This is a genomic window from Alphaproteobacteria bacterium (assembly GCA_019746225.1).
Classification (GTDB): Bacteria; Pseudomonadota; Alphaproteobacteria; order Paracaedibacterales; family VGCI01; genus VGCI01.
On record JAIESE010000013.1, the window covers coordinates 1 to 57671 of the forward strand.

The 57671-nt window shown below is 38.9% G+C and carries 42 protein-coding genes (1 of these 42 running past the window's edge); 22 read left to right on the top strand and 20 right to left on the bottom strand.

What is annotated here, in order from left to right; translation table 11 throughout:
* Window positions 1–672: efflux RND transporter periplasmic adaptor subunit (locus K2Y18_02000; protein MBX9804508.1), on the bottom strand; the 672-nt coding region annotated here is incomplete at its 3' end.
* Window positions 673–1308: 636 nt separating this feature from the next.
* Here K2Y18_02000 and modA point away from each other — a divergent pair.
* From modA to K2Y18_02015, 3 genes are read left to right on the top strand one after another with little or no spacing between them, the layout of a single operon-like run.
* The gene (modA, locus tag K2Y18_02005; GenBank protein ID MBX9804509.1) at window positions 1309–2115 is read left to right on the top strand and encodes a molybdate ABC transporter substrate-binding protein; all 807 of its coding nucleotides are present in this window, start codon (window positions 1309–1311) and stop codon (window positions 2113–2115) included.
* Between the two features lie 11 nt (window positions 2116–2126).
* A complete protein-coding gene (gene modB, locus K2Y18_02010) occupies window positions 2127–2807 on the top strand; it encodes a molybdate ABC transporter permease subunit (protein ID MBX9804510.1) in 681 nt (226 codons plus the stop codon).
* Window positions 2800–3882 (top strand): ABC transporter ATP-binding protein, encoded by a 1083-nt coding sequence (locus K2Y18_02015; GenBank protein MBX9804511.1) that lies wholly within the window; start codon window positions 2800–2802, stop codon window positions 3880–3882. The genes modB and K2Y18_02015 overlap by 8 nt, the downstream gene beginning before the upstream one ends.
* Before the next feature lie 39 nt (window positions 3883–3921).
* Here the strand turns inward: K2Y18_02015 and moaCB are convergent, their stop codons facing one another.
* From moaCB to moaA, 6 genes are all read right to left on the bottom strand, one after another.
* Complete coding sequence (gene moaCB / locus K2Y18_02020; GenBank protein ID MBX9804512.1) at window positions 3922–4818, bottom strand: bifunctional molybdenum cofactor biosynthesis protein MoaC/MoaB; 897 nt, start codon at window positions 4816–4818, stop codon at window positions 3922–3924.
* Window positions 4815–5240 (bottom strand): molybdenum cofactor biosynthesis protein MoaE, encoded by a 426-nt coding sequence (locus tag K2Y18_02025; protein ID MBX9804513.1) that lies wholly within the window; start codon window positions 5238–5240, stop codon window positions 4815–4817. Before K2Y18_02025 ends, moaCB begins: the two co-directional genes overlap by 4 nt.
* Window positions 5224–6243 carry a ThiF family adenylyltransferase gene (locus K2Y18_02030; protein MBX9804514.1) on the bottom strand — a complete coding sequence of 340 codons (1020 nt, stop codon included), beginning with the start codon at window positions 6241–6243 and terminating at the stop codon, window positions 5224–5226. The genes K2Y18_02025 and K2Y18_02030 overlap by 17 nt, the downstream gene beginning before the upstream one ends.
* Before the next feature lies 1 nt (window position 6244).
* A complete protein-coding gene (locus K2Y18_02035; protein MBX9804515.1) occupies window positions 6245–6490 on the bottom strand; it encodes a MoaD/ThiS family protein in 246 nt (81 codons plus the stop codon).
* Between the two features lie 74 nt (window positions 6491–6564).
* Window positions 6565–7725: a molybdopterin molybdotransferase MoeA gene (locus K2Y18_02040; protein ID MBX9804516.1), complete on the bottom strand. Its 1161-nt coding sequence runs from the start codon at window positions 7723–7725 to the stop codon at window positions 6565–6567.
* Window positions 7726–8697, bottom strand: a complete 972-nt coding sequence (moaA, locus tag K2Y18_02045) for a GTP 3',8-cyclase MoaA (GenBank protein ID MBX9804517.1) — start codon at window positions 8695–8697, stop codon at window positions 7726–7728.
* 492 nt (window positions 8698–9189) lie between these two features.
* On the opposite strand from moaA, the gene K2Y18_02050 reads away from it, so the two are divergent.
* On the top strand, window positions 9190–10863 hold the full coding sequence (locus K2Y18_02050) for an ABC transporter ATP-binding protein/permease (GenBank protein MBX9804518.1): 1674 nt from the start codon (window positions 9190–9192) through the stop codon (window positions 10861–10863).
* Window positions 10864–11156: 293 nt separating this feature from the next.
* Here the strand turns inward: K2Y18_02050 and K2Y18_02055 are convergent, their stop codons facing one another.
* Entirely contained in the window at window positions 11157–11870 is a 714-nt protein-coding gene (locus tag K2Y18_02055; protein MBX9804519.1) for a sel1 repeat family protein, read from the bottom strand.
* Between the two features lie 1016 nt (window positions 11871–12886).
* Between K2Y18_02055 and K2Y18_02060 the strand changes: the two genes are divergently transcribed.
* The 3 genes from K2Y18_02060 to K2Y18_02070 all read left to right on the top strand — a co-directional run bounded on the left by K2Y18_02060 (window position 12887) and on the right by K2Y18_02070 (window position 17552).
* Entirely contained in the window at window positions 12887–13705 is an 819-nt protein-coding gene (locus K2Y18_02060) for a methyltransferase domain-containing protein (GenBank protein MBX9804520.1), read from the top strand.
* Between the two features lie 416 nt (window positions 13706–14121).
* Complete coding sequence (locus K2Y18_02065; protein MBX9804521.1) at window positions 14122–15708, top strand: hypothetical protein; 1587 nt, start codon at window positions 14122–14124, stop codon at window positions 15706–15708.
* Between the two features lie 158 nt (window positions 15709–15866).
* Window positions 15867–17552 (top strand): hypothetical protein, encoded by a 1686-nt coding sequence (locus K2Y18_02070; protein MBX9804522.1) that lies wholly within the window; start codon window positions 15867–15869, stop codon window positions 17550–17552.
* A 52-nt stretch (window positions 17553–17604) separates the two neighbouring features.
* On the opposite strand, the gene K2Y18_02075 is transcribed toward K2Y18_02070, so the two are convergent.
* The gene (locus tag K2Y18_02075; GenBank protein ID MBX9804523.1) at window positions 17605–18462 is read right to left on the bottom strand and encodes a hypothetical protein; all 858 of its coding nucleotides are present in this window, start codon (window positions 18460–18462) and stop codon (window positions 17605–17607) included.
* Window positions 18463–18600: 138 nt separating this feature from the next.
* Between K2Y18_02075 and K2Y18_02080 the strand changes: the two genes are divergently transcribed.
* Genes K2Y18_02080 through K2Y18_02090 form a run of 3 tightly spaced genes read left to right on the top strand, consistent with a single transcriptional unit; the run spans window position 18601 to window position 23299 of the window.
* Complete coding sequence (locus K2Y18_02080; protein ID MBX9804524.1) at window positions 18601–19038, top strand: hypothetical protein; 438 nt, start codon at window positions 18601–18603, stop codon at window positions 19036–19038.
* A 9-nt stretch (window positions 19039–19047) separates the two neighbouring features.
* Window positions 19048–20214, top strand: a complete 1167-nt coding sequence (locus K2Y18_02085; protein MBX9804525.1) for an HlyD family efflux transporter periplasmic adaptor subunit — start codon at window positions 19048–19050, stop codon at window positions 20212–20214.
* Window positions 20204–23299, top strand: a complete 3096-nt coding sequence (locus K2Y18_02090) for a CusA/CzcA family heavy metal efflux RND transporter (protein MBX9804526.1) — start codon at window positions 20204–20206, stop codon at window positions 23297–23299. The genes K2Y18_02085 and K2Y18_02090 overlap by 11 nt, the downstream gene beginning before the upstream one ends.
* Before the next feature lie 16 nt (window positions 23300–23315).
* Here the strand turns inward: K2Y18_02090 and K2Y18_02095 are convergent, their stop codons facing one another.
* On the bottom strand, window positions 23316–26555 hold the full coding sequence (locus K2Y18_02095; GenBank protein MBX9804527.1) for an AAA family ATPase: 3240 nt from the start codon (window positions 26553–26555) through the stop codon (window positions 23316–23318).
* Window positions 26556–26785: 230 nt separating this feature from the next.
* Between K2Y18_02095 and K2Y18_02100 the strand changes: the two genes are divergently transcribed.
* The gene (locus K2Y18_02100) at window positions 26786–27088 is read left to right on the top strand and encodes a hypothetical protein (GenBank protein ID MBX9804528.1); all 303 of its coding nucleotides are present in this window, start codon (window positions 26786–26788) and stop codon (window positions 27086–27088) included.
* Window positions 27089–27125: 37 nt separating this feature from the next.
* Complete coding sequence (locus tag K2Y18_02105; protein ID MBX9804529.1) at window positions 27126–27371, top strand: conjugal transfer protein TraD; 246 nt, start codon at window positions 27126–27128, stop codon at window positions 27369–27371.
* Between the two features lie 300 nt (window positions 27372–27671).
* Here the strand turns inward: K2Y18_02105 and K2Y18_02110 are convergent, their stop codons facing one another.
* The gene (locus K2Y18_02110) at window positions 27672–28235 is read right to left on the bottom strand and encodes a hypothetical protein (protein ID MBX9804530.1); all 564 of its coding nucleotides are present in this window, start codon (window positions 28233–28235) and stop codon (window positions 27672–27674) included.
* A complete protein-coding gene (locus K2Y18_02115) occupies window positions 28225–28668 on the bottom strand; it encodes a hypothetical protein (protein ID MBX9804531.1) in 444 nt (147 codons plus the stop codon). Before K2Y18_02115 ends, K2Y18_02110 begins: the two co-directional genes overlap by 11 nt.
* A 133-nt stretch (window positions 28669–28801) precedes the next feature.
* Between K2Y18_02115 and K2Y18_02120 the strand changes: the two genes are divergently transcribed.
* The 4 genes from K2Y18_02120 to K2Y18_02135 all read left to right on the top strand — a co-directional run bounded on the left by K2Y18_02120 (window position 28802) and on the right by K2Y18_02135 (window position 31986).
* Window positions 28802–29365, top strand: coding sequence for a hypothetical protein (locus K2Y18_02120; GenBank protein MBX9804532.1), 564 nt, complete (start codon window positions 28802–28804; stop codon window positions 29363–29365).
* A 194-nt stretch (window positions 29366–29559) separates the two neighbouring features.
* The gene (locus K2Y18_02125; protein ID MBX9804533.1) at window positions 29560–29898 is read left to right on the top strand and encodes a helix-turn-helix domain-containing protein; all 339 of its coding nucleotides are present in this window, start codon (window positions 29560–29562) and stop codon (window positions 29896–29898) included.
* Complete coding sequence (locus K2Y18_02130; GenBank protein MBX9804534.1) at window positions 29888–31201, top strand: HipA domain-containing protein; 1314 nt, start codon at window positions 29888–29890, stop codon at window positions 31199–31201. Before K2Y18_02125 ends, K2Y18_02130 begins: the two co-directional genes overlap by 11 nt.
* A gap of 416 nt (window positions 31202–31617) precedes the next feature.
* A complete protein-coding gene (locus K2Y18_02135; GenBank protein MBX9804535.1) occupies window positions 31618–31986 on the top strand; it encodes a DUF3987 domain-containing protein in 369 nt (122 codons plus the stop codon).
* 52 nt (window positions 31987–32038) lie between these two features.
* On the opposite strand, the gene K2Y18_02140 is transcribed toward K2Y18_02135, so the two are convergent.
* The 5 genes from K2Y18_02140 to K2Y18_02160 all read right to left on the bottom strand — a co-directional run bounded on the left by K2Y18_02140 (window position 32039) and on the right by K2Y18_02160 (window position 39161).
* Window positions 32039–34651 carry an AAA family ATPase gene (locus K2Y18_02140; protein MBX9804536.1) on the bottom strand — a complete coding sequence of 871 codons (2613 nt, stop codon included), beginning with the start codon at window positions 34649–34651 and terminating at the stop codon, window positions 32039–32041.
* The gene (locus K2Y18_02145; protein MBX9804537.1) at window positions 34635–36413 is read right to left on the bottom strand and encodes an ABC transporter ATP-binding protein/permease; all 1779 of its coding nucleotides are present in this window, start codon (window positions 36411–36413) and stop codon (window positions 34635–34637) included. The genes K2Y18_02140 and K2Y18_02145 overlap by 17 nt, the downstream gene beginning before the upstream one ends.
* A complete protein-coding gene (locus tag K2Y18_02150) occupies window positions 36410–38200 on the bottom strand; it encodes a hypothetical protein (GenBank protein MBX9804538.1) in 1791 nt (596 codons plus the stop codon). The genes K2Y18_02145 and K2Y18_02150 overlap by 4 nt, the downstream gene beginning before the upstream one ends.
* On the bottom strand, window positions 38197–38943 hold the full coding sequence (locus K2Y18_02155; protein ID MBX9804539.1) for a lasso peptide biosynthesis B2 protein: 747 nt from the start codon (window positions 38941–38943) through the stop codon (window positions 38197–38199). Before K2Y18_02155 ends, K2Y18_02150 begins: the two co-directional genes overlap by 4 nt.
* A gap of 74 nt (window positions 38944–39017) precedes the next feature.
* Window positions 39018–39161 carry a hypothetical protein gene (locus K2Y18_02160; GenBank protein ID MBX9804540.1) on the bottom strand — a complete coding sequence of 48 codons (144 nt, stop codon included), beginning with the start codon at window positions 39159–39161 and terminating at the stop codon, window positions 39018–39020.
* Window positions 39162–39726: 565 nt separating this feature from the next.
* Here K2Y18_02160 and K2Y18_02165 point away from each other — a divergent pair.
* On the top strand, window positions 39727–43299 hold the full coding sequence (locus K2Y18_02165; protein MBX9804541.1) for a tetratricopeptide repeat protein: 3573 nt from the start codon (window positions 39727–39729) through the stop codon (window positions 43297–43299).
* A gap of 362 nt (window positions 43300–43661) precedes the next feature.
* On the opposite strand, the gene K2Y18_02170 is transcribed toward K2Y18_02165, so the two are convergent.
* Window positions 43662–43916, bottom strand: a complete 255-nt coding sequence (locus K2Y18_02170) for a hypothetical protein (protein ID MBX9804542.1) — start codon at window positions 43914–43916, stop codon at window positions 43662–43664.
* 247 nt (window positions 43917–44163) lie between these two features.
* Here K2Y18_02170 and K2Y18_02175 point away from each other — a divergent pair, with 247 nt between their 5' ends.
* Window positions 44164–44535, top strand: coding sequence for a hypothetical protein (locus K2Y18_02175; protein ID MBX9804543.1), 372 nt, complete (start codon window positions 44164–44166; stop codon window positions 44533–44535).
* A 109-nt stretch (window positions 44536–44644) separates the two neighbouring features.
* Window positions 44645–45574: a hypothetical protein gene (locus K2Y18_02180; protein MBX9804544.1), complete on the top strand. Its 930-nt coding sequence runs from the start codon at window positions 44645–44647 to the stop codon at window positions 45572–45574.
* Between the two features lie 701 nt (window positions 45575–46275).
* Here the strand turns inward: K2Y18_02180 and K2Y18_02185 are convergent.
* On the bottom strand, window positions 46276–46602 hold the full coding sequence (locus K2Y18_02185) for a tyrosine-type recombinase/integrase (GenBank protein MBX9804545.1): 327 nt from the start codon (window positions 46600–46602) through the stop codon (window positions 46276–46278).
* A gap of 279 nt (window positions 46603–46881) precedes the next feature.
* The gene (locus K2Y18_02190) at window positions 46882–50439 is read right to left on the bottom strand and encodes a tetratricopeptide repeat protein (GenBank protein MBX9804546.1); all 3558 of its coding nucleotides are present in this window, start codon (window positions 50437–50439) and stop codon (window positions 46882–46884) included.
* Between the two features lie 212 nt (window positions 50440–50651).
* Between K2Y18_02190 and K2Y18_02195 the strand changes: the two genes are divergently transcribed.
* The 3 genes in view from K2Y18_02195 to K2Y18_02205 are tightly spaced (at most 57 nt apart) and all read left to right on the top strand, a layout consistent with a single transcriptional unit that may run on beyond the window.
* The gene (locus K2Y18_02195; protein ID MBX9804547.1) at window positions 50652–53255 is read left to right on the top strand and encodes a hypothetical protein; all 2604 of its coding nucleotides are present in this window, start codon (window positions 50652–50654) and stop codon (window positions 53253–53255) included.
* Entirely contained in the window at window positions 53189–53944 is a 756-nt protein-coding gene (locus tag K2Y18_02200; GenBank protein MBX9804548.1) for a hypothetical protein, read from the top strand. The genes K2Y18_02195 and K2Y18_02200 overlap by 67 nt, the downstream gene beginning before the upstream one ends.
* Before the next feature lie 57 nt (window positions 53945–54001).
* A protein-coding gene (locus K2Y18_02205; protein ID MBX9804549.1) for a DUF637 domain-containing protein crosses the window boundary here: on the top strand, window positions 54002–57671 show its 5' portion. 2309 nt of this gene lie beyond the right edge of the window; only the first 3670 of its 5979 coding nucleotides appear in the window; it begins with the start codon at window positions 54002–54004; its stop codon lies beyond the right edge, outside the window.

Sequence of the window (57671 nt, forward strand, 5' to 3'; positions counted from 1 at the left end):
TCTTTTGGGCGCATAAACGGTTACTAATGGGTTGTCTTGTTTTGTTTTTTCAAGTTCCGCAATTTGTTTTTCAGAAACGCCTAAAGACCTTAATTTACTCAGAGTGTGTTTTTCATCTGCTTCGTTGTTTCCCTTTGATTGAAGTAAATACTCTTTCTGAGCCAACCTCAGATCACGAGAATATATTGCAAATAGGGGTTCGTCTTTTTCGACCAGTTTCTGAGACTCTTTGGCATAGAGTTTTTGCACCCACCCCTCTACATAAGAATGAATATGGACGACGTTATCTTCATCTGATTTAATCGTCCCAAATGCCCGAATTGTAGGAATTAACGGTCCTTCTTCCACCATAGCCGTTCTGACGCCCAAGCTGTTAATAACCGCGGGGGAGATGGTGATTGTTGATTGGTCTACCTTCTGAGTGCCTTGTTTCGCTTCTTCATAAACGGGTACAAGCTCCATGTTCATGCGGGATTTTCCGGGATGATCATAATGAATTTGAGGCTCCATGGCATCAATCCAATATTGAATTTTCTTGGAAGAGGAGGGAGAAAAAGAAATGAAGCTGTGGAAGACAAAGTAGCCCATCACAAATGCGAGCAGACAAATTCCCATTATTGATAGAGGTTTTGGTCCAAGCTTAGATTCGTATTTATTTCCAAGTAGTTTCATAAAGTAGCCTGCCGTTAGATCCTTAAGCTACTTAAAGTATCGGAAACTTACTCTTAAAAAAGGGTTAAGGAATACTCTTCCATAAACTCCTCCCTCACATTTGTTAACACATAAACTTTGAAACTCACCTTCGCAATCGGATAATCCACTGGCACTTTGAGATGCACCTCTAAATCTGTCAATTTTCCAAAGCAATACTGGTAGATTGTGAACTTTTCTTTGCATTAGTCATTGAGAGAGACGTCGTCGAGCATCTTGTTGTGTAAAATGATGGAGATATGAGGGCAATCCTACTAAATTGTAACTTTCATGGTACCTTCTAAAAAACAACGATAAAAAATACTTGTCTTGAAGCACTAGACATTGCTTGCTTTAATGTCAAGAACAACAGCCAAACAGTTATTAAGTGACAATATATCACAATTTCTAAACTTTTTTTGTGGTACCTTAAAGATTGAAGAGCTATCTGGGCTTAAAAAAATGAGGGATTTCACCATATTTATACGCTGCACAACATGAAGAAATGAGTCTTGCAAATGAGCATAAATATTTGTAGTTTTGTGACAGCAATAAGAAAAATATATTTAGTCTTGATAAACCAACATCACAATTCTTAATAAAAACAGGAGACTGAAATTGAAATCACTTTATTATACCGGCCAAATTTTATTGGCGATTATTCTGAGTTTTAACTCATGGACAATATCGGCTAAAACTACTGAAGACCCAGCCGTTTCAACGGTATCAGTAGCGGCTGCCTCGGATTTGAAATTTGCTTTAGACGAACTGATTATAGCTTTTCAGAAGCAAAATCCAAAAATTGTAATTAAAGTTTCCTATGCTTCATCGGGTACTCTTTTTGCTCAGCTAACACACAAAGCGCCCTTTGATATTTTTCTCTCGGCCGACAAGTCGTATCCAGAAAAATTACTTGAACAGGGTTTGGCAGTAAAAGGATCAGAATTTATCTATGCTATTGGACGCATCGTCATATGGGTTAAGCAAGGCTCGGGCCTTGATGTGCAAAAGCAACAGATCAATATCTTTAAAGATCCTAAGATTCAAAAAATAGCAATCGCAAACCCAAAACATGCCCCCTATGGCCGAGTAGCTAAACAGGCTTTAGAGCACTACAAAATTTATGACCAACTTTCTTCAAAGCTCGTATTTGGGGAGAATATTGCTCAAACAGCACAATTTGTAGAGTCTGGTTCAGCTGACATCGGAATCATATCGTTTTCATTAGCTGGAGCCTCTCCTATGAAAGAACAAGGCGTCTATTGGGAGATACCTCAAGGTGCCTATACACCATTAGAACAACAAGGTGTTGTTTTAGAATGGGCAAAAGAGAAGAAGGCCGTATTCATTTGGAAAAGTTTTTTGCTCTCTGATGCTGCACGAGATATCTTTACACGCCATCACTTCAATTTGCCGAAGAAATAAGTAAATAAGTTATGGAGTGGGAAACTCTCAAATTAACAGCTAAATTAGCCTTTTTTACGACGATTATTCTGATCATTATAGGCTTTCCCCTAGCTTATTGGTTAGCAACATGCCGCAAGCGTTGGAAGATCATTGTTGAAGCAATGGTTGCGTTACCTCTCATTCTACCTCCTACTGTTTTGGGGTATTATCTATTAGTATGTATGAGTCCTAACAGTTGGATAGGAAGGGGTCTTATTTCAATTACAGGACAAAAAGTAGCCTTTTCCTTCACTGGAATATTAATCGCTTCTGTTCTGTACAACCTTCCCTTCATGATGCAACCTTTGATGTCAGTTTTGTCTCGGCTTGATAAACGTTTATTAGAAGCCTCTTGGTGCCTTGGTCAATCTAAACTCAAGACGATGTTTCGCATTGTCATTCCTTTGTGTGGTGCTGGAATTATTAATGCAATGGTTCTTACCTTCTCACATACGGTCGGCGAATTTGGAGTGGTGCTAATGATTGGAGGGAATATTCCTGAAATTACAAGAACCTTGTCCATTTCAGTTTATGATAATGTCCAATCGATGGATTACGCAGCAGCCAATCAAATTTCTCTATTCCTCATTACATTTGCCTTTATCACCCTGCTGATCACGTATACCTTACAGCGTCGTTTGCTCTCTCAAGGATCAACGCTTCATGCTTAATCTTAATGTGAACATTGAAAAGAATTATTCAAAGACATCACAAATTACAGCTAACATTAACTATTCTAACCCCGAGTCGTCAGTCCTCGTCCTCTTCGGACCCTCAGGTAGTGGAAAATCGACCATCTTACGATGCATTGCAGGACTAGAAAGACCATCTAAGGGAGAAATTTGTTTTAATGGTCAGACATGGGTGGATACGGAAAAGAAGAGATATCTTACACCACAAAATCGACATATAGGGTATTTATTCCAGGATTATGCTCTTTTTCCCCATTTAACGATTCTAAATAATATTATTTATGGGCTTGGGAGTGTGCCAAGAAAACAGCAATATGAACGCGCAAAATCTATTATGAGCTCTATGCAGCTCGAGGGATTAGAAAAACGCTTTCCAAAGGAGTTGTCAGGAGGCCAGCAACAGCGGGTAGCGTTAGCCCGGGCTTTAGTTTGTCGCCCAAATCTTTTGTTGTTGGACGAACCTTTATCAGCAATTGACGAGCCCACACGAGATACTTTGCGTCTGGAACTTAAAACGCTCCTCAAAGCCGTTAAGGTTCCAACTATTGTGGTAACTCATGATCTTAAAGAAGCTGTTATCTTGGCAGATGAAATGATCATATGTTCGGAAGGAAAGACTATTCAAAATGGAATCCCACTAGAAATATTAGCACGTCCAAAAACCCTATCCGCAGCAAGGATAGTTGGGGTTGATAATACTCTTCCAGGAACAATAGTGGGCGCTGATAGGAATACGCTGGCCGTCAAAATTGGCGACACATCTATTATGGCCGTTGGAGAATCTGCCCTCCATCAGAATGTATTAGTCTGTATCAGACCCGAAGACATCAACATTATTTATAAAGGGGGTGTAAGTAATGGAATGAGCAATTTATTAAGTGGAAGCATTATCCATATTCAAGAGGAGGGGTCAGTTGTGCGTCTTACCCTCGAATGTGGCTTCCATTTACAATCCTTGATGACGCGTTCTAACTTCATTGATATGAGCCTGTGCTTAGGGATGAGAATCAACTTCTCCATTAAAGAAACCTCTATTCATCTCATCCCAGCTTAACATCTTCCTACTAGTATCAACCCATATCTAACGCTGACTTCAATGCTGCGCCCCCTCTTTGATTGAGAATAAGTGCAACACATATGGAAACAAGACATCCATAGATTCTTTCACAGCGTTTGTAGAGCCTGGTAAAGTAATGATGAGCGTATCTGAAGCAAAGCCTGCAATTCCACGAGATAGCATGGCAAAAGGCGTCCGTTGCTGGCCAAAATTACGCGCTGCTTCCATAATTCCTGGAACTTCACGTTCAATGAGAGGAAGAACAGCTTCAGGAGTTCGATCTCTTTTAGAGAGTCCTGTCCCCCCTGTAGTTAAAACGAGGTCAAATTTATTCTTAATACAATTTTGGATTTGTTCACGGATGAGCTCTTCTTCATCAGGAACGACACAATATTCAACATCGAACTCTGCTAAGCGCTTCATCAATTCTTTACCTGCACCATCTTCTTTCTTGCCAGAGTGAACGCTATCTGAGCAAACAATTACCTTCACTTTTAGCTTTTGCTGTAAGGATTTGCAATCGGATTTACCACCAGATTTTTCTATCAATTTAATATTTGAAATCTCAATTCCTTTATCGATGGGTTTAAGCATGTCATAAATAGTGAGGGCCACAACCGAGGCGCCGTGCATCGCTTCTACTTCAACACCCGTCTTGTAAATCGTTTTCACCTCACAATAAATGATGATATCTTGTTCTAAAAGCTCAAATCGAATATGGGTATATTCTACGGGCAAAGGATGACAATCTGGGATCATGTCAGCCGTACGTTTAACAGCAAAAAGACCGGCTGTACGACTCACCTCCAGCACATCCCCTTTAGGGACGGTTTTGTTATGGATGGCAAGCATAGTTTCGCTCTTGCTAACTTTGACTGTTGCAATAGCAATCGCACGACGTTGAGTCATTATTTTGTGTGCAATATCAATCATGCGTTGACCTTCCATTGGTAGCCTTGATCTTCAAAAATCTCTCTTCCCCAGATGGGCGCTTCTGCCTTAATCCGCTCGACCAAGTAACGACAAGCTTCAAAGGCGGCTTGTCTATGGGGGGCAGACACAAAAACAAATAAGCTGATCTCACCTGCTTTCACTAACCCTAAGCTGTGGGTAACATGCAAACAGGAGATGGAAAACTGTGAGAACATTTCTTCCTTAATGTTTGAAAGCAGCTCTTGAGCCATTTCAGCATAGGCTGTATACTCTATGGCTGTTACATCCTTTCCCTCAATGGAATCCGCTCTTACTTGACCTAAAAAGATATCATGAGCCCCAATATCTGTTTTTGTTTGATGCTTTGTAATGGCCTCTGCTATTACTGATGGCTGAATAGGCCCTTCAACAAATACTTTCATATTCTGTCACTCCTCCTTGAACTGAGTAAATACGATTAAATCGATCTGTTTTGGCTAAGATTTCTGCAGCCAACTGACTGCGATAACCTGTTTGACATATTAAGGCGACTTCTCTTGTTGTTGGAATTTCACCTACACGAAGAGAAAGCTCAGATAAAGGGATCCGATAGACAGAAGAATGACAAATAGGTGGTTCTTCGTGAAGTTCACGAACATCTACCACAATATAGTTATCTTGGTTTTCTCGAAGTTGTTTTGCAGAAATAAAGAGTGTCTTGGGGGAAATGGTATTTTGCTGGAGATCATAAAAGGAAAATCGGCTAAATTCTTGTGCCAGGAGGTTAAATACCAAAAGTTGACCACTTAGGACATCGCCTATCCCTGTGATTAATTTTATGCACTCAGCAGCCTGCAACATCCCTGTCATGCCAGGTAAGACACCTAAAACACCCGTACTTGCGCAATCTGGGATCACCTCCGTACTCTTATAGGGGAACAGTTCACGATATGAAGGTCCTCCTTGATAATTGAAGACAGACACTTGACCTTCATACCGATGAATGGCCCCATAGATCCAGGGCTTTTTTATTGTTTTGCAGCAATCATCTAATAGGTAGCGGGTGCCAAAGTTATCGGAACAATCGATGATCCAGTCATACTGACTCAAAATTGTGGAGGCATTTTCTTCTGTCAACCGATACGGGTAGAGCTCTGTTTTAACCTCGGGATTTAGATTTTTGATATAATCTCCAGCTTCCACAGCTTTATTTTTGCCCAATGACTGAACGCCATAGATCACCTGTCGTTGTAAGTTGCTCTCTTCAACGATATCCGAGTCAACTATCCCCAAACGACCAACTCCAGCAGCAGCGAGATATTGCAAGACAGGACACCCCATGCCACCAGCACCTACAATGACAACAGAAGCTTGGCTAAGACGGCGTTGTCCTTCATGTCCCAATTCTGGTAAGCATATCTGGCGATCGTATCTACTAGAAACCATATTATCCTCCAGAGAATGGTGGCAGCAGGGCAATTTCTGCTTCTGAATTGAGAGGTAATTCTGCGCTTGCGATTTTTCTATCTACTGCCACGAGATAGGGAATCTTATTTAAGGGCAAGTATGTAGCTTCCAGAAACTCCCGTAGTTCCTTAACATTCTGAAGAGGTTCCTGGATCATGATCTCCGGAGCAATTCTTTCTTTCAAAATCCCAAAAAGCTGAATTTTTATATGCCTATTATTCTCCATGAAGCAATCCTCCTCCTCGTTTCAGTTCATATTTACTTTCAGAAACACAATTTCACAGAGAACGAGCTAAATCTCTAAATGATCCTAACATTGACAAGTTCTCCGGGGTTGACCATTTCTTTATCTTCTGGGATACAGACCAAACAATTGGCAATCGCATAGGAATGTAACATGTAGGAGTCTTGACCAGAGAGGACTTCCACTCCGCCTTCATCTGCAACACCTTTTAGGAAATGCGTGAGTCCACTCTTTTTCTGGAACTGATTTTTCAAAGGAAGGGCGGTAGTGAATGTATCCTTCAATTGCAGAGCCATAGTTACATATTCGTAAAAGCAAGTCAGGGTCGATCCAGGATTTCCAGGCAGACCAAATATTAATTTGCTCCCTAATGTCCCAAAAAAAAGAGGTTTTCCAGGCTTTTGTTTGACACCATGAAATATTTTGGTGACCCCAGCCTTTTCAAGAAGAGGAACGACGTAATCATAAGTGCCAACGGAGACGCCACCACTGATCAATATTATATCGCTTTTATGCAATGCATTCTGGATTTGTTGAAATATGAGTTCTGGCTCATCTAAAATATGAGCGATATCAATTGGCGTTGAATTCCACTCTTTGAGAGCCGCACACAAAAGGTCTTGGTTAGAGTTATAGATCTTTCCAGGTTGAAGCGGTTCTCCTGGTTTTGTTACTTCGTTGCCTGTGGTAAGAATTGTAACAGAAGGCTTTTTAAATACCTCAATCTCTGTTAATCCAAAGCTTGAAAAGTATCCTGCTGCTGCTGGTGACAGTATTTGGCCCTTTTCCAGAATAAGCTGACCTTTTTGAATATCTGATCCTACGGGTCGTACATTCTGTCCTATTTTAAGGTTTTCAGCGTTGAAAGAAACCCCTTCAGAAGAGGTATTTGCTTGTTCTTGCATAACAACCGTATCTGCTCCAACAGGCACCTCAGCACCGGTCATGATGCGAATGGTGGTGTTTTCTTCAAGAGAGAGGGTGGAGTGATCTCCAGCTGCTACTTCTCCTATTAACTTAAAAACTCCATTTTTGAGATCTTGAAACCGGATAGCATACCCATCAACAGAAGATTGTACAAAGGGTGGAAGAGACAAAGGAGCGTAAAGATCAGATGCCACCCTCAATCCATAAGCTTCTCTAAGAGGAACTTTTATTGACACTGGAGTCGGCAAATGTTGCTTCACTAACGCCTTAGCTGCACCAACAGTAATCATCTAACCTCCAATGGAAATCATGCTGCGATTATTCATTTTCGAACCTAACTCCTGTCCTCCGAAGCTGGCAAATTTAGCTTCTACGGTTTGTAAAATGAGAGGGCGAATATCTCCTCCTGTGCGATAGACGGAGAGGAGATCAGTTTCTGATTGAGAGAAAAGACAGTTTTTCATCTTTCCATCAGCCGTTAGCCTTAAGCGATTACAATCGCTACAAAATGGTGCTGTTACAGTGCTGATGATTCCAAAGGTACCCTTGAAATCCTTGACTTGGTATTTTTTATCCGTGTCATGAGGTTTGTCTTGAATTTTTATAACGTCGTATTTCTCAGTGATTTGTTCCATCATATCGTGATAACTGAATACCTTGGTTTTTTCCCAATCATTCCCTTTGAATGGCATGAACTCAATAAAACGGATGTGAAATGCTTTATGGCGAGTCCACTCCACAAAATCAGAGATCTCCGTTTCATTTATTCCATTCATCACTACCATGTTTAATTTTACATTAAAGTTGCGCTCGAGGAGAGCATCTAGGTTGTCTTTGACTTTCTCAAAAGCGTCAACACGTGTGATCCTTTTAAACTTGCTGGGATCTAATGTATCCAAGCTAACATTGATCGCTTTCAATCCTATTTCTTCGAAGCAATTTAAATATTTATTTAAGAAGAAGCCGTTTGTTGTAATTGCCAGGCTCAAGGGAAGACGCCCAACTCGGTAAAAAATGTCCATGGCATCTTTTCGAACAAGAGGTTCTCCCCCTGTGAATCTTAGGCGATCAACGCCAAACTCCACAAAGATTTTTACGATCTCTTCGATCTCTTCAGCCTTCATCTGAGATGCTGAAGGTTTAAGAATATCTCCAAAATCTGCTACGCAATATTGACAACGAAAGTTGCATGCCTCCGTAAGCGATACTCGGAGGTAATTATGTTTGCGCCCAAACTTGTCAACAAGAAGATTTGTATCCATCAAGGCGGAGTTTAATAGAGAGTGCTTAGCTCTGTAAATAGCCAATTGGAATAATTAGTAAGGGTAATTTGCCAATCTTTACCATTTCTCCAGTAAATGTGTAGTTTTAACTTAAATTCAGATTAATTATTTTGGTATTCTCAAGGAAAATTAATCAAAATAATGATAACCTTAATGGTCAAAGATGTTTTTTTTGGGAAGATTAGGATATTTTTAAACCGGCTGTGAATATTTCATATTATGAGTTAATATCTGCCAGGAAGCTCTCACTGAAGTTTGACGTTTGAACCATGCTCACTGCTTTCCAACTCCGCATGCTTCATTATCCAGGCAATCCATGCTCAAACATTCAAGAAAGCTTATCGAGTGAGGATGAGATAAATGGTCGCAAGATCAAGAAACAACAATCTTTTGGGCACAAGTACCCGATATCGATCAATATATGATTTCTTATGGGAGGTGATAAGACCATTCAAATGGAAATATGCCATCATGCTAATCGCCCCAATCCTAGGTGCTTTCTATGACTTTGCGAATAGCTATGCCATTAAGCTCGTGGTTGATGCTTTTTCCATTGAACATCAAATAACCTATCAAGCTTTAGTTTGGCCTATTGCGATCTTTGTTGGGGCACAAATTTTCATAGATGTTTTATGGCGTATTGCTGATTTTATGGAATGGCGAACGGAACCATATGTTCGACAATCTATCTTGAATATTGTGTACGACTACGTCCAGCACAATCCCTATCATTTCTTTCAAAATACCCATTCTGGCTCTATCACCAGCAAAATTAAAGGGATCTTAGATGGTTATGATAATTTTTGGGCAGCGTTACATCATGAGTTTACACCAAAAGTAGCGAGTACAATCGTGCTCACAGCTGTGCTTGCGATTGTTAATGTCAAAGTCTGTCTTTTTGTTGCCGTTTGGGGGCTCTGTTTTTTCCTCATTATGTATCGACTTTCGATGACTATGGACAAGCTCTCCTTTGCTAATGCGAATGATCGGCATACCATCTTTGGTTTGATTGCAGATAATATTGCAAATATCTTTACGATCTTTTCTTTTGCAACTCGGAAAACAGAACTGAAACGATTAAATCATCTCATTGAAAGTGACTTTATCCCCTCTAACGTTAGAATGAGCAAATTCAACCTGTCTGCCAACGTCATAGCAGCATTTATGTATTGGTTTATCCTCATTTCATTATTCATCTTTATGATTCATTTAAGACAAACTGGGCAAGCTTCCAGCGGTGACTTGGTCTTTGTGATGGCGATTAGCACAAAAATGAGCAGTGATCTCTGGCAGATGATCCAAAGAATGCAAAAGTTCATGAAAAACATTGGGGATTTTAAAAGTGCTTTTGAACTCTTAAAGACGCCTCAAGAGGAAACAGAGCTATTGGTTTCTGATGATATCAAGATACTGAGGCCAAGCATCGTTTTTGACAATGTTACTTTTTCTTATGATTCAGGACGACCAATTTTTAATGGGCTATCCTTGAATATTAAACCAGGGGAGAAGGTTGGACTCGTCGGCGTTTCTGGTGCTGGAAAATCCACCTTAGTTTCCTTGTTGCTCAAATATTTTAGCATACAGCATGGACAAATTCTAATCGACAGCCAAGACACGTCAAAATATTCAGCAAATACCATTCGGGAACACGTAGCGGTCATTCCACAAGACATCATGTTGTTTCACCGTAGTATTCTCGATAACATCCTTTATGGAAATCTTGAGGCTTCCAAAGATCAAGTAAAAAACGCTGCCAAAATGGCCAATATCCATGATTTTATCATGAGTTTACCGGAGCAATATGATAGTTTGGTTGGAGAACGTGGCGTAAAATTAAGCGGGGGACAACGGCAGCGCATTGCCATTGCACGGGCTATCTTGAAGAATGCACCAATTTTGGTTCTAGATGAAGCTACTTCCAGTCTCGATACCGAAGCGGAACAGCTGATTCAAGCCAGTCTTAATACATTGCTAAACACCTCTAATATTACCGTATTAGCTATTGCCCATCGGCTATCGACCTTAAAGCATATGGACAGAATTATCGTACTGGAACACGGTAAAATTGTTGAAGAAGGCACCCACAATGCCCTAATTGGGCGCAACAGCATTTATAAAAAAATATGGGAATTGCAAAAAATTTAAGTGGAGTCAAGACAGACCTGACTCTGGTGAGTCCTCATAAATTTACAGAAATAAAATAAGTTAATTTAACAGGCAGGCGAATTCTTACAAGAAGCACTCTATGTTTTGCGAACAAATATTCATTTTGAAGCCTTATTATAAACATGAAAACACTATACGTGTAGTTAATTGATCTTTTTATGAGGGTTAGGAGAAGTCTATGTTAAAGTGAACAATAAATGAGTTTTTATCTTTAAATACCACGAGAGAAACGTTTTTCTTTTATGTTTGAAACATCGCACTTAAATCAATATTCACATCTTTAATATCTTAAGGGTCTGTATAGCGGTTTTGTGGCCTTGATCAGCAGCTTTTCTGTACCATTTCACAGCTTCTGCTTTATCTTGGTGAGTTCCCTCACCGTTATAGTAACAAACTCCAATATGAAACTGACCCTCTGGAGCTCCTTGATCGGCTGCTTTCTTGTACCATTTCATAGCTTCTGCTTTATCTTGACGAATCCCCTCACCGTGGTAATAACGACACCCAAGGTTACATTGAGCTTTTACATGCCCTTGATCAGCGGCCTTTCTTAACCACTTTACAGCTTCTGCTTTATCCTGAGAAACTCCTTCGCCTTTAGCATAAAAAATTCCAAGATTAAATTGAGCAGATGCATATTCTTGATCTGCGGACTTTCTAAACCATTTTACAGCTTCTGCTTTATCTTGACGAATCTCATCCCCATAATAATAACAAACTCCAATATGAAATTGAGCGTTTGCATCTCCTTGATCAGCCGCTTTTGTTAATCTTTTCATAGCTTCTGCTTTATTTTGACGAATATCCTCACAGTAGTAATTACCACACTCAAGATTAGATTGATTTTTTATATCTTCCTGTTCAGTGGGTAAGCGAGAATACTTTACCGATTTCTTCTGATCTTTGGAACCAGCATTATCTTTATTGTGTTTTACCCCAAGCGTAAAAAAATCTTGGGTATCTTTTTTTTGCGAACGCACAAACATTGTCTTTTTAGATTTTTTTCTTTCTTCTAAAGGAAAAGTGCTACGTTCATCCATAGCATGAAGATTTGTAGTTTGATGAAGCAAAATCAACATTAAAGATGAATAAGTTAAGATTCCTCTTACATTTTTGTTTATCATAATCTTATCCTCCATGTTTATTCAAATAAATCTAAAACACTCAGATAAATAACACATTCTATTCCATTACACAATAAAATTTTAGAATACATCAACCAGATGATGGAGTTGTAAAGTACCGTCAACTTGCATGGGTCTCAATGTATCTTAAAAAAACAGTGAGCTTACAGGGAGTGGTGAAATTGTAATGAGGGTTGGACAATATGCAGTATTCAATTTACATATACCCGGCAAGCTCAGGCTATTTTCGGTCACTACTTCCACAAGAACCACTCATATCTACAAGAATGTATAAATTAACTGGGCCTTAGCTTTTATGCCCTAACAGCCACAGAGCTAATATCCTGGGATGAAAAATGAGTATAATAAATCAATTTGAATTAACTTATACAGATTTTTGTGCATTGACTGAATTTGATACAGACAAGTTTGGTGATAGACACTTCATTTGCTATCTCGGCACACGGGTTACCCATAGAATTTTAAGCCAAAAATTCATTCAGTACCCTTTAATTTCTGAATATATATTTAAAGGGTTGAAGAAAAAGACTCGTAATAATCGAGTAAGTAGTTCTCTGTGAATGAGAACTACTTACTCAATTTATGGAACAGGATTTGATGTGATAAAAAGAATAGCCTCACTCGTATGAGTTTTATAATTGCCGTTTTTCTCTTTGCTCTTTTTCATATTTGTGTTTTACCCCCTTATTTTATCAAGTAGAGGCGAAAAAGAGCTCCTAGAAACAATTTTTTACTTCTCATTTAAATTATTTATACAACATTCTATTAACACTTGGCTTGCGACAATTTTCTGCCTTGACTGCAATTGTATAAAAAGTTAAATTAATTTTCTTAATAACAACTATGAAGAGGTAACTATGAGAAAAAACAGTCTAATAATTTGTACTTTAATTTCTTTAACGCTAAGTCAACATGCAGCCCCTTCTCATGCGCAAGAGCGAGATGAAGGTTGGTTGGGAGGAATAGCACGTAAATCTCAAAATTTTTGTTACAATGTGATGGCTCGTACATTTTGGGATCCTATGATGAGTGGATTTCAACCGGGACGCAAGATTGCAATGGAACAACTTGATATACAGCCATCTGATCGAGTTCTTTTTGTTGGAGAAGGAACAGGTTTGGATTTTGACGTCCTTCCTGCAACCTTGAACAAAGCTAATCTGTACGCTTTCGATTTTTCTCCTGAAATGGTAAAGCAAGCAAAATTAAAAGCGCCCAAGTTTAATATACCTGTTGAAAACTGTTTTGAGGGAGATGCACAGAGATTGTCTTACACAGATGAAAAGTTTGATAAAATTTACTTCCCTCTTTCTTTGGGCTCAATCCCTGATCCTCATCAAGCTCTAAAAGAGGCAGAAAGAGTCTTAGAAAGGAACGGCAAGGTTGTCGTCTTTGAAAAGCTTGTGGATGATGGTCAAAAGCTTTCATGGGGAAGATGGGCTGTGGGTTTGTTTACAAGATGGCTATTTGCTGATATTAACCGAAATCTCACCCAAATGATGGGAGATGATACGAAGTTCAAGATTGTTTATTATGATTCTGTGGAAGGTAAGTTAACAGGCATTTTAGGAAGATGTCTCGCTCCTTATTACCGGATTGGCACCCTTGTGCGAGCCGAAGACTATCCCGATCTTCCCACACTAAAGGCAGTTTTGAGTCACCCCAAACAAGACTAATAAAGTTAGAAAATGGCCTCTATTTTTATTAGAAATGGTTTTAAGTGACATGAAGGAAGGTAACAAAAAGTGCAGTGTAAAAATAAATGGGGAAATTTGTTTGTTATTTCAGACGGAGGGTATATATAAGGATACTGCCTTAGAACAGAGGGAAGATTTGTCAATTGTAGGCTCATGGCTCTTCTTAGATAGATGCAAGGCTCGTTGGAGTCAAACGACAAAGTCAATATATTTATATTCTCTTCCTGGTATGGGACCTGGTCCAAGGGTGGTTCATTTAAAATTTAATACTTAAGAAGCAAAGAAGGAACATCCTTCTGAATTCTCTTAATAAATTTTACTAATCAACGCTTTGATTTCAAAAGGAAGAATTTGTTGGCCTGAACGCCTTTATTAAAGAGCTAAGGAGAAAAAACATGCAATTAAAACTCTTTCCTTTATTTTTGATTATTGTTTGTTCCCTTTTTAATTTAGGGTATGCGTGTGAAGATCATGAAGTTACAAAAACTAACAGATTTTCACTTTCACAAACTGCATGTGAAGCCTCTGAGGCAGGAAAAAGAGATCAGTTTTATTTAATTTTAAGTGTAAGATCACCTACTAAAATTCCCCTTCACCAAACTCTATCTGAAATCAGGCCAGAAAAATTATTATTAATTGCTGGAGATAAATATTTTTCTGAACAAGAAAAAGAAGGATTGGCGCCTTTTTTTAATACCATTGTAAGAGTCAAGAATTATCGAGACTCAGGAAATTTAGAAATGGAAGTATGCAACCTATACCAACAAAAACCCTTTCAAAAAATAATAGCTTATCATGAGTATGATCTCCTTCGTGCAGCTAGATTAAGGGAATTTTTTGGCTTAGAAGGGCAAAACTACCAAAGTGCTCTCACCTTCCGCAATAAGATATTAATGAAAAATATTTTATTAAGAGCGGGAATCAAGGTTCCTACTTTTGCCCCTGTATATAGTCCTTTTGATATTCTGGATTTTACAAGTAAAAATGGCTTTCCTGTTGTTGTTAAGCCAGTTATGGGTACAGGAGGTGATAGAGCAACTATTTTAAGAAGCTTACCAGATGTAGAAGGTTTTGCTCGAAGTGAAAAAGCCTTCAACGATACTTATCATACAGATTTAGAGATAGAAAGCTTTGTTGAAGGGACAACTTATCATGTGGATGGCTTCATCAAGGACGGTAGAATTATTGCTTCTTGGCCATCCATTTGCCTTAACCATTGTATCGACTTACAGGTAGGTAAATACGTTGCTCATCATCACCTTGAGCCGCAAAATCCAATGGTAGAAAGATTAAACAGGTATGCAGAATTAGTCGTAAAAAGCCTTCCAACCCCTACCAACACGGCTTTTCTTCTTGAGCTGTTCTACAACAAGGCAAAAGATGAAATTATTTTCTGTGAAATAGCTGCCAGAGTCGGGGGTGGCGTTAAAGAAATGTGGCCTGAAGCTTTTGGTATTGATTTGGAAGGTGAGTTTATTCGCATGCAGGCTGGTCTCCCGTTACCAGAGAAACTCGATCATTTTTTTGAATCCATTAAGGCTGCTCCTCGCTTAAGGATGATTTCTGGGTGGATAATTTTTCCAAAACTATCGGGCGTCCTAAAATCGATTCAAAAGACTACCCCATTTCCCTGGGTAAGAGAATACATTGTAAGAGTTGAACCAGGTGTTATAACTCACTCATCAGCAAATGTATCTGATTCCGTTGCCTCTGCATTTTTAGTAGCTGAGAGTGAGGTTCAGTTTGAAGACCGTATTACTCAACTCGCTGAATGGTTTAATAAAGAAACCATTTGGGGAACAGCAAATGTTTCTAAGGAGGTTATGAACTGCTTAGAAGCTTGTGAGATGTGGTCATGCCAGTGTGGGTGTATAATGGATAGTCAGCTTGCTCAGGCCTATAAGGAAGCTTGCAAAAAGTGTGCACAAGAGTGTAGAAAACAAATTTTAAGTGTTTGTCTTCCTAAAAAGCCCGGAGAATAAAATATTTTATAATCAAAGAATTAAAAAATTAGAGGACATGTTAATAAACGAAATGTATTACAAAAATTTTTGAGACAATACATGGATTCCTTTAATAACTTTGTTAATAACAGAAAATATGATAAAAAGAAAATATTAAACTCAGAAAGGTATTGCTGATGGATGTAAATCAACAAATGTATAACACAGGAAGTAATATTTCCTATTATTTTATTAAAATATGTCTTATGGCTTGTTTTTTTAGTTTTTTAGGAATTGGTGACACCTCTTCAATGGACGAAGAAGAAGATCATCCCAATCATTCTCTTGTTAGTGCCAAAAAAACTGGACCTTCTTCTGGAGAATTAACTCCTCTTGTTGCAAGTATAAATATAGAAAGAGGGGAAAGCCATCTTTATTCTTTTATTCAGAAATACCTCGTTCAACAAGAAGAAATCCCAGAATCCAAGCCTAAGAAAGTCTTGCGTTTTAGTGGCAGAGGTCTTGCTATTGTTCTCGGCAGCTTAGCAGGGATTCCTTTTTTTGAAGTAGCAAAAGAAGCGGGAGGAGGAAATGGAATCTTGGGTTGGGGAGTAGGAATTACTAATGCTATAGCAACATCAGGTACTGGTGCCTGGGCTACTTTTAATCTCTTGCAAGGTTTGAATCCTCAATCGGAAGAGGAAAGAATTCTTCTACAAGACAGCAGATTACCCATTCCGGGTCATATTGCTGCACATGGCCTTGGATTGGTTGTAGCTGTCCCTACCGCATACATGGCTGCTCGATTTAATACTCATAAATGGTTCGCAGGGATAAGTTACTTATTAGATTACAGCCTTAAAACAAGCGGTTATCTTAATTTCTTTAAGAAAGTTAGTGCACAAAAAAGTAAAATTAGAAGTTCTCTAGGAATAGGGGATCAAGAATCCACAGAAGTGGATCCTTCTCTTCAAAAAATACAGAAGTTTCTAATACAGCATTTATCACACAAAGTTATTCCTGCTCTCCTTACTATGTCTAGTGAAGAAAGAGATCATTTCATTGAGCTAATTTATCAGGAAGATAACCTTAAGGCAGAGCAGTATCTTGATTTCCTCTTTAATGTTTGCTCTCTCAGCTCTTCTGATAGACAAACCCCTGACACATGGAAGAAGGGATATCCTAAAGTAGCTTTAATAAGTGGTTTAAGCATATCGGCTGTGCTTAATCTGTTCCATAATGGTATATGTGGCTATGAGGCGTGGCAGATGGTCTATGATAACTCTGCTTTTACTATACCTATGGCTGCCTTAAGTACCATCCCAATCTTTATTCTTGAGATGCAAGCTACTATTGAAACAGGACGTTTATTGTACGATGCTACTTTTTATCGTATTTATGGAGAACCTCAACCTTCGTTATTACATACTCTTTATCCAAAGCTCTCTCGAGTAATTCCGTTCGTTTGCATACCTTTAGCCGCAGTAACAGCCTATGTTGGTCGGTTTATGGTTGTAGATATTTTAAAGGAAGTTCTTCCTCAGGAAGGACCTCGGTTGTTCTTTGCGATAGGAGGTTTTATGGGGCCTTTCCTCTTTGCTGCCTATGCCAACTACTCAGTAATACAAGACCTCCTATTGAGTTATATGGGCTCCTTTGGGAAAACAAGTGAAAAAAACCTTGTCCTTCTCATTCAGAACATTGAAAAACTAAGCAAAATTATTGGTCTTACGAAAAAAGAAGAAATACAAAGTTTTATTGATCATTCCAATATTCAAAATTTAATATCCTCGATAAACAACGGAGAAACAAGAGAAGAAGTTTCTCTAAATCAAGAGACAAGGTCGAGAGATGTCTCAAATAATAATTGTGGAGTTATGTAAGGGCAAACCCAGCAACTGCCGATTTTAATTTGTCCAACACAATGTTGCACAATTACGAAGGTTCATTCACAACAAGCCCAAACGGTGCAAAGAGTTCCTTGCCATTAACCTTCACTTGAGCAAACATCTTAATAAACCCGGCTTTTTCGGGTTCTATATGGAATTGAAGCTCAGGTCCCCCCCTGTCTGTATCTTTTGTGGGTTCTGTGCCCATAGGATGAATGTGGACAACACTCTTAAGATCGTCCCCAAACCCAACAATATGAGCAAAAGAGCCCATAATGGGTTCTAAAGACTTAACCGGGTTTCCTTTATCATCGGTAATAACTATTTTACCCATAGTTGCCTTACCAGCCTGTAAATCGGGGCTATCAAATGTTAGCTTAAAAGTCAGTCCTTCTACACTACTTTGCATAGATGCAGTTCGATTAATCTCTGCCTTGGATCCTTGAGAGGTCGTTAAATCAGCAATCGCATATTCTTGGACATTCGTATCTAACGGAAAGAGGTCTGCCCAAACCCGGTAATTAGCGTTTTTCTTTGTAGGGCTCCACTCAAATTCATAAACACCAGCCTCTTTTGTTGGTTTTGGGTGGATATGACTGTAATCCTCCAGACTATCATCAATGATTAATAAATGAATCTTCTGGGTGTGCACCTCTTTAAGATTGTCTAAGGGAACAGGGCTATCATCTTTAGTTTTTGTCAGCTTTATTTGAACGACTTTTTTATCATCCTTGTCTTCTACCTTCGGAACAGATAATTTGATGCTCGGCTCGGAGGCTTTACTTTTGGCAGCTTCCCCATGGGCTGTATGGTCCATCCCTGCATGTTCGTCTTTATCACCGTGCCCGTGAAGAGGGGACATGAATAATAGAGAAAAAACCGCTAAAAAAATCATTCGTTTCATCATTTTCCTCACCCTAATTTAAAAAACTACGCATAATTAATCACTATATTTTTAATTCTATAGAAAAATTAATCAAATGTTAAGGAAATAAATAGAAGATAAAATTGTGAGGAGAAATCTTATTAGGGGAGTTAGAACATGAGAATTTTAGGCATAACCTTAATCTTGGCATTTTTAGCTCCAAGCATCTTCGCCCATGCTGGGCACGACCATGAGAAGGAAACGGCACAAGTTGCAAAGCCATCCCCTTCAGCAGAGCATCCTTCGGCTTCAGGTCGCATGTTTGAGGTCGTAATGGAACGATGTGAGGCTGACAAGGTTGATCTATATATATCCGACAGCCAAACCAATGAACCTATAGCAGACGCACAAGTGGAAGTTTTGGCCACTGGGGATACAAGTTTAACAAGTAAGGCAGCGGCCACAAAATCACCTGGTGTCTATCTTTTAATCCTCAAAGCCAATGATGGCAACAAAGTTACCTTAGAGCTTAAGGTTTCCACGCCTAAAATGAGCGAATCTCTCACTTTGACCGTGCCTCAATGGCCAAAAGCTTCAGGGAAATGTGCCCCTTAAGGAGACCTTATGCTCAAAAATTGTAGGCTTTATCTTATCGTTCTCCTAATTTATGCAGCGTGTTTCACACCTGCTTTTTGTCATGGTGATAAACCCCACGATGGGCCGCCTCCTTCTTCAGCTATTCCTACAGTCGAAGAATCTCCTTCTGATTTGGCATTGGTTCAACGTCTTTTTGTTCTTAAAAGAAGTCAGTTCGACAATAGCCTCCTAACAATTGTTGCCAAAACTGTAGAGCGTCCTAAAACCATTATTCTTCCCGCCAAAACAATTGCGAGCCCTAATGGATATGCTCAAATCCATGTGCCCCAGTTGGCACGTGTTCTTATTGATGATAGGTTTCCTATTCCGACCACAGGAGAAAAGGTTACCGCTAACCAGGTATTAGCCGTGGTTGAACCCTTGCTGTCTGTTATTGATATAACAGATAAAAAATCTGAACTTTACAAACTTGAAGGAGAGATTTCTATTCTCAAGAGAGAAATTGACCGCTTTACAAAATTAAGAGAGTATTCTCCGCGCAAAGAGCTTGAGAACAAACGAACAGAGCTAGATCGCTCCGAAAAGCAAAAAGCCCAACTCCTCTCCACAGGTCTTGGTAGAGAGCTGCTTCGCTCTCCTATCGATGGAATTGTCAGTGACAATCATTTACTCCCGGGCCAGATTCTTCAGCCCAATGATTCAGTTATGGATATCATCAATCCAGAACGCTTCCGTATCGAAGCTTATACGTTTGATTATCTGCAAACAGATCAGATTTTATCAGCACGTCTGCGCTCCCCTGAAAATCTTGAAAAATTCTACCCCTTAAATCTTATTGGAACAAGTCCTCGGATTGGAGAGAAGGATTACTCTCAGCACATCTTATTTTCTATGGCTGAAGCACCGCCAGAACTTATTGTGGGTATGGCTGTTGACGTTTTGTTGACGACCAAAGAAACCACACGACGTATTATAATTCCGAAAAGTTCACTCTACAAGTCTGGCAAATCTTACACCGTATTCCTTCTCGTAAACCCGGAACTTATTAGAGCTCATCCTGTAGAAGTTGGATTGTTTTTTGATCAGTCGGTTGAAATTATTTCTGGTCTCAAAGTTGGTGATCGAGTTATCTCTGATACCACAACTCTTTCCAAAATATTGACCTTAAGAGAAGAAGCACAGCATGTTCACTAAGATCATTGAGTTTTCCCTTAAATACCGTTGGTTTATTCTATTTTCGTATCTCGCAATCATCATTTATGGCAGCCTTCTTGTGCCAAAGCTTCCCGTAGATGTCTTTCCGGACCTAAATCGCCCGACTGTGACCATAATGACGGAAGCCTCAGGCCTCGCACCAGAAGAAGTTGAACAGCTGGTGAGCTTTCCTATTGAAACGGCGATGAATGGGTTGCCAGGTGTTATTCGGGTGCGTTCAACTTCAGGAATTGGCTTATCTATTGTTTTTGTGGAGTTTGATTGGGGAACGGAAATTTATCGCAATCGGCAAGTAGTCAGTGAACGCTTAGATGTCGCCACCGCCCAGCTTCCTTTGGGTATAAAACCTATCTTGGGTCCCGTTACCTCTATCATGGGTGAAATTCTCTTAATTGGGGTAAGCTCTCTTAAAGGAGAAACGTCGCCCATGGAGCTGCGTGGAATTGCAGATTGGATCTTACGTCCTCAGCTTTTAAGTATAGCAGGTGTTGCGCAAGTGATTCCTATCGGAGGAGAAGTTAAGCAATACCAAATCCTACCTAACATTAACCGCCTCTGGTCTTACAATGTGTCTTTAGAAGATATCTTGAAAAGTGCTCAAGGTTTTGGACAAAACAAAACGGGCGGATATTTAGAAGGATTTCGCGAAGAATCATTGGTACGTTATTTGGGGAACACGACCCAACTTGAAGACTTGCAAAAAACCATTGTTCGTTATCTTCAAGATAAATCTCTCACATTTCATCAGGTAAGTTCCATTCAGTTTGGAGCAGCTATTAAAAGAGGCGACGCGAGTGTTGATGGCAAGCCTGCTGTTATTCTTTCCATTCAAAAGCAACCAGGAGCGAACACAACAACCCTAACGACTGAAATAGAAAAGAACCTTCAAGAGATACAGAAGCGGCTTCCACCGGATATTAAAGCTGACCGGATGCTTTTTAAGCAAGCTACTTTTATTGAAAACTCCATTTATAATGTGGAGGAGGCTTTGGAGTTTGGAGCCGTATTGGTTCTCATAATTCTGTTTCTATTCTTGATGAATATTCGCACGACCTTTATCAGCTTAACAGCCATTCCCATTTCTATCCTTATGACAGCCATTATTTTTAAATGGTTTGGGCTTTCCATAAACACCATGACGCTAGGGGGGCTTGCGATTGCTATTGGTGAGTTGGTTGATGATGCGGTGGTTGATGTGGAAAATATATTTAGGCGCTTGCGAGAGAATCGACTGAGCAAAGTCCCGAAGGCGATTGTAAAAGTGGTCCGGGATGCTTCATTGGAAGTCAGAAGCTCGATTGTCTATGCGACGGGGACTGTCATTTTCGTTTTTCTCCCTTTGTTTGCTTTAAGCGGGATTGAAGGCCGTCTCTTTACACCTTTAGGGGTTGCTTATATTATTTCTATTCTGGCCTCTCTTGTGGTCTCTGTTACCTTAACTCCTGTCCTTTCTTCATATTTACTTCCCAATCTTAAAGTTATGAAACATGGTGATAGCTGGTTGGTGCGACATTTAAAAAGCCTAGACACCAAGCTCCTTAATTGGTCTTTTCTGCGTGGCAAAACTCTCATTTTTGCTCTTGTTGCCATAACTCTTCTTGCGGCTTCCTCAGTTCCATTTTTGGGGAAATCTTTCTTGCCATCCTTTAATGAAGGCTCTGTTACAATTAACTTGAGGTTGGCGCCTGGAATGTCCTTGAGTGAATCCAATCGCATTGGCACCATAGCGGAAAAACTCTTATTAGAAGTGCCTGAAGTAAAGTCCGTTGGGCGTCGTAGCGGCAGAGCGGAATTAGATGAGCATGCGGAAGGTGTCTATTCTTCAGAAATTGATGTGGACTTAGCTCCTTCAAAACGAGCACGAGATATGATCCTCAATGATATTCGCACCCGTTTAGCAACGCTTTCAGATGTTGTCGTAAACATTGGGCAGCCGATATCCCATCGTTTAGATCATTTGCTCTCTGGTGTGCGTGCTGAAATTGTTATCAAGGTGTTTGGCGATAACCTTTCAATTTTAAGAGAGCAAGCTGAGACCATTCAAGAAGCCATAAAGAATATCCCAGGTTTAACAGACTTGCAGATTGAGCAACAAACCCTGATTCCCCAGCTTCAAATTCACCCTAAGCGCGAGGAAGCCCTAAAATACGGAGTTAATATGAATCAGTTGGGTGAAACCATAGAAACTCTTCTATCTGGCAAAGTTCTTAATCAAATTCTTGAGGGATCAAGACGCTATGATCTCGTGGTACGTCTGACAGAAGAAGACCGCCATGATGCCGAAAAGATTGGCCGCATCTTGATTGATAGTCCGTCCGGAAAAATCCCATTAAAGTTCGTAACAGATATCAGGCAGAGCACAGGACCAAACCAGATTTTGAGAGATAACACCCAACGACGCATCGTTGTTATGGCCAATACAAAAGATCGTGCTTTAGTGTCTGTTGCACAAGATGTCCAAGAGAGGTTGTCAAAATTAACTTTACCAGAAGGGTACTCATTAAGGTTTGAAGGGCAGTTTGAAAGCCAACAAGCGGCCACAAGGTTGATTGCTCTGCTCTCAATTGTAGCCTTAGCAGGTATCTTTATTCTCCTCTATAGTCATTTCAAATCAGCCGTCCTAACACTGATTATCATGGCAAATGTTCCCATGGCATTGATCGGGAGTGTCGCTGCTATTTGGCTTAGCAATCAAACTTTGTCAGTCGCAAGCTTGGTGGGCTTTATTACGTTGACAGGGATAGCGACACGCAACGGAATTTTAAAAATAGCTCATTACATTCATCTTATGAAATATGAAGGTGAATCGTTTGGACTGCCAATGATTATTAGAGGCTCTTTAGAAAGGCTAACACCTGTCCTAATGACAGCGTTGGTTGCTGCCTTTGCCCTCGTTCCCCTTATGATCGGTGGTGATCAACCGGGTAAAGAAATCCTACACCCTGTCGCTGTGGTTATCTTTGGAGGGCTGATTTCATCAACTCTTCTCGATACGTTGATAACCCCTGTTATATTCTGGTTAGTGGGGGAAAGAGCTATCGAGGAAAATTGTTTATCAATTTAACTTTCAATAAGTTTTCTTACATCCTCAAATTTCGTCTCACAATCTGCTCCCTCTGCACTTGCTCCTGCTGTTCTTGAGCTTGCTTTTCCTGTTGCATCTGGGCCTTTGATTCGGACGTATCTCCTCGGGGTTTTTCCTGTTGGAGGCGTGCTGAGAATTTCTCATAAGCCTTGATAGATATTTCGGCAGATGGGGGAATGGCGTGGTCCTTGACTGCTCGTTCTTCAAATAACTCACCCGCGATCTTTGTGAGCTGCCCGGCCATTTTGTTGACTGCGGGCTTATCGGCACCAGTTGGAGTGCGCCCATACCGTTCAGAGAAGTGAAAGAACTCGCAGACGGCCTGGTACTTCTCATGATTCTCCAGTTCAAACTTGGCGCGAGCATCTGATAGCCCTTCACGCACCGCAAACAGATCGCTGGAGCGCCTTTCCTCAGAGTGATCAAACGACCGATATTGCTCTTGCAGAGGCTTTGCTTCTACGGTTTCATACAAGAAGTTTGTGATCGCTTCCTTCGTGGTGACCTTCACCGCGTTCCACAAGTTCCGCCCTTGCTGGAGTTTTTGGGCTGACCACAGAACCTTATCATCTGCTTTAAGCTGCGCTTGAACTTCCTTCGCATCCAGATAATCCACGCCTGAGAGCTTCTCTTGGATACGCGACAAGCGATCGATGTATTTCTCCTCCCGCCAGAAATCAAGGGAGGACCCAAACACCTCGAGCGTCTGGCGATGACGGCTCATGCCAACGTACGTGAGGTTACGGTATTGTTCGTAGGAGGCGAGCATCTTCACATGATCGACGCTCACCCCTTGGGTCTTGTGGATGGTGGTTGCCCAGCCACTATCGATAAACGGATACAGCTTAGGCGCAAACGACACAACCTTATCCGCATCATCTGTCTTTACCGTGATCTTGTTTTGAACAAGCTTTACAATCGTCCCCAGGGTTCCGTTCTTGACCCCCAGCCCGTTGTCGTTATGGGTGAACAAAAGCCTATCGCCACAAGCAAATGTCTTGTTCTCGTATGTTTTGATCTCCTTTCCAAAATCATCATAGGACAGGTGACAGGTCTTGTAGGTAAACTCAGGACCCGTGATTTCGCCCTTTTCTCGCATCCTATGTCGCGCTTGCTCATTGAGGCTTGTCGCATCGCGATTTGTGAAAGCCAACATGATGTGCGTGCTTGTGGGGTTGGCTTCTCGATTCTCAGCCCATGCCGCGATCATGGCATGCTTCGTTTCGACCCTCGTATCCTCAAGGTTTTCATAACTCATGGGCCGCAGTGTGTTTTCAACCCGCTTGATGAGCGCTTGCTGTTGGGCGGGTTCCGTCACTTTCTCGTAATCATATTTCAGTGTCCTGAGATGCCCCACATAAACCCTGTGCTCCTCCAGTCTTTCCGCATATTGATCAAGGTTCAGAAGAATGTCTTTGGCAGCCTCTTGGCGGATTTTCAGCCATTCCTGGTGGAGAGAAACGTCAGGGTGTTCGACCTCGAGCTTTTGAGTATTATTTATATCATTCTGCATCTCCATCCAAATCCGACCAGACACCTGACGCGCCAAGCTAAACCTCTCAAGCGCATCTCTATCCTTGGTCGCAGATTCATCGATGGTTTTGAAGATGCTGTTCTCCTGGTAAATCTCAAGAGCTTTGCGGGTATTGAGGCTGCCAAAAAGACGAGTCGCATCCCGCTGCCAGCCTTCCTGTTGACGAACGATGGTCTCGAGGATGGCAGGTTCCACACGATTTGTTAAGAGGCGAAATGCAGGACCCGCTTCGACCGCTTGTAGCTGGTTGGCATCCCCCATAGGAACGATCTTGGCACCCGCCTTTTCGGCAATCGTTAGGAGCTCCGCAAACCGCCGACTGTCCACCATGCCCGCTTCATCAAGGACAATCACGGACTTAGGCGATACCCGTTCCCGCCCTTGCTCCTGCGCGCCCAAAAACCTATGGACCGTCATCGATCGTATCCCACAACGGGCCATATTGTCGGCTGCTCGGCCTGTCGGCGCCAATCCGATGACCTTGTATCCCGCTTGTTCCCAAGCATCCTTCGCAGCTTCGATTGAGGTGGTTTTACCCGCGCCTGCAAAGCCAACGACACAGGAAATCTGATCGCTGGAGAGCATGTGGCGGATGGCCTTGTCTTGGTCAATGCTTAGTCCCCCATGGACCTCCAGCCTCTTGTTCTGAGCTGCAATCGCACCTTCCACATGAGTTGCATCAACCGGATGGGTCCTTTGTGCGGCAAAGTTCTCGGCCCGTTGGACAAGTCCCATTTCTAAGCGCAACATCTTTCTAGTCGTAAATACGTCCTCCCCCCTAAAGGCGTTGACATGCACCAATTCGCTTGAGGCCTTCAACCTGTTATAGAGATTTTGAAACTGCTCCGGATCATCAATATACCGATTTAACACCTTCGCAATGTCTTTTGCCGTAAAGGTGGAATGATTGGACGTCACAATCGACAAAACAAGCTCGGGATTTTTGAGAATTTTGAACTGATTCTTCAGCCTCACAGCATCAAAAAAAGATTTTTTGTCCGTATTCTTTGTTCTTTGATCGACCTCTATTGTTGGCCTCCCCAACTTCGGTTGAGGCTCCAGATCAATATCCCTATCAACATATGAGCGATGATCCACTCGGATATTGAAACCATGCTCCTTCAGGGCCGCATTCTGATAGGCTGCGTACTGCTCACGGGCCTCTTCTAAGAGGCTCTGTTGATTCCATTCTCTATTCTTTAACCCAAATCCCTCATCCAAAAGGTGGCGCGTTGTTAAAACAATATGACAGTGGGGCTGATATATACCTGTTTGGTCATTGGTCTTAGCATGAAAATGAAAGGCAGCAACCATTCCCCGCTTCACATAAACATCTTTGACAAATTCCCGAAGCCACGCCAGATTCTGCTCATCCGTAAGCTCATTGGGTAAAGAAATCTCAACCTCTCGATAAACTTGCGAATCTTTGCGTTTCTCAGAATTTTCACAAACATCTGAGAACTTCTGCATGGCATTTACCCAGGATGATTTGCATTCCTGAGCAATATCCTCAATCCATTGTGGGGAGCCTTCTGGAGTTAATATTTCGACATGCTTTACATGATCTTTATCCGGATGATCCCAGCATTCCCCAGTGTGCGAATCAACAAGAACCGTCGCACTACAGTAGGACAAAAAGCGAACACAGCTCTGCCCGCCTTGTCTCGATATCAAGCGTACACTGAGATGATAATTGGCCATACATAATTATACATCTATACAATACAATGTACAATATGTTTTAATGGAATTGAAAGATGTGCCGCTTGCGGCAAAGCGATGTTGCGAAGCGACGTATAAGCGCGCATTTCTCAAAAATCGAAATGAAGCATGGAATTTATGTTTTATTTTTGTAGCAGCCGTTCTTTGTTTTATGAAGGGGGGTTGAAGGGGGAGAATCCCCCTGGAACAATTACGAAAGGAAATGAGAGATGACTTCACGACTCGGCAGACTTAACAAAAAGATCGAAAAGTTACTGGTCCAAAAAGAAAAAGTTGAATCGGTTTATATTGGGTCTATATCCAAAATCATCCTGAAGTCGGTTCAAGAGGGTACCGATATACAGATTATTGCGGGCATGATATTAGATACTTCAGAAATCATCAAAAAGTCACCAGAAAAAAAGGAGGCATGGCAAGTAGCCGGTCAGAAATTTCTTTCCCGATCAAATCCAAAACGATCTAAAGACGGAAATGAAGGTGCTCAATCTGGCACTCAACCGATGGAATCGTGAAAGGGAAAGTTGTTTAAGCAGTGGAGGGCAAACAGCCATGAGTTTTCGGAAAGCACGGACAAGAACATTGATACAGTTGGGTGGATTGGTTGAGAAATCAGGACTTCTTGAAGAGCTTGGTCTTAAGGCTGGGGATGATCTACAACGAAATATTGAGTGTATGGAAGGTGCCGCAATTCTGATGGGGGGATTAAGCGAATTACGGCGTAATTTAGATGGTGAAGCTACAACTGGTCAGAAGTTGCTTTGGGCTGAAACTGGGAAGAAGATATTGGGTGAATGATCCCTTATACTATCATTTTTTGTCACCATTTCGAAGTTTAATGCAAAAGTAATATCCTATCCTGATTGAATTCACATGGTCCCTCTCTAAATATAGGTACCAAAATCTCTTCGTGAGGTGATCTTTTGAATATACTAGAATAAAAGCATTTAAAATACAGAGCCATCCCCAGCAGATCGCAAGTTCGATCCTTGCAGCGACCGCCAAAGAAAACGAGGATTTGTGGGGATTTTATTTTCTTAAATCCATTTCTTAGACATTCTTGGGACAGTTGAATGTACTTTTTCCCTACTGAATAACTTATTTGAGTTCTTCAATCTTCTGAAGGATACTTTCATCTGCTTCCTCCAAAAGCTTAGGCATTTTAGTTTGCAACTCCTTATAAAGTGGGTTGAGATGTTCTGTGACATCATCTGAACTCTGGGTAACACCTTTGTCTATTAGAAGGTCGCGAATGCGTCCTAAAATATTGAAAATCTCTTTATGGGTCTGATTTTCTACTTTTCCACCATAACAAATTACAAACATGCGTAATGCTTCTAAGTTTATAAGAAAATCATTATAAACTTGCCTAAAATTATCTATATAAGTTTCATTTATAGTCTCACCCTTAACTCTGAGGTCAATGGCTTCAGAGAGAACATCTGCTACGTTAAAGAAATTACTTCGGGTATTTATTACTTTCTGTTTAATACCATAATAATCATATACAAAGGCTTTGAGCTTTTCTTGAGAAAATAGGTTTTGTTGCAAACTACGTTGTGTAAAATATGTAACGCCACTACTTATTATCATAGACACTACGCTACTAGTTAATAAAAGGCTTACCCATCTCCACTTTTCTGAAATACAATTATCGGTCAAAGGTATTCTCCACGCATTTTTTCTTGCAGTCAGTAAGGGCAGATGTACAGTCCTCGGTTAACGTCTGATTTGATAGTTCGAACTTTCTTTTTAGACCAAGTGCATTGTTTTTTTGAAATTCAAAGATTGTGGTGGTCTCGGTTGAAGTGACAGCCCATTTTTCATGGCTACCTTCCGGGGTTGTTTTTTCCATATTTTCTATCTCGTTTGCTTTTTTTTGTGCTATCCCAGGAGCATATTTTTTAATCCAATCCCCACCTAAGATAGTATTCGAGCGCATTGTAATAGTCCGCATACACTCTTTGTTGGCTTTTAAACATGCCTTCTTGCATACTCTTAGTCTATCTGTCATTGGCTCGTCATTTGCTATTATTGACACTATGCCTAAAAAATAAACCCAAATAACTGTATAAACAACTCGTTTAAAAATCACTTTTATCTGCTCCCTTAATGGTTGCAACAATTCACCCTATTGAATAATAATAGACCACAATTCGGTTAACCTAATGTTAATGAGCCTATGGCTTCTATTGAATGGCAGAGAGCTCTAAAGGCAAAATATCTTAATGAATAATCATCCATGGGATTTAGGAAACATAAAATTGCTTGAAAGCCTGGTTGTGCAAAACGCAGTCTTTTTAATCACTGGTAGTTGGGCTGTAAACCATTATGACCCTACTCGAATCCCAAATGACTTAGACATATTAATCAGTAATAAAAATGAAAATATTGAAAATTGTGTATTTACGTTTGCTTCTTTAGAGGATTTTGCTTCTAAAATGGAAGAGATAAAACAGAAACTATATGAAATATCTGAAAATAATGGCCCAGCCCTGAAGTTGAGTTGTCGACTTTACCCTTTTCCTAGCGGAAACATGTATAATTTTGACATTCTTTCTCCAAAGCAAACTCAAAGTTTTGAAGAATTATGGGAGAGGAGTGAAAAGGGCATTATCTTTGGTAAAGTTCCAGTAAGATTTATCTCAAAAAGAGATTTAATTCATTCAAAAAGAGAAGCAATTCGTAATAATCAAAATGACATTAAATCTTTTTCAGGTGAAGACCTCAGAAAACTAATCATCAATACTAGGAAGCATTTAAATGACATTGAGAGATTAGAGAAACTCTGAATGATTATGTTAAGCCCTCAGCAGTAGATCCAACTTATAAATTATTATTACACTCTAGAAAGGGCCGATACTCCACAATGATCATTATAGTGATCGGGTGATACCTTTATGATCATTATAATGATCAAATTAATTGACAGTTAACGTATCGACTGCTATAAATTAAGGATAGAGTTCAACGAGGATGAAGAAATATGTCAAAGACCCAATCCCGAGTATATTCACGGTATAGTCGTGAAGCGGCAGCCCTTATGGGCAAAATGATTCGCCTCCATAGGAGGGAGAGGAAATTCACAACCCAAGATTTGGCAGATCGGGCTGGAATAAGCCGAATAACTCTTCAGAAAATTGAGAAGGGTGATATGAAATGTGGAATTGGCATTGTCTTCGAAGTAGCTACTCTTGTAGGTATAAAATTATTTGAAACGGAGGCCATGTCTATCGGTTCTTTGGATGAAAGAATTGAAGATAAGATAGCTCTCCTTCCTAAAAGCATTCGTACATCCAAGGGGCAAGTGAAAGATGACTTCTAATAATGAAAAATACACGGAAGCTTTCGTCTGGATTTGGTTACCAAATGAGACGGAACCTGTCGTAGCAGGGAAATTGACATCACAGAGAGACTCTCTTGTCTTTAATTACGGTCAGAGCTACCTTTCGCGCGAAGATGCCATTGCAATCTATGAACCAGAGCTTCCTTTAGAACCCGGCCTTTTGCCTTTACTTCCTGGAATGAGCATGCCCAGTTGTATCCGTGATGGATCACCCGATGCTTGGGGACGGCGTGTCATTATTAATAAGAATATTGGCAATCCGGGAAGTGCTACTGATACCTCTCAACTTGATGAGCTGACCTATCTCTTAGAGTCAGGATCAGATCGCATTGGGGCGCTGGATTTTCAGTTGTCACCAACAACTTACGAACCTCGGGATTCTCGGAATGTCCCTCTTGAAGAGCTCCTGGAAGTTGCTGATCGTGTTGAAAAGGGTCTTCCAATTTCACATGAGCTTGACGCGGCACTGAATCATGGAACTTCTATTGGTGGTGCACGTCCTAAGGCTCTCATTGAAGAAAAGGGTAAAAAATACATTGCCAAATTTTCTTCAACGACTGATATCTATGGTATTGTAAAAGCCGAATTCATCGCCATGCGTTTAGCAAAACTTGCTGGGTTAACTGTGGCTCCTGTCCTCATGACGCAATCCTCTAATAAAGATGTGCTTTTAATTGAGCGCTTTGACCGTATTGCATCAGAAAAGGGATGGAATCGTCGGTGCATGGTTTCTTCTCTCACACTTCTGGCATTAGATGAAATGATGGCCCGTTATGCAAGTTATGAGAATTTGGCCGAAATTATCCGGCATCGGTTTACGGATGCATCAATCACACTCAAGGAGTTATTTGGAAGAGTTACCTTTAGTATCTTGGTAGGGAATACGGATGATCACGCGCGCAATCATGCTGCCTTCTGGGATGGCAAGATGTTGTCCCTCACGCCTGCCTATGATATTTGTCCACAAGGACGTACGGGTAATGAGGCTTCTCAAGCGATGTTCATTTCTGAGAATGACCGCAGAAGCAAGGTTTCTGTATGTCTTAATGCTGCTCCTCTATTTTTACTAACTGAGAAAGAAGCGACATCTATTGTTGAAAGCCAATTGAAAACGATAAAAGCACATTGGCACATTGTCTGTGTAGAAGCTAAAATCACAGAGATAGATAAAAAGTTCTTGATGGGTCGACAATTTTTAAACCCTTTTGCCTTTGACGACTTAGAAGGAGAACGGTCCAACCTCAAAGAGATGGCTGATATGATACGAGAAAAACTTGCGTAAAAAAACTTCCCTTACAATATGTTCTCTTGTAAAATGATGAAATCGATTCCTGTGGTGATAGTTTGGTGATAATTAAATTTAGAATCGGAAAAATAGTGTGGTAACATATTGATTATACATGTAAAAGTATTTTACGAGAGGCAGACTCTTAATCAGCGGGTCGCAGGTTCGATCCCTGCAGCGCCCACCAAGCATTCTGCGGTTCTCGGAGTTTTTGAAAATCCCTCAAAAAATTTCCGGAAGCATATCGGAAGCAGCTGATGAGAATTCAACATCTTCATATTTTCTCAAACAAGCCTCTTTTGATAATTGCTACACTCTGATTGATAATTTTGGGTCAAGAAAAAGATCTAAAATTTTATCTTGCCTTAGTTTCATTGAGAAGCTAGGGAGATTTTACCCTCTCTCGTAGTCTCATGTCATCCTTGGCGCTAATCTTTCACGTAGTTGACAATGACGATGGGAATAGGAAAAAAAACATAAGTTTACCCTCAATTCAAAAGGCAGCCCCTTGGGGCGCTTATTTAGAGTCTCACGCCCGCCGTATTTATGAAATGGTCTTGGATACAACCTTTGAAGCCGCACCAACCCTCTCCAAGGTCGACGAGTTGCTGGCGTGGATGCGCAAGCAAACTAGCCGCTCTGACCAACCCTTAAAACGCCGATTTATCCTGCGATATTCCAAATTCAGAAGCTCCAAAGACCTTGATCCGCTCCTGTCCGATTTGCTGCAGATGGGCTACATCCAAGACGGCCCTGACGGGACGTTTCGGATGGTCAGTTAAGTATCTGAGGGTTAGCAAATTAACTTAGCGTTATTTATAGTCAAATGCTATTTTACCAGCAGGCACCGTCTCTTTCTTCTGTTTTAACAAGCAAATACTTTTCTGAAAGTAATCGAATTTTTTCCCCATCTTTTAACCATATACAATATTCCTTTAATAGTTGCCTGTTTATTTCTCTATTATCACTGAGGCGAAAGTTGTCTTTATATTTAGCCAACAACTCTATATGAGTGGTAAATTTACGAATATTATCTATTTTTTTCCCGTTCTCCATTATTTGTCTATATATGAAGCTTCCTTCTCCATCTTCTGAAAAATCTTTTAACAAAATATCTGTTAAGTATTGAACAAGCTGTATGTGAAATCTAAGGATATCATGCTGTTCATCTGGAACCTCAAATCTATCAAGTCGTGCATAAAGTGCAGCAAGATTCGTATAATCTCTATAAGTCGCCATCCAGGTATTTGTATCCCATAAGCACTCAACGTAGCCCCAACCCCAGGTTTGGTTATCAATGCCCAAGAGATCGTCCAATCCTGAGAGCCTAGTTGAGTCTTCATCACTTGTCAGGTGAGTAACTGCAGTATATATCTGCTCCAGGGACTGAACTTTTGGAATAACCCTCTTCATAAGAGGTAGGGGAACTCGATTTACAGAGGGTCTCTCTAAAGTTTTAATAGGCGTACTGCGTTGAAGAGAAAGCCTACTTTTCTGCTTTTTTTTAAATTTTTCTCTGTCAGATTTAATGTTCAAGATTTTTTTTTCTTTAACAGCTTCTTCAACAACAACTTTTCCCGCTCGCAGCGAACTTTTCAAATTGGCATTAGCAATTATACATTCACTTTCACTGCTCGGTAAGGAATTATTTAAACGATACTTGCTAATCATGAGGGTCAAAAATTTATCATAAATTCTCTTTTTAACCTCCACATCAAGCTTGTAAAAAGGTACTTCTATAATTCGTTCTCTAAGAGCTGCTAATGGATCGTTAACTTGTTCTTGGGCATCTTGTCCTATATTAGAAATACTCTCTTCCTCTTCGACCATTTTTGGCACCGCTTCTAAGTCTATGTCATGCATTAGCCACTTATCAGTGTATATGTTAATAAGATCACTCAATATATTACCAATAAAACCCCAAACAGCTTGCAGATTCCAAGTCGATTCTATAACTGGGTTTGTTAATGGAGGAGTTACTTTAGCGGAGGGAACTTTCCTGTTTGCGGTAATAATGATGATTAAATCCTGAATTGATAAATCGACATCAAAATAATTGCTATGGAATTCTTCCTTTGTGGGATCTAAATAATCCAATAACATCCCAAGTGCCTGTGGTTGTGGTACTCCATCTTGATCGAACAAAACACGATCAAAATCATTGAGAATTAAAGCAGAGTTTTTATACGTTTCATTAACTTTTTGAGTTTGTACTCTTATTTTGAATTTATACTTGTTAGATCCTTCTGCCCTAATAATATATTCTTCAAAGATATCACTCTCATTTTCGTCACGACCTTTTAACAAAGTCTGAACAAAATGGCCAAAAGACGAGCTTTTGCTTCCAAAAGACTCACCTTCCAAAGCGACGCTTGTGAGATCTTGAGAAGATCTGATAGAAGCTTCATAGGTAGGTAATCCCAACTTGTCAAGAACTGCTCTTGAGGCGTTGGTTTTGCCTGTTCCAGGATCACCATAAAAGTAAAATGCTCGACCAGCTGATGGAATGTCAGAATTGGAAGAAGCAACAAGTTGTAAAGCCATTCTTTGCAACTGGTGTTTTGTTCCATCCGCATAGAATGTTAACTCCCTATTTTCTGCATCGTGCTCCTCATTTTCAGTTGAATTGGGATTGAAATCATAAAGATCTGGATTCCATGGAAGCTTTTTTTTCTTGATTGGTAATTTTAAATAATTTTTTAACACAGCTCTAATGTCTGTTGCAAAGATGCTATTTGCTCGAGCATCCATGAATGCTTGCTCAATTTTTCGTTGTATTTTTGTTGGATAAAAACGCTTCTTTAATACATAAGCAATTTCTAAGTCAGATATACCCACTTCGTTAACAACATTTCTAATAATCTTTTCCTTTTCACTTTCAAGGGTTGTTTTAATATCTTCCAATGATAATTGCAGCTGAGAAGGTCTGAATATACGATCCGCGGCGGTTAGACCTCCTCCCACAAATCCTGCTGCTGCAGCTCCGATAAATACAGGTCCCGAAATAGATTTCAAAGCACCAAACAAAATAGTAGTCGTCATTTGTGAAAACACGCTTCCAACAATTTCTGCAGTCAGAGTATAAGGGGAATACCCAGCTTGTTTGATCCGCGCTTCAAGGTTTACCAGGTCTTCTTGAAATGTTGGGAATACTTTGGTTTCTAGTTGATTGATTTTTAGTGTAATCAGTTCTTGAAGTACTGATTTTATTATACCGTCATCATAAATTCTTTCTACATCTTCCAATTCTGCCGTTGTAATAGGGGGTTTGTTTCTTTCATATCTTCTTTTTGTAAGTCTTTTTTGATCATATATTCCGTCATCAAGCCAACTATAAGGGTTTTCTTTGCCTGAATTCCTAAGTCTCTCAGTGGCTACGGCTGGGTTAATAATATTTACTAGAATTTCTAAAATACAAATTGAAATAGTTTTACCAATGGTTTTCATTTTTTTCTCCAATAAAAAGGTTAGTGTTGTGTTGATTTAAGCTGTTTGTTACTGTCTTGAACGGTTGAGGTTTTGATTGTCCTAGTCTTTTATGGCCTAATGAAATTATTTTGTCCGCCGCATTCACCATAAAAGGCTTATGTGTAATAATAATTTTAGTCATTTTAGGAAGGTATTTTTCTATATTTTCTTGGATGAAAGATTCTGTTTTATTATCCAAAAATGATGTTGCTTCATCAAATATACAAATATTTGGTTTTTTAAGAAAAAGTCGAGCCAACGCCAACCTCTGTTTTTCTCCTCCGGATAATTTGGCCCCCCTATCTCCTAAGTTTGTATGGAGCCCATTAGGCAATTTTCTAACAAAGGAAAGGAGATTCGCCTTGTCTAAAGCAAACTCCATTTCCTTTAGGCTTGCCTCTGGTTTAACGAACAATAAGTTATTGTAGAGAGTGTCACTGAGTAAATATGTCTCTTGAGGGACCCAACCTATCGTTTCATAAAGTGACTGAAATGAAAGTAGTTTTGTATCTGTTTGGTTGATAAGAATCTGCCCATCTGTAGGGTCATATAATCTTAAAAGAAGCTTAGCAATTGTTGATTTCCCTGCGCCGGTTGTTCCCATAATAAGGAGAGTTTCTCCAGCACCAATTTTAAAGGAAAGATTATCTATAATGACTCTGTCTTGATATTTAAAGGACACTTTTTTAAATTCAATTTGGAAACATTCTCCTTTTATTTCAACGGGGTGGGTGTGTTCTTTGATTTCTGGTTCTGTCAAAAGTATATCCAAGATACCCCTCATATCAAGAAGGGCCTTTTTCATATCTTGAGCTAGCTGACCTAAAATGCTTATGGGAATGATAAATTGTAAAATATAGCCATTAAAAAGCACAAAGTCGCCCACGGTTAGCGTTCCTGCTAAAACGCCTAAACCTACAAAATAGGTCAGAAGAGAAAGTCCAGCACCTAATATTATAGATTGTATCAAACGTACAGTATTCAAAGATGTCACAAAATTAACTTCCGCATTCTCTCTTTTCTTTAGCTCTTTTTGGCAGGTATGTGCGGCAAGCTCTTGTTTATAAAAAACTTTGATGGCTTCATGATTTAAAAGCCAATCAGTAACTACACCATCTGTCTCTTTGTCTATTTCATTAGCAATTTGACGGTTCGCAAAAATTGACTTCATAGACACAAACGTATAACCAAAAAAAACTATCAATGTGCCGGCAAGAAAAACTCCGTAAATAGCAGGATAAATAAATGAAACTAACGTGATAACAAATAGAAATTCGATAATTGTTGGTACAAGGTGAAAAAATATACTCAAGGTAACCTCAGGTATGTCACTTTGAGCTCTTCGTATAAGATTTGTTAATGCTCCTGGTTTTTGGTTAAGGAAATAGCTTTGTGAAAGAGTGTGAAGATGGGAAAGTATCTTTACACCTAAAGTATAAATTATTCGTTGCTCAATACGATATGTATAGAGGGCCCGGATGGATAAGGATGCTTGACTGATCATCCAGATCAACCCATAACTGAGCAAAATGAACGTTGTCATGGAAGCATCTGAAGATACAGAAAAGTGTTCGACTGTCCTTTTAAGAGTAAAAGGAACACATATGTTTGATATGATACCTACTACTAAAAACACTATAGCCAAACAAAAGCTTAAGAGGATATTTTTATCCTCAAAAGTGTCCAAGAGAATCGACCTGATGCAATTCCAATATTGTTTATAATTTGTTTTGTTGCTCATAATGGTTTTTCATCCCAATATCTGATGAACATTTCTATCGAAGCTAAGTGCATGAAGGGCCACATGTGCCTTATATCCCCATTTCCAATAAGAGTTATGGTATTATGAAGTCCTTTTTTATCTATTAAGCCGTGGGTTACAAAATGACCTTCAAGACAAAGAGCTAAGACTCTTTCAAGATTTTGCTTTATACCAAGTTGAAAAACTCCTGTAGTTTGGCTTTTGTCGAGTCTCCAGACAGTATTCGTTTTGAAGGAGTCACTTACGGCTTTGCGCAGGGGGTAACGATCATATCCCTTTTTAAATAAATCATAAACTGGAAATGAGAGTGCAAACTCTGTTACCGGTTCGTAAAGAAAGGGATAAAAAATTGGATTACTTTGATCCATTATATCTGCATGAATAGATGCAAATCCTTCATAGAGCGCGTCAACTTGACTATATTTTCCCGGAAGAATTTTGTTAGGTAGCAACTCGTATATGGGATGAACAAATTCAGATGACGTTTGTTGGCGAATCTCTGCATTAACCCAATGTGGTATCTCATCAAGGGTGTTTTCAATGGTCCGCTTATTCTTATTTTTTGAAAAATAGTAAGACCATAAGCTAACAACATTCTCTTTCAAAATTGAATACAAAGGATCGCGGTAAAATTGAGCAATGCTGTTGAGTTGTCGATTATACCCTTTGAATCCATTTTCGATCAGGTAATCCGCGGTTGATGATTTTGGAGGGGGCCGCATGAAGATGTGGTCACTTCCGTGCCCGCTAATAAAAGTAAAAGATTCATGAGAGGGTATGTGATCGTTTATTATTTCTGCCCATCGTTCGCTTAATAAACCAGGGGATGGTTTGTTAGGTTTTAAGGCATGAATTCTTTGAGCATGTTCAAATGGAAGAGAATTTGACACATCGACTTCAATAAGATTAATACCAATCTCATCACAAACTTTTTGAGCATGCGCCAGCTCATTAGATGATTGTATTTGAGAGTGAAAATAATTTAATGCCGTCAATGTTTGCCCTTTCTCCACAAGATCTTGTAGACAATAGGTCAAAGCTGATGAATCAAGGCCACCAGAAAGACTAACGCATATTGTTTTATAGGGTTTGATCCAAGGTTTAAGTGCTTTTTGAAGTGCAGTGACTGCATCTTCTTGTTGTAGATTTGATGTTCTATAGGAAGTTAGTGGATTCCAAAAGGGAGTGGTTTTTCTATCATCCTTTGTGATTTCTAAAGCGCATCCAGGAGGAAGCTCAAAAATGTTTTTAAAAGGTGTTTGAATAGCACAACTATTGCTGTGCACTAAATATGAGAAAAAGTAGTCCCAGTTATAATCAAACTTTTGATTTAATATTTTAAATATAATTTCAATATCTGAAGAAAATAAAATACTTCCATCATTTAGTGGACAATAGAAAAATGGGAGTTGGCCTGTTGAGTCCACAACAATTTCGAAGGATCCTTTTTTTGCATTTAGATAGACATATTTTCCCCACAATTTATTTAACACTGAATTTTTATCTAAAAGAGACTGTTGTTTAAAAACATTTTTTTCTAAAGCAAGTGAATGTTCTTTATCAAATACACGCCCAATTAAGATGGATGAATCATTATCCCAAATATCATCCATATCTTGCTTATCAGAGAGTTTGCCATAACAAAGAACAAGCGCACCCTTTCGAATAATAGAAGAAGAATTCTTGCTATATGAGCTAATAGCCTCTAAAAGCTGTTCTTCTTTAATGGAGCTTAACCCAAAGCTTAAGATTCCGGCATAAATCATATGTTAAACCTCCGGAATGGTTCGTTTAATATTATTGCCAATCCATCTCTTAACTCCGGTGAGTCCATAACAACCTTCCCATCACATTCCACCCATGCATGGGCCATGAATGGGTAGTTTTGCAGACCAATCTCTAAGTTGCATTTCCACTTTCGCTTTAAGGCCATTAAGACAAACGTCATAGCCCACTCCAGACATTTTGTTCGGGTTGGATAAATAAGACAGGCATCATTAACGATATTTGCGAGGTTCCGTAGATCCTCTGGTTTAGGGATAATATAGTAAGTTTCACTTTTGCGAGATTTTTTAATGAGCTCAATTGTGGAATAAAATCCTTTGATTTTCATATAGATGTTAATCTTGATGAGGCTTATTAAGGCAATTAAAACTTGCATATATAGTTTGCTTTTTTTATTGCCTAAAGGAAGTCGCCAATCTACATTTGCAACTCCTAGAGAGTCTTTTTTCCGATCTATATAATAGGGAAATGGTGTTTCCTTCTTTTCTATAATTTTATTATCTAGTAATTTTTGAATATAAGTTGCTTCAATTGAGGAGCTTTGAGAAACATTAGAGGATAGTAAATGTTTCATTAACGGAGGATTAGTTGTTTTTAGAATTTTTATCAGCAAATCGCACAACGTTTTGTTGCAGATAGTATATTTATCCGCGCGTGTGTCTAAAAGGATTAGCTCCTCTCTGAATTGCGCTACGTAGATATGCTCATTGAGATGATAATACATAGAATTTCTCTCTTTTTAGATGCGAATAAGTATTAAATTAATTAAAATTTGATAATACTTATTCGCTTTAATTTTTATTTAGGCCACATATAGGCAAATCTATGCTCGGTGCCTCTTCCTTGCCCACCTTGAGTGAGCTCAGAAGCGCTTTCATGCAGAACAACTTCATATTGAGGACTTAACTCCAAGTTCATCTTATCATTTTCTATGTTTTCCATAATTTATCTCCTAACTTAATTATTTATTGCCAATTTCGAATGAGGAAATTACTTTCATACCTATGTCCACAACATCCTTGTGTTAGCTCGGACGCACTATATTCTAAAGCAGTGCCATCCAGAACGTTGCTGTTTTCTAAATTTTCCATTCTATTCTCCATTTGGTTTAATTTTTAGGACACCAACCATTTCTAGAGGAAGTCGTTGGTGTCCATTCGCTTCAAAGAGTAGTGCTATACATGTCTTACAAACCCAAAGGTCTCTGATCTTGGTCCTGGTAAACCTTGTGTTAAGGCAGAAGCATCTTCTGCTAATACAGTTCCCTCAAGAGCATCTTTAATTTCAATGTTTTCCATAATTTATCTCCTTATTTTAATTGTTTTACTATCAAGACAAGAATCCATATCCTGTCCGACTCATATCGTTAGGAACACATACATGCCCTCCTAACAAATCTAAATTTAATGGATACGTAACGTAGGTTGCTAACTAGATAATTTACCAGAGTGAGACTACAGGGAATTTTACTGTATAGACCTTTACATTAAGGAAAATAGCCATTATTTTGTTAAATAAGAAGAAGCCAGATAAAATGAGTTATCCTATGGTTGCTCTTAAAACCCGCACTGAGATACTGATCATGAACATTCAAGACAATAATTTGCCTCAAGAAATCTATTCAAATTGTCTCGTGAAAATTGGAAATATACGATTTACTCCCCGAGAAATTGACATCATTGCTTTTATGATCAGTGGACGATCAGCAAAAAAGACCGCCGTATTTCTCTCACTCTCTCCCAAGACCGTTGAAAGTTACACTCGAAATATTATGATTAAGTTAGAATGTAATTCGCGGGAAGAAATAATTGATTATGTTGAGAAATCTGATCAATTTCAGGATATTAAAAGATATCACGTAAGTTTATTGATGCAAGCAAGCTTTGAATCTCAGCTAAGGAATATATCCCTTCATCTCAGCAAAGAAATTCCGTTCTGTGTTTGCCTATGGCAACTAGAAGAGAGTCAATCCATTTTTGTTCAATATCTTGAAAAGCACTTAAAACTTGGGGGTTTAAAAGTTACGCCAAGACATTGGGAGGATGAAACATCCTTTTCTCAGCTTTTGTATGAAGAAAATGGTCTAGATGTAACAATCCTTTGCCCGCCCAATATTTTAAGCTCTGAATTGAATTCACAATTTAATAATTGTTTATCAAAAATGGGAGAGCAAGTTAGCAAGATCCTCCTTTTGCTCCCTGAATCCGGAAAGCTTGAAGAAATAAAGAAGAATTTTAAGAATGTTGATATTATAGAACTTGATCGCGAGAACAATTATTACCGCAATGTCTTTACAATTCTTCAAAACTTATTGCCTAATCAGGATTTAAATAAATATAGGCTAGAATTTGAAGAACAGAATAATGCCAAAAAAATACGCTCTCAACCTAATTCGGAGCAAGAGAATTTAAAGAATACTACGCTTGAACAAAAAAAGAGCTATAGTGAACTTGGCAATCTATTCTGGAAACCCTTAACAAAACAAAATAAGGCTATGTTGTTAATTTTGGTTTTAGTTTCTAGTGTGGTAGGGGGCTATCTTACCTTTTCTTATAATGAAAAGGGGAACAATGTCGCCTCTGAATATGATAGTGTGTATGCTTCCAAGAACAAGGGCCAAGATAATTCCATATCGCATCTCATCCGTTCAGATTTAAGCATACCTAATAGTTCTATATTTCTCAATCGTTCTGAGCTAATGAATCAAATTGATCAAAATTTTAACAAGCAAGGTGACATTCAAACCCTTGCATTGATTGGAATAGGGGGTTCGGGAAAGACGACAATTGCAAGACAGTATGCACGAAAAAAGGAAAATATAATAAAAAGTGTTGTTTGGGAAATTAATGCTGAAACAAAAGAAGAGCTCATTGAATCCTATGAGAAATTGGCGTTTTTGCTTGCAAAAACAGAGGAGGATAGAAAATTTTTAAAAGGTATTGTTGAAATAAAAAAATTAGAAGCAAGAGAAGAGGAGCTTCTGCAATTTGTCAAGAAACATCTTAGAATAAATCCAAATTGGCTACTTATTTATGATAATGTTGAAAACTTTACAGAGATTCAAAAATATTTTCCAAATGATCCGAATATTTGGGGATCTGGGGAAGTCATCCTTACGACACGAGATGCTAACATTTCAAACAATAAACATGTCAATTATACTATTTTTGTTGGGGAGCTTAATCCTAAACAAAAGTTGGAACTTTTTAAAAATATCATGTCAAAGGAAAGTGATCCCCCCTTCACACCTGCTCAATTGGCAGATGCTACTCATTTTTTAGAAAATATCCCTCCATTTCCTTTAGATGTCTCAGTTGCAGGATATTACTTAAAAGCCACAGGAATTCAATATGTAGATTATATAGATAAGTTAAATAAGTTTAGTAATGAATTTGCAAGCTTGCAGGAAAATATTTTAAAAGAAGTGGGGGAATATTCAAAAACGAGATCTAGCATACTAATTTTATCCTTGCAGAGTGTTTTAAAAGCACACAAGGATTTTGCAGATTTTTTGTTATGCATAAGTATGATTGATTCACAGAGCATTCCAAGAAATATATTAAATAATTTTAAAAACACTGTCGTTGTTGATAATTTCATTTTTAATCTAAAAAAGTACTCTCTCATCACAACTGAATTCTCGAATTCATCTTTTGCAATTCATCGCAGCACACAACGTATTATTTTATCTTATATTACAAATATTTTTAATGCAGAAAAAAAGGCAGCCTTAATAAAGGCAATTTCAGAGAATTTAGAAAAATGTATTAATGAAACAATAACAAAAGAAGATATTGATGAGATGAAACCCTTCGTAAACCACTGCGTAGCGTTTTTAAATCATACGTATTTATTAAACCCTGACGTAAAAGGATCAATACAAGGACAATTGGGGATTATATACTATTTTCTTGGTGACAACATACAGGCAAAAGATTTGTTGATGACTAGTCTGTCAAACTTAAAGAAAGATTCTGATGAAAATCTTACAAGAATTCCTCTTTTCTTGGGATATCTAGGAAACGTCCAAAGGGATTTAGGAGATTATAAGGATGCAAAAAGACTTTTAGAAAGAAGTATTTCAATTTATGAGAAATCATATCCTAAAGAGGCTCAAAGATATGGATATTTTTTAGTCCATTTGGGATGTGTGGAAAGAATCTTGGGAAATTATGAACAAGCAAGAATTTTATTTGAAAAAGGTTCCCTTATCCAGCAAAAATACTTCCCTGAAAATGATAATTACGCAGCCTGGGTCTCAGGACATTTGGGAATTATAGAAAGGGAGATGGGAGAATATGACAAAGCAAAAATTAATTTGGAAAGAAGTTTAGCAATTTTTAAAAGGGATCGATCCCTTAATCATTTTGATACTGCCTGGGCTTTAGGTCATTTGACTGAAGTTTATGTCCAGCTCGGGGATTATGAAAAAGCAAAAGAAACATCAAAAGAATGCCTTAAAATTCTTGCATCATTTTTACCAGATAAAATTGGCCCGGCTTGGATTTTAGCATATTTCGAATCTATTCCGGATTCTGAAATTGAAAAAGAAGTAAAAAATCTATTTAATCAACTCCAAGCAATTTATAAAATTCATTTCCATGACAGCTATATTTATGTGGCATGGGCTATGAAACCCTTAGCAAATACTTACATGAAGACCGGAAACTATGAGAGAGCTAAGTTTCTCTTGGGACAAATACTATCAATTTTTCAGAAAAACTATGGAACTGAACATATTGCAACGGCTCAGATTTTTAGTGACCTTGGACAAGTCTTTTTGCTTGGGGGTAATCTTGAAGCTGCTGAGCCTATGCTTATTAAGGCATTTGGTGTCTTAAAGCTTAATAAACATCCGGCAAGTTACGTATGTTTGGAAAAATTATCAGATCTACTTCTAAAAAAATCTCTCTTAGCCAATGATTTAGGGAATGTAAATGAGGCCCGTAATTTTAAAACGCAATCGAGTGCATATTTAAAGCAAGCTCACGAAATTGTAAAAGATCATTTTCCTCCCAATTCTCCTCATATTATAAGGGTCCAGTCAAAACTTAAATCTCTAATCTCACAAGGCTCTTGAGAGTATTAGGAATTATTGTGCCAGGCTGTTTATTAGTAAGTCTCTTTAAAAGCAAGATAGGGGGCAAGATACCCCCTAAAACCCCCATTCTCATTTTCAAATATTATGAAACTTAAAAAGTCAAAATTTGAACTAATTCAATCATTCATTTCGAACACTTGAGAAATGCGCGCTTACATGTTGCATTTGCAACCTCGCATTTGTTGCAAGCAACACATCTTAGAAAATGGAATTTTTTGGTTTCAAAAATAGAACATTTTGGTGAATAAAACGCCCTCTATCGGGGGGAGTAAAATCGAGGGGGACTTCCGCCCATTACTCCCGTGACCCACATGCAACACAAGAGGGAAAAGTTTCTCATTTCAAGGTGTTAATGAGGTTTTTTCTTGATTATCAGGACTCACCTCTTTACCTTGAAAGATAGGTTCAAGATGAGTGCGCCGACCCGGCAAATTATCTGAACCTTCTCGACCCGGCAGTGCCGAAGTCGAGAGTAAGCGTGGCGAATAGGTTCGCGAAAACCCATACGCCACTAACCATAACACAACGGATGAGGTTGAAATCATGGCTAAAGACATCTTAGCGCATACTGAGCGCATTTTCCAAGAACAGAACAAGAGAATCCCCCATAATTCTGGGCCCCCAGAAGTGTGTCTCTCTTAAACACGTTCATCTGAAGGAGGCGAGGCGCTGTCTTGTTTCCTTCATGTTGTGTGATGTTTGAGACGACCTCTTCGGGTTTTCCTTGTCTTTAATTGGTTCATTTTGCCTTCGCGGCTAGTTGATTCATCATGCCCAAAATTCAAGATAGAAGACCCTCTCAAGCATTCATACGTCGATTTTGTAAAGATAAGGAGACAGTGAATGATAAAAATTGTGTCTTTGGATGGGACTCCAGCAGAGTACTTTGAGAGTTTCGATGAACTTCTTAAGGATATCCAAACGATTGAAAATTTGAAGCTCGTGGATGATCAACCGAATCTTTCACAACTGAATTGGAGCTTTACGATCTATTCCCCAAGACGAGTCGCCGCTCTCTATACCCACACCAAAGACCCATGTGGAGCAATGCAAGAAGCCTTTGAGGATAATCTCCCGCTAATCGAGATTTGTGCCGGTGATTACAAAATGCCCTTGTACATCGTCCTAACCGCTAATGTTGATATGGATTACCTGAAGCGAAAGTGGTGTATCGATTGGTGCACATACCATCACCTTCTTGTGAAGGAGTTGTGAGGGTTACATAACCTTTTACAAGGCTGACAAACAAAATAATTAATTATTCTTTAATTGTATATGCTCAAAATAATCTTTAGGTGGTTAGTGTTTAGGAGAGCAGCATAGAATGCCGATAGATCTTTTTGAACATGCATATTTCGAGGAATACAATGTAACGCTTACAAACATTGATTTTTCTGGGATGCCGACATCATTACAAAATGAAATAATGAAGCAGTGGTTTTTAAAGAGATATTGTGATCCTGTTGAGAATACACCGTATGATTCAGGCGAGGGTGGATATCAATATATATCTGGTGGCCCATTTGATGCACTTGAAACACTAAGCGACCAATTTTCAGACGTGGCAACTGATGAATTTATTGCCGAAACTGCAAGAGAACTTGAAGAAGAATTTGATATATCAGATTGGGTATATACAGACGCGTTCTTTCAACATCAGGAAAATAGTAATGATCAATTTTATGAAATCGATGCAGGGATACAAAACAATGATCCCTATCTAGCCCTTAACGAAAAACTCACTTCCATTGAGGAGTTGCTCAATGAGCCTTCGAGAGATAAACAATTTCAATTGACGATGGCTTTCGTATTTGTTGTTACGAATTTAGAAACTTATTTATCTGATATTTTTGTGAAGAACATTTTTAAGCCAGAGATAGATTACAACACAAGAGAGAAATTTCTCAGAGCCTCAAGAAAATCTACCGAAAAAATGCTAATATCAGAAATTTTCAGACGATATGATAAGATTGATGATGAAATCAAGGACGAAATACAGAACACATCCTTTCATAATCTTCCGTTGGTAAAAAAACTATTTGCAGAAGTCCTTGATATTTCTCTTGTCGATACCCAACAATTAGAAGTCTTTATACGAAAAAGACATGATTTTATTCATAGAGGGGGTAAAGATAAGGATGGTAAAGAAATTAGCACAGATGAAAATGAAATTAAAAATTTGATCAATTTAGCCAGAGAATTTACTAAGGATATTAATGGAAAGTTGCCTGATTTTTTTAGGGATGTGTTCTGATGCCCCCTACGACCCCCACCTAAATTTCCAATTTAGACGCATGAAAAAATCTTAAATTGAAAAATAATTCATCGTTCTCGTTGAAGAATTTCAAAGTGCGTGCTTATACGTTGCATTTGCAACATCGCATTTGTGCATGTAACAGATATTAAGAATTGCAGGAATTTTGGTTTTTAGAGTGGATTGATTTGAGGGTTTTGGTAAGCTGTTGATAGGGGCATTATTGCAGGGTTGTTATTGGGATGTTTTTAGTCCCAGCGAAATGCTTGATGAATTGTTGGCTGGTTGCCTAGCTTTCTTTTCAAATTCTGCTCATCCATTTGGCTCTAATCTACCAAAGTCTTCGTAAAGCCACCTAAAATCGTCGTGGGGCGCTTTTAGGATGAGATCCGCTACTGATCCCTAAAAATGCACCCAAAAGGGATCAGGAGGTCATTTATGGAAGATTAAACAATAATTTAAATTAAACTTAATTAAAAATTTATCACACTCCTCATCTTCCATTTTTTCTCGAAGTTTTCTGAAGGAGGAGATCAAGAGGAGGAAGAATATTAGTTCTTGTATTCATGTAGTCTCGGTAATGAGAGGTGGCCAAATTGGCCAGCTCGAGGTGGTCAAGTTGGCCAGATGGATTTGCTATCTTTTCAGAAAGAAATAATGCTCAAAAAAATTCAATTTAAAAAATGTCAACTTTCGTAATTCTAAGGAAGATCAATATTTGCTTTTAAAGTCCTTTCTTGAATCTTTTGTGTCTTGTTTCCAAAAAACTCCGCAGCCTGTCTCAACGGTGCATCCGCTAGATGTGCGTATCTTTGCGTCGTTGAGGCTTGGGTGTGTCCTAATAGTTTTCCAACTATACTCAAACTTAAACCACTGGAAACCAGGTGCGACGCATGGGTGTGACGTAAATCATGAAGACGAACGTTTTGGAGGCCGGCTCTTGTTTGAATGGTCTTCCAGGCTTTTTTAATATCTTGAAGAGATTGTCCCGCCACTTTACCAGGGAAGAGATATTCTTTGGCAAGAATCTAACCATGATCACATATGAAATCCCGAACAGTTTTGGCAAGTAAATTTAAATGACGTATAATTAATGATAGAGTTAGCTCTATCAAAATTTAATGTTTTTGGCTTAAGTCTAAAGATTGTGATAAAAAATACCGTAGTCAATAAATAAAAATCCTTAAAAATAAGAGTAATTAACAATGCTTAAGAGTTTTTTGGTGTTATTTTTTGCTTGGGGCGAATTCACCAACTTTTGCAATGCATCAAGGTAAAGAATTTTTTATCTTTTAGAATCGTTTCATTTAAAGAATGTTTTGAAGTTTTGCTTGAATTCTGGTTTTGTGGGAAGATTCTGGAAGACGAGCATTTATCACTTGCAAGGCTTGATTGAACAGAGCAATGGCTTTTTGATCCAGCTCTCGAGATTCAATAATATTCTTATTTTCTTCAGCACGCTTCGACTTTTTAAGACACAGCTGAGCCAAATCTTCTAGAATGAGATATTGTTCTGTGTGATCCGCTGCTTGGAATTTTTGTAAAGCCTTAAGCAAATATTTTTCTGCCTCATTAATATTGCCTTCCAACAGATAAACTCGTCCTAAACCATAGACCACACGAGCCACTTCCAAATGGTCTCTACCATAATTCCTTTCATAGATGAGCAGGCACTTTTGAAAGAGTTCATGAGCTTCTTTGTAGTTCCCAAGGTCTGCCTGAACATTGCCAAGATATACCTTGGCGCGCGCAACTTCGACATAATGATCAGGTAGGTTTTTGCTATAAATGGCCAAGCTTTTCTCGAGATACTCCTTTGCGGTTTCATAATCTCCTAATGTTCTATGAACATTTCCTAAATGAGCCAATGACCAAGCAAAGGCAACATGATTCACAGGAAGGTGAGCACTGTAGATTTTGAGGCTTTTTTCAAATAATTCTTTTGCTTTTGTAAAGTTGCCCAAATCTCTATTTACATTCCCGAGACGAGCGTAAATTCTCCCTATCTCAACTTGATTATCTGGCAGGTGCTTTTTGTATAGCTGAAAACTCTTTTCATACAACGCATGAGCTTGCATGTAGTTTCCCATATCTTTATTTATATTACCTAAATTTGAGAGAGCCCATGCATAGGGAATGTAATTTTCCGGAAGATGACTTTGATAAATTAACAGACTTTCCTCAAGAACTTCTTTCGCTTTGTCATATTCACCCACATTACGATAAATAATACCTAAATGAATTAAAACTTGGGTAATGCCCGTATAGTTTTGTGGAAGATGGTCGCGGTAAATACGAAGACATGCGTTGAGAATGGATTTAGCTTTTTCATAGTTTTCCAACTCACCCTGAATGATACCCAAATAGCTCATAGCTTTTGCAAGGCCAAGCTTATTATCAGGAAGATCCCTTTGGTAAATGAGGGTTGCTTCTGTCAGATGGTTTTTTGCTTCTTTAAAACTACCAAGGTCCCAACAAGCATTGGATAGGTAAACCAACGCTTGTGCAACACGAGACACGTTTGCATATGGTTCTTTATTGAGTTTTGCAAGACTTGTTTCGAGCAGTACTTTCCCGTGTTTATAATTTCCTAAAGTATAATATAGATTCCCAAGCTCACACTCTATAGAGCCCTCTATCGTAGGTGTTAAAAGGCTCTTATGAGATAAAATTCGCTCATAATGATTTTTTAGCACCCTCATTTGCTGAAGATCTTCTTTATCTTCAATAACTTGTGAATATTCTTCTAGTCTTTTAGAAATGTATTCAATATTATGATGTTTTTTTTCCAAATCTAATATTTTTGTCAAATAAGCTAATATAATCTCTTGCGTGCTTCTATGAATGTAATAGCTTGAACCAGATGTTGCTGAGCTGGATAAATCATTGTTGATAAGAGAATATTTTTTTAAATGATATATGAAATTATCAATAACGACATCACTTTTATACGCGTCTAATAAATCCTTTGAAATATTTTGAGAATCAATCAAGCTTATAAGGAGTAAAAGATCGCCAAAATCCTTATGAATATCCATAAGTGACCGTACTGCGGCAACGATAATTCCATAACGAGTCTTAGAATACTCACTTCTATCTTGTAAGACATTTTTTTGAAGAAGTGAAAAATCTGCATTAGAAACATTTAGATGCTCAAGATACTTAATATAGCTAATGTTTGTTGCTTTTAAATAATAAGCCGCAATACAAATATCTAAAGGAAAAGGTGGAAGACTCTTTAAAAACGTTATGGTATGTTCTTTTAGAGGAGGTTTAAAGTCTTGTTTGCTACCTTCTTCCATAACCTTCATAAATAAATCTAACTTTTCATCCTCCTCGAGTTCGTCAACTTGTATGACATGATTGACATGTGTGTTACTTTGAATATGAGTATCTCGCGTTGTAATTATTACTTTGCCTTTTCCCCAAAAGGTCGCATCATGTGGAAAATATTTGTGAATATCAGAAAATTTTTCGACGTTATCATAAAAAAGAAACCAATCAGCCCGAGTCTTTAGACGTTCTCTGACAAATTGGATAAGTTTTTCTTCCTTTTCTGTAGGGTCTTTAATGTTATTTAAAGCAGTAAATACCTCTTTATCTTCGCGTGTTTTTAAAAGGGCCCCTGCAAGCTTCTCGAAAGAATCTTTGAGACTTTCCATTGATTCTGCATTCAATTCCCATGAGTTATCATTCTCTTTCTGATCTAAATATTGACGAGCAAGGAAGGTTTTCCCAGCCCCTCCAGGGCCAACAAGAGCAACTGTTTGAATGCCACCTTCCCCCATCAGTTTATCGCCTAATAATGACAATAATTTAGGTCGCTGAAGAGTTGATGATAGTGACGCCTTCCTCGTAGTTAACGGTGTAAGATATCTATTTTTACCCTCAAACAAGAGAAACCCAGCTCCTACCAAGCTCAAACTTAACAAACATGCTGCAGTTAGATATCTCTTCCTAGGTCCCCAGAAAAAACCATTTTTAGGTGAGGGTTCCTCTTTCTTTGCACCATTATCCTTTGGTTTTGAACGTGACGGGAACATTTGTGGCTCCTCTAAAGGAACATCATTTGCGGCAAAAGGCTTAAACTCATGAATATAAGGATCGATATTTATTAAAGGATAAATTTTTCTTACAAGGTCAAAAAAGGAGAAAAAGTAATTAGATTGATCCAGAAAATGAAAGGGCCCCCTTTCATAGGATCTTTTTGAAAATGTCCGCTTTCCGTCTTCTAAAACTAGGTAATATACCCGTTGCATATCATTTTGAGTGGACGAAGTTAAAAATCTTTTTTCAGGGACAATTTGAGGATCATTCAAATACTTCTCTGTAAGGATACAAAGGATATTCTCTTTTGAATAAGAGTTGATAACCTTTTCAAGGTTAATGAGATTTTTAAGGAGAGGATTTTCTTTTTGAAAAATTTCCATCCCAGCCAAACTTAAATGATATTTTATTTGGTCGAGGATGGCCCCCTTCTCTTTGTTTAAACTTGGATCATACAGGAGGACCAAAAAATCTTTTGGATTTATATGAGATATTTTTTTTAAGGTGTTCTCAAAATGAAAATTTGCCATTAGCTGTGAATAATACGGCTTGAAATGTACGTATTGATCACAATTTTCTACAAAATCAATGATGCCTTCTCGAGAGTTGCACTCCAGCTTAAGCATTATGTTACGTATATGAGTATCAACTGTTCTGGAAGAGATGTTCAGAAAGAAGGATATCTTTTTAGATGCTCTGCCATTGAGTAAGCACGAAATAATATCTATTTCTCTTTGAGTGAAATTTATCCCTCGCATTGTTTGAAGATGCACAGAATAAAACTTATTCAACAATGTATAATTATCTTTGATTTTCAAAGCCTTGCGCGCAACTCTAAATTGTATGGTTGGTCTTTGTTTATTGATTCAAACTCTATACAGTTTCTACCTGGTGGTCTACGTAATTTTTACATAGATGAAGTCAAATACGTTTTTTTTGGGTTAGATTATTTGTTTGTTACTAACGTAAATTAAGAAATGTAAGGTATGCAGTTATTTTACGAGCCAACTTGAATAAAAAGGAGAAAGTCATGAAAAGAAAAGGTTTATTAATAAAAAGCTTGTTATTAAGTACCACGATTATGTGTGGACTCACTATGGGTGCACAACAGATACAAGAAGGCCTTGTTTATTATGGTGGGGATGGATTAACAGCACACCGAGAACAATTTACTATGGTAGGTAATCAAAGAGTGGAGCAACCCCATGGAGAATTGCCAGAACATAAAGGGTGTACGGTCAACTATGTAGAAGCATTCTATAAGAACCAAGCCCCTATACCTTTGGCGAGACAGGGTGAGAATGCAGGAGGGTATAGATACGATGGATTTATAACAGATAATTTCCACCCGACAATTCGAGCACAGCATCTCCTTTACAGCGACGGAGTAGATATCTATGAACCTCATGCTACGCAAGAATTGTGGACTCGTGGACAGGGAACTCCTGGACAAGAGGATGTTCGTATTTTTATATCATCTCATAAAGATAGCCTTAAGTTGAACTGGACGCCAGGTATACGCATTGATACCCCCAATGGTAAATTACCAGCTGGCCTTTATCAATTTAGTTCATCAGAAAATTTAACTGAAGAAGTGCCTTACCATCAGAATAATGTTAACGGCGTAAGAACAAATTATTTTCGTAAGGAAAAATGGTCAAAAGTAGGAAGTGAGCAATCTTTTTACATAAACATGCCCTCGCATCACCTTGTCAGTGTTCCTGGAATGCCAGAATATATTCTTAATGAATTTCCTGAAGCGCCAAAAGATTTTGTTGATTTGAAAATGATAATTGATGCATTTGAACAGGCAGTGGCTAATAACCTAAATTTGCAACGTCCTGAGCAACGAATCATTTTTATTGGGGATGCCCGAGTCGGGAAAGACGCTCTTGCACATTATTATGCAGGTTCTGATTTATCGGTTGCGCTCAATAGGGGTTTTAGACCAGCGCGGGTTGAATTACAAGGCAATCCTCAATTAGGCTCATTAAGTGTTGTGTCTGGTATTATTGGCTCCCGAAATGTTGGCTCTTGGTTTGATCAAGCAGGCCAACGTGTCATTTGGACAACGCCTGGAGCTAATGGAATTGAAACCCCTTTGAATGATATTTTGAATGTTAAATCTCTTAAAACATTATTAACAAAAAACAACCCATCAAAATACGTTTTAACCATTAAAGAGTCAGATTTATTTGAAGCAAATTATAAAAATCTAACTGAGGTTTTAATAAGGTTATCGCGCATGTTTGGGTATCAAGTACGGGAAGATGGTACCGTTGATATGGGGATAAATAATGATTTAAAAAATGCGCTTTCACTTGTCGTATCTCAAACTGATCGTATGAATCAAGGTGACTTGGTTGATGGAGTCTATTTAGACCAAAATGGAGTTCAGCAGCCAGTCAAAGGCATATTACGAAATATTTTAGAAGTCATGCAAAGTGCACCTTTGAACTATGATGCTGGCGGCATGGGCATCTTGGAATATTTAGTAAATCATCCTGAACGTGTTTCTTTCTTCTCTTTGCCAAATCTCGCCAATGCACTCTATGAACCTAGAGATCCCCTCAACACAAGAGAATCCATTCAACAGAGTATAGATGTAGCAAATGGAAACGAGTCGCGTTATATGGCAGTCCAAAACCCAGCTGATATTCATATTGTTTTTAAAGAAGAATCAAATACATTCATTAAACAAGTATTGGATAAATTAAATAATCAGGTGACAAAATACTTAAGTGAGGACGCAGTTGAAACAATATGGAATCTTTGCAATCAAAAAATACTTGGGCATGAAGGAACCGTAGATGAACTTCGTGATAAGCTTCTAGCTTTCTCTAATAAGTTTAACAACGCTAACACGCAACCTCTAGACGATTTTGTGCGGGACATTGAGAGTCTAATAGGTACGAATGGAATCACAAGGAATATAAATCATATACGCTATTTACAAGAAAAGTTGGGTATAAATACCAATTATGCTCGCGATCAGTGGCTTGCTCCGTTGATGTCTGTCATGAACAACATTCGTTACTTAAGCTCAAAAAATGTAGTCGATGGAAGTCAAAATTTAGATACATTAAATGGAATTAACTATATTTTTGATAGCCAAAATAAAGAATTAACGCTTGTTGGCTACTTACTTGGCATGACCGATGTGAAGAAGTTTGTAGAAAATAATCTTACGCGTAGTGGAATTACAGGCCTAACTCCGAATACTGAAATACGAAAACTCAATCTCCTATCTCTACGAAATTTGTTAGCAGATGGTAGTTTAAGTTTGAAAGAAGCAACGGTCGTTGGAATAACACCCGAAATAGTTCAGACAACCCAGTCTGTCACGCTCGATCTTTCTGCTAGAGCCCATCCATCTATGAGTAAGGCTGCCAATGATCAAGTTGGAACGCCAGGTCTTCCCGGAAGAAACGGTGGAAGCTTAGTCTTATTAGCAAATAAATTTACTGATGCCTATAAAGTAGCCCACCCACAAAATCCAACCACATTTGAAATTAAGAAAGACGGGGGGTCGGGACAAAACGGCCAAGAAGGGGCAATAGCACATCGGTGCCTACACCAGCGGATGGTACTACGGGAGATTGGAACGAGCATAGTTCTACGCCGGTTTCCGTAGGTCGAGGAGTAGATGATCCTGAAAAAAATAGATATTATGTGTCTGCATTGAAAGTGAAGGGTGGAACTGACGAAGATAGAAAGGGAAATCCTATTCCATGGTATAAAGCCCATTTGAGCATTGATTATACTAAGAAAGAGTATAAACAGGCAGGCATAAAAGGGACTAAAGGTAGCAATGGTAAGAATGGCGGAGCCAAAGGACTAAAAGGGCATCAAGGTCTTTTAGTTGTGGATTGTCCCAAAATAAGCCCTATCGTCGCAAGCAATCCACCCCAGGATGGGTCTGATGGAAGTGGGGGTAGCGGTAGCGCAGGAGGGCTCGGAGGACGTGTTAATTATAAAATTACGTACAATTATCGGCCAGGTAAATATGATCATAATGGTACAGAAATTTGGGCTAATGCTGAGGATGGAACAAGCCATTTAGGAGATGGGGGTAGGTATAGAGAGGATGGTCCTCGTCTTCTCGACAATGAGCGTGGACCTTTAGGTGATCCTGGGGATGCTGGGACTTCAGGAGCCAATACTGCTGGTCAAGTTGCTCCATCCCCCCAAATTACCGCTGACCAATTGGAAACATTAAAGACCAATAAGCTACAACTTTATAGCACCCAATATTATGCACTTGCCGTAGATCCTGTTAAACAAAAGCTTCTCGGTAAATTTACAAACATTCCGGCCCAATAAGAAGGGGGGGCTATACCCCCCTTACTTTTATGCAGCTAAATTTTTAAGGAGGAAAGAATGAAGTACGTAGTATCTAATAACTCAGTTCACAAGGTATTCACTTTGAAAGGATGCGTTACAAGAATTGTCATTCTTTCTCAAATAAGCTCCCATATTGCTGGAGCTATGGAAGAAGCCTTAACGGATAATCCTGTTAAGGTGTCTTCATCTTCCACTCTCGCGTATGGATTTTCTGCTTTTCCAACCAACAAGTACATTGAGACTCAACAGCAAGCTCTTAATTATTTTGGGTCACTTGATTTAACTCCAAAAGATATACTTATATTTCCTGCGCCAATAGCACAAGCTCTGATTGTCAATCGGATTGAAAGTGGACAACCATCTAATATTGCGGGTTCAATAAAATCAGATGAATTATCCTCCATGATGTTTAAAAATCCAAAAGGGTTTGTTATAAACAACCCTTTAATTAGCAATGTTTTAGACCTGGATTTCGTAGCTCAAGCCGATGAGTATTTTGATAACTATTCGAAAGAACGAGGTGCGATAGAAATAAAAAGCACTTCTCTTTCAAGTGGCGAACGTTTAGAAAACTTACGCCTTAAGGCTGAGTCTATCTGCATTCAAGAATCTGTTCTAGATCCATTAAATTCACTATCTATTGAGTTGCTAAAGGGAGATAAGGATCGGCTTTTGTCTAATGCCGATAAAAAACAAGCATTATACATAAATCCAAACACGATCTTGCGGGCGGCAAAACTATCAATTCATTCCCACAATCAGTTGCCCTTAATAATCGAAGGTGTTTTACAGAGTACCGGCGGAAATATTGAGATCTTTTCAGATGGAGATATTGTGCTTCATAACGTTTCTTGTAGTGGAAAGCTGATTATTCATACTAATGGAAGGGTTATTTTTGAAAATGATGCTGCCGTAATTGGTGGTGTGGAAATACATGCTTTATCTTTCGAGAACAAAGGACGCCTCATAACTAAGGGTAATATGGATTTTGGAAAAACCCAAATCATCAACAAAGGTCTTCTGCAGACTGAAACAGACATTTCTTCTGAGACATTACATAATAGTAAATCTGGTCATATAATCGCCAGAACCCTTGATAATCTTATGTCTATTTTGCCCCATAATGAAGGAACGATAGAATTTTTAGATGCATGTACATTAAATGGTGAACATTCGCTCGATCTGAAAGGAACTTTGGTCGTCAACGGCCTTCTAGATTGTCAATTATCCGGTGTTGACTCCACGCTTACTTTAAGAGAGGGCAGTCAAGTAAAGGCGTTAAAAGGTGCGACTGTCAAACTTCATACTCTCACTAATCATGGAAAGTTGAACATTACCGGAGAAAATCTAGGATTATATCTCACATGTTTAAATAACTTTGGGGATATTGAATCAGTAAACGGCACTTACGGTGAGGTATTCAAGTTAGTAAATAGCGCCACCATCCGCACGCTTGGCCATTCTACGCTTAACTGTACAACCGTTGAAAATAAAGAATCCGGCAGGTTTTATACGGCAGGGGTTCATCATGTTAATGTGACGGGAAGTTATCTTGACTCAGGTTATGTTTATTCTCCCACATTATTTTTGCTACAAGGGGCTTATCTTCAATTTCTTCCTCATCACCAATCATTTATTGCTAATGGGGTTATTAAAGCGACGCAGAAGTTAACGGTTGCTTCAGAAGCAATTTTGAACATGAGACACCGTCTGCAATTTTACTCTGATAACACGATTGTCCATCAAGGTGTAAATAATCAGCTCCAAGAATATCACAAGTCTGATGAGGATGCTCTTTATGACACTTACTATTTGCTCAACCCAGATTTCATTGCGCCCAGATGGGAGCGGAATGTTTTTAAAGCTTACGTTAATACGTTTTTAACAGGGCATTGGGGGGACTATTTAAGAAATTTGCTTAAAGAACCTTATGGCATTGTAACAATGGCCCGGGGCGATCTCACACGACGGGGCAATGACAATATCCAAGCGGGAGGTTCACGCTATACAACTTTTGGTCAATTTAAAGGGAGCAAATCTTATATAAAAACGGGATATTTCCCAGATAATCATGCCCAAATACAAGCAGATAGTGGCAACTTTTCAAATGTTACCTTAAATGCTCTTGGGGGAAAGGTTGCTGTGAAGTTAGATAAGGATATGGAAGCAAAGAAATTTCACGCTCAAGCAAAGACTATTGCTGAGTTAAACGTAAGGGGCTCGATGAGTCTTAAAGATGCATCCATTGCAGCCAGACTAGTCAGTTTAGAGGCTCAAAAAGATATGCAGATGAACACTGTCACGTTACAAGCCCAAGATCATATCCATGCTTCGACTCCCGGTAAATTTCAAGCTTCAGATTTACAATTGAAAGGCGGTGCAACGACACACATAGAAGGGGATCAAGGTATCCACATACAAGGATTGCAGAATCAAAACAAAACAAGATTGAAATCATCTAAGCAAGTAATATTAGACAAAGAGGCTAAAGGAGGTGAGTTAAGCATTGAAACAACTGAAAACTTTACCAATAACGCTTCTGTTGAAGTTGATAAATTTTCCCAGAGCAGTCTCCATTTTCAAAATAATAAAAAGGTTGTAGCGAAAGGTACCCTGAAATCAAAAAGCCAAACCTATGGCGATACAGAAGAAGCTATGTTGGAAGGTTCTGAAGTAGTGCTTGATGCGCCTTTAACAAGAGGAGGATTTAAGGGAATAGTTAAAGCGGATATGGCTGAAATTCTCCTAAAAGATATGCAGCTGCAAGAACTTTTACGGCACATAGATATTCAAAACACATTAACCTACACAGTTGATGATCATCTGGTAGTTGATGAGGATATTATCATAAAATGCAAGATGGTATTGCACGCAGTAGGTCTAGAAAATAAGTCAAGGATTACAGCAGATAAGAACTTTTTGTCATTTATAAAAAGAAATATCTTGAATGGTGGTCTCTTTCTTGGTCAAGGTTCCGCATACTTTGAAGCCGGAGGTGCTTTTACTAACACTGCCCAGTTAAAAGCAAAAGAAGGTTTAGGGGTCAAAGCGGCCCAAATATTAAATAAAGGTGACGAAAAGCTTCCTGCGGTAATGGAAGGCCAGGATATTTCGTTAGAATCTACCCAAGGCAGCATTGAAAGCCAGTACGGACAATTTAGGGCAAAACAATCATTTCAAGCTCGATCGGCTCGCGATACAACTCTCGATGCTTCAGAAGTTGACGCTGGTCAATCCATAAACATTACCTCGGCACGCGATACTTTGATCCAATCCGTTGTTAAGAGACTAAAGTCTGGTGAGGGAAACTATAAAGATATTGCTGTCCGTTCATTGCTTAATTCTGGCGGATCAATAGCTCTTTTATCGGGTAACAATACAACTCTTATTGGGGCAAGATTAAAGGCAGCGCTTGATATTGGAGTTGCTGCACAGAATGTTTATAGCTTAGCTTTAGGATTAGAAGAACAAGAAACACACGCTATTACTGACGGTTCTCAGACAAAGTATAAGCTGACAAATGATGTCAGTCAGATACAGGCAGGTGGAAATGTTGGTATTCATGCAAAAGGCATGAACTACCACCAGGCAACAGATATTGTCGCACAAAATTTGTCATTGCTGGGTCAAGATGTTGTGATCGATGACGTTACGGATAAGTTTTACTTATCGGAAACCACAAAGCATGAAGGTGGATTGTTCGGTC

What these genes read in the sequence shown, in the direction of transcription:
- modB (MBX9804510.1), top strand. Translation starts at nt 2,127, where the DNA reads ATGGAGTGGGAAACTCTCAAATTAACAGCTAAATTAGCCTTTTTTACG.
- K2Y18_02015 (MBX9804511.1), top strand. Translation starts at nt 2,800, where the DNA reads ATGCTTAATCTTAATGTGAACATTGAAAAGAATTATTCAAAGACATCA.
- moaCB (MBX9804512.1), bottom strand. Translation starts at nt 4,818, where the DNA reads ATGATTGATATTGCACACAAAATAATGACTCAACGTCGTGCGATTGCT.
- K2Y18_02025 (MBX9804513.1), bottom strand. Translation starts at nt 5,240, where the DNA reads ATGAAAGTATTTGTTGAAGGGCCTATTCAGCCATCAGTAATAGCAGAG.
- K2Y18_02030 (MBX9804514.1), bottom strand. Translation starts at nt 6,243, where the DNA reads ATGGTTTCTAGTAGATACGATCGCCAGATATGCTTACCAGAATTGGGA.
- K2Y18_02035 (MBX9804515.1), bottom strand. Translation starts at nt 6,490, where the DNA reads ATGGAGAATAATAGGCATATAAAAATTCAGCTTTTTGGGATTTTGAAA.
- K2Y18_02040 (MBX9804516.1), bottom strand. Translation starts at nt 7,725, where the DNA reads ATGATTACTGTTGGTGCAGCTAAGGCGTTAGTGAAGCAACATTTGCCG.
- moaA (MBX9804517.1), bottom strand. Translation starts at nt 8,697, where the DNA reads ATGGATACAAATCTTCTTGTTGACAAGTTTGGGCGCAAACATAATTAC.
- K2Y18_02050 (MBX9804518.1), top strand. Translation starts at nt 9,190, where the DNA reads ATGCTAATCGCCCCAATCCTAGGTGCTTTCTATGACTTTGCGAATAGC.
- K2Y18_02055 (MBX9804519.1), bottom strand. Translation starts at nt 11,870, where the DNA reads ATGTTTGTGCGTTCGCAAAAAAAAGATACCCAAGATTTTTTTACGCTT.
- K2Y18_02060 (MBX9804520.1), top strand. Translation starts at nt 12,887, where the DNA reads ATGAGAAAAAACAGTCTAATAATTTGTACTTTAATTTCTTTAACGCTA.
- K2Y18_02065 (MBX9804521.1), top strand. Translation starts at nt 14,122, where the DNA reads ATGCAATTAAAACTCTTTCCTTTATTTTTGATTATTGTTTGTTCCCTT.
- K2Y18_02070 (MBX9804522.1), top strand. Translation starts at nt 15,867, where the DNA reads ATGGATGTAAATCAACAAATGTATAACACAGGAAGTAATATTTCCTAT.
- K2Y18_02075 (MBX9804523.1), bottom strand. Translation starts at nt 18,462, where the DNA reads ATGAAACGAATGATTTTTTTAGCGGTTTTTTCTCTATTATTCATGTCC.
- K2Y18_02080 (MBX9804524.1), top strand. Translation starts at nt 18,601, where the DNA reads ATGAGAATTTTAGGCATAACCTTAATCTTGGCATTTTTAGCTCCAAGC.
- K2Y18_02085 (MBX9804525.1), top strand. Translation starts at nt 19,048, where the DNA reads ATGCTCAAAAATTGTAGGCTTTATCTTATCGTTCTCCTAATTTATGCA.
- K2Y18_02090 (MBX9804526.1), top strand. Translation starts at nt 20,204, where the DNA reads ATGTTCACTAAGATCATTGAGTTTTCCCTTAAATACCGTTGGTTTATT.
- K2Y18_02095 (MBX9804527.1), bottom strand. Translation starts at nt 26,555, where the DNA reads ATGGCCAATTATCATCTCAGTGTACGCTTGATATCGAGACAAGGCGGG.
- K2Y18_02100 (MBX9804528.1), top strand. Translation starts at nt 26,786, where the DNA reads ATGACTTCACGACTCGGCAGACTTAACAAAAAGATCGAAAAGTTACTG.
- K2Y18_02105 (MBX9804529.1), top strand. Translation starts at nt 27,126, where the DNA reads ATGAGTTTTCGGAAAGCACGGACAAGAACATTGATACAGTTGGGTGGA.
- K2Y18_02120 (MBX9804532.1), top strand. Translation starts at nt 28,802, where the DNA reads ATGAATAATCATCCATGGGATTTAGGAAACATAAAATTGCTTGAAAGC.
- K2Y18_02125 (MBX9804533.1), top strand. Translation starts at nt 29,560, where the DNA reads ATGTCAAAGACCCAATCCCGAGTATATTCACGGTATAGTCGTGAAGCG.
- K2Y18_02130 (MBX9804534.1), top strand. Translation starts at nt 29,888, where the DNA reads ATGACTTCTAATAATGAAAAATACACGGAAGCTTTCGTCTGGATTTGG.
- K2Y18_02135 (MBX9804535.1), top strand. Translation starts at nt 31,618, where the DNA reads ATGTCATCCTTGGCGCTAATCTTTCACGTAGTTGACAATGACGATGGG.
- K2Y18_02140 (MBX9804536.1), bottom strand. Translation starts at nt 34,651, where the DNA reads ATGAAAACCATTGGTAAAACTATTTCAATTTGTATTTTAGAAATTCTA.
- K2Y18_02145 (MBX9804537.1), bottom strand. Translation starts at nt 36,413, where the DNA reads ATGAGCAACAAAACAAATTATAAACAATATTGGAATTGCATCAGGTCG.
- K2Y18_02150 (MBX9804538.1), bottom strand. Translation starts at nt 38,200, where the DNA reads ATGATTTATGCCGGAATCTTAAGCTTTGGGTTAAGCTCCATTAAAGAA.
- K2Y18_02155 (MBX9804539.1), bottom strand. Translation starts at nt 38,943, where the DNA reads ATGTATTATCATCTCAATGAGCATATCTACGTAGCGCAATTCAGAGAG.
- K2Y18_02160 (MBX9804540.1), bottom strand. Translation starts at nt 39,161, where the DNA reads ATGGAAAACATAGAAAATGATAAGATGAACTTGGAGTTAAGTCCTCAA.
- K2Y18_02175 (MBX9804543.1), top strand. Translation starts at nt 44,164, where the DNA reads ATGATAAAAATTGTGTCTTTGGATGGGACTCCAGCAGAGTACTTTGAG.
- K2Y18_02180 (MBX9804544.1), top strand. Translation starts at nt 44,645, where the DNA reads ATGCCGATAGATCTTTTTGAACATGCATATTTCGAGGAATACAATGTA.
- K2Y18_02195 (MBX9804547.1), top strand. Translation starts at nt 50,652, where the DNA reads ATGAAAAGAAAAGGTTTATTAATAAAAAGCTTGTTATTAAGTACCACG.